This window comes from Limimaricola sp. AA108-03, assembly GCF_050847355.1.
GTDB lineage: Bacteria > Pseudomonadota > Alphaproteobacteria > Rhodobacterales > Rhodobacteraceae > Limimaricola.
The window spans coordinates 55,937-110,027 of record NZ_CP193755.1 but is presented as its reverse complement, the minus strand read 5'-3'; the positions used below and the strand labels follow the sequence as shown (position 1 = coordinate 110,027).

Below are 54,091 nucleotides of genomic sequence, written 5' to 3'. Positions count from 1 at the left end.
CCCTTCCCTTTCATCTTTCTTCAAATACGCAGATTCGACACCAGCCGTGCGCGAGGTGCCGAACGTGGTGCCCGCCGCCAGCCGGGGGATTTGCGTATTTGGGGAAAGATGAACCTCAAGGAGTGCTCTTAAAACAGCGGCAGTGTCAGGCAGATCACGACGAGACCGGTGAGCAGCAGCCGCAAGCGCAGCCACCAGCCCGGCGCGAGGCCATGTTTCTGGAAGCCCGCATCGAGCGCCAGAAGGCCAAGAAAGCCGGCGATCAGCACCAAGCTCGACCGCTCCCAGCCGCCACCGACGAGGAAGGCGACCCAGAGCGCGGGGAGGGTCGAGACGCCGTAACCGATGGCAGCGGCGCGGCCGCTGATCTTGGTCGCGAAGCCCCACAGCACGCCGGACATGAAGCTCAGGATCACGCTGCCATAAAACACTTGGACGTAGGGTCCGACCAGCCTCTGCGGCAGCCAGCCTGGCACGAGGCCGGGAAACCACGTCGTCAGCAGCCCCCAAGCGAAGGGAAGCACCCCCGCGAGCCCGAGGAGCAGGGCCGCGGGCGGGATCACGCAGGTTCGCGCAGGATGCGGGGCACCTTGAATTCGACGTTTTCCTGCGCCGTCTCGACCAGCTTCACGGTGACGTCGAAGCGGGCGCGGAAGGCATCGATCACCTCCTGCACCAGCACCTCGGGCGCGCTCGCCCCGGCCGTGAGGCCGAGCGAACGGATGCCGTCCAGCGCGCGCCAGTCGATCTCGGTGGCGCGCTGCACAAGCTGCGCATAGCCGCAGCCCGCCTTGGCCGCGACCTCGACCAGCCGCTTGGAGTTCGATGAGTTCGGCGCCCCCACCACGAGCAGCGCGTCGCACCGGGGCGCCATCGCCTTCACCGCTTCCTGCCGGTTGGTGGTGGCGTAGCAGATGTCCTCTTTTCCGGGTCCCTTGATCGCCGGAAAGCGCGCCTTCAACGCCGCGACGATGCCGGCGGTGTCATCGACAGACAGGGTGGTCTGGGTGACGAAGGCGAGTCGCTCGGGATCGCGCACGGCGACGGTGGCGACATCGGCCTCGGTTTCGACCAGCAGCACCTCGCCCTCGGGAAGCTGGCCCATGGTGCCGATGGTCTCGGGGTGGCCCGCATGACCGATCATGATCATCTGCAGCCCCTCGGCCGCGTGCCGCGCCGCCTCGTTATGGACCTTGGTCACCAGCGGGCAGGTCGCGTCGACCGCGATCATCTCGCGCCGCGCCGCCTCGGCCGGGACCGATTTCGCTACGCCATGCGCCGAGAAGATCACCGGCCGGTCGTCGGGCGCCTCGTCCAGCTCCTCCACGAAGACCGCCCCCTTGGCGCGCAGGTCATCGACCACGAAGCGGTTGTGCACGATCTCGTGGCGCACATAAACCGGCGTCCCCCATTTCTCGAGCGCCATCTCGACGATCTTGATGGCGCGGTCGACGCCGGCGCAAAAGCCGCGCGGCGCGGCCAGATGGAGCGTCAGGGGCGGCAGGGTGGTCTCGGGCATCGGGGGCCTCCGGGGCGCGCTGGCCGGTGGATTGCGATGCCGCACAGCTAAGCGTTCCGACGCCCGAGGTCCAGCGGCCATCCCGACGGCACGCCTGCGCGGCGGCTCATTCCTCGTTCGCGGCCGCCGCACCGTTCTGGCGTGGCGCCCGGCCGATCACCTCGCGCAGCTCCTCGAGCTCGATGAAATTGTCGGCCTGGCGGCGCAGCTCGTCGGCGATCATCGGCGGGGTGGAGCGGATCGACGACACCACCGAGACCCGCACGCCGCGCCGCTGCAACGCCTCGGCCAGTGCCCGGAAATCGCCGTCACCGGAGAACAGCACCGCATGGTCGATGCGATCCGCGAGGTCGAGCGCATCGACCGTCAGCTCCACGTCCATGTTGCCCTTGATCTTGCGCCGCCCCTGCGCGTCGGTGAACTCCCGCGCGGGCTTGGTGCGCATCGCGAAGCCATTGTATTGCAGCCAGTCGACCAGCGGCCGGATCGGTGAGTACTCATCGCCATCGAGCAGCGCGGTATAGTAGTAGGCCCGGATCAATCGACCCCGCCGCAGGAACTCCTGCCGCAACAGCTTGTAGTCGATATCGAATCCCAGCGCCTTGCCGGTGGCATGCAGATTGGCTCCGTCGATGAACAGGGCCAGTCTCTCGTCCCGATAAAACATTGTGGAAAATTCCTTGATAAAATATCGCCGAAGCTTGCCGGATCGATCTCTTGGCGGACCTTCCGCACTCCTGCCCCTCTTTGTCTGGGAAAATCAAGCGAATGGCGCAAGATACACATATCGACACCTCGCCCGGCGGACGGCAGGCCCTGATCGCGCTGGGCGCCAATGCCGGCTCGCCCGCGGGCGCGCCCGACGCGACGCTGCGCGCCGTCATGGCGCGGATCGAGGCGCTCGGCACCGGTGCGCGGCACAGCCGCCTGTGGCGTAGCCCGGCTTTCCCGGCGGGCAGCGGCCCCGATTTCGTCAACGCGGCGACGGCGATCGAGACAGAGCTCGGCGCCGAGGCGCTGCTAGCGGCACTGCACGAGATCGAAGCCGAGTTCGGCCGCGAACGGCGCACCCGCTGGGGACCGCGCAGCCTCGATCTCGACCTCCTGGCGCTGGGCGATCTGCTCTGCCCTGACCTCGCCGGCTGGTTGCTCTGGCGCGATCTGCCGCTCGATCGTCAGGCCCGCGAGGCGCCCGACCGGTTGGTCCTGCCGCATCCGAGGTTGCAGGATCGCGGCTTCGTCCTGCTGCCGCTGTCGGAGGTCGCGCCGGACTGGCGCCACCCCGTCACCGGATTCGACGTGGTGGCGATGCGCGATGCGCTGCCGCCCGGGGCGCGCGAGGGGCTGGAGCCGCTTGGCTGAACCGGGCCGTCCGGCCCGTCCCACCCCCGGCCCACCTTGTGTTCCGCCGCCCGGCGCTGTATGCGTGCGCTTTCGAGGCCGTGCCGCGCGATTCCGCGTGCGGCCGCCCTTTGCCCAACCCGAGATGGGAGTCGTCCGATGGCCCGCGTGACAGTCGAAGATTGCGTTGACAAGGTTCCGAACCGGTTCGAGCTGGTGATGCTCGCCGCGCATCGCGCCCGCGAAATCACCTCCGGCGCGCCGCTCACGGTCGCCCGCGACAACGACAAGAACCCCGTCGTGGCGCTGCGCGAGATCGCCGACGAGACCCAGCAGGCCGACGATCTGCGCGAGCGGATGATCGAGGCGCACCAGACCCAGATCGAGGTCGATGAGCCCGAAGCCGATTCGATGTCGCTCCTGATGAGCCAGGAAGCCGACAAGCCGGCGCAGGACGACATGAGCGAAGAGCGCCTGCTGCGCGAGCTGATGCAGGTCCAGAAAGAGGGCTGATCGCAGCCCGCACCAGGCCGGGGGGTAGGACGCCCAGATGACATCCGCAGACGAGCTGATCGCTCTGGTCCGCAGTTACAACCCGGCCACCCGCGACGCGTTGATCCGCGACGCCTATGCCTTCGGCGAAGAGATGCATGAAGGGCAGTTCCGCAAGTCGGGCGAGCCTTATTTCATGCATCCGGTCGCCGTGGCGGTGATCCTCGCCAAGCAGCAGATGGACGATGCCACCATCGTCACGGCGCTGCTGCACGACACGATCGAGGACACGCGCGCCTCGTTCTCGGAGGTCTCCAAGCGCTTTGGCCGCGAGATCGCCGAACTGGTCGATGGCGTCACCAAGCTGACCAACCTGCAGTTGTCCTCGACCCGCACCAAGCAGGCCGAGAACTTCCGCAAGCTGTTCATGGCGACCTCGCGCGACCTGCGGGTGACGCTGGTCAAGCTCGCCGACCGGCTCCACAACATGCGCACGATCCGCTCGATGCGGCCCGAGAAGCAGGCCCAGAAGGCGCGCGAGACGATGGAGATCTACGCGCCGCTGGCGGGCCGGATGGGCATGCAGTGGATGCGCGAGGAACTCGAGGACCTCTCGTTCCAGGTCCTCAACCCCGAGGCGCGCAACTCGATCATCCGCCGCTTCATTATGCTCCAGAAGGAGGCCGGCGACGTCGTCGAGAGGATCACCTCCGACATGCGGCTCGAGCTCGACCGGGCGGGCATCAAGGCCGACCTGTTCGGTCGCGCGAAGAAGCCCTATTCGATCTGGCGCAAGATGCAGGAGAAGGATCAGGGCTTCTCGCGGCTTTCCGACATCTACGGCTTTCGCGTCATCACCGACAACGAGGCCGACGCCTACCGCGTGCTCGGCGTGATCCACCAGCGCTGGCGCGCCGTGCCGGGCCGGTTCAAGGATTACATCAGCCAGCCGAAATCCAACGGCTACCGCTCGATCCACACCACCGTCTCGGGCCGCGACGGCAAGCGGGTCGAGGTGCAGATCCGCACCCGCGAGATGCACGAGGTCGCCGAGACCGGGGTCGCCGCGCATTGGTCCTACCGCGACGGCCTGCGGGTCGAGAACCGCTTCGCGGTCGACCCGGCGCGCTGGATCGCCCAGCTGACCGAGCGGCTGGAGACGGGGCATGACGACGAGGATTTTCTCGAGGCCGTGAAGCTCGAGATGTATCAGGACCAGGTGTTCTGCTTCACGCCCAAGGGCGAGGTGATCAAGCTGCCGCGCGGCGCCACGCCGATCGACTTCGCCTTCGCGATCCACACCCGGATCGGCAGCGCCTGCGTCGGCGCCAAGGTCGACGGGCTGCGCGTGCCGCTCTGGACCCGACTGAAGAACGGCCAGTCGGTCGAGATCATCACCGCCGACGGGCAGCGCCCGCAGGCCAGTTGGATCGAGATCGCGGTCACCGGCCGCGCCAAGGCCGCGATCCGCCGCTCCTTGCGCGAAGAGGACCGCGAGCGCTTCGTGAAGCTTGGTTCCGAGCTGGTGCGCGTGGCCTTCGAGAACGTGGGCCGCCGCGCCACCGACAAGGCGCTTCGGACCGCTGCCCGGACGATGGGGCTGGAGAGCGCCACCGAGCTTCTGGCGCGGTTGGGCTCGGCCGACATCACCACCCGCGAGGTGGTGCAGGCGCTCTATCCCGAGCTGGCCGCGCGCGGCGACACCCAGGAGGTCGCGCAGGAGCGCGCCGTCGCGGGCCTCGCCGCCGGGCAGAGCTTTCGCCGCGCGCCCTGTTGCCAGCCGGTGCCGGGCGAACGCATCGTCGGCATCACCTTTCGCGGTCAGGGCGTGGTGATCCACGCGATCGACTGCCCGACGCTGGCGCATTACGAGGAACAGCCCGAGCGCTGGGTCGATCTGCGCTGGCAGGACGGCACCCATGGCGCCGTCAACACCGTGAGCCTCGACCTGACGATCACCAACGATGCCGGCGTGCTGGGCCGGATCTGCACGCTGATCGGCGAGCAGTCGGCCAACATCTCGGACATGACCTTCCTCGACCGCAAGCCCGATTTCTACCGCATCCTCGTCGATGTCGATCTGCGCGACGCCGAGCATCTGCACCGGGTGATGACCGCGCTCGAGGCCGAAAGCCACGTCTCCTCGATCGAGCGGCATCGCGACCCGTCGCGCGCCCTGCCCCACGCCCCGGCCCCGGCCGGGGGCTGAGCGGGAGCGCGCGCGTGGTCTTCAAGCGGCGCGACAGGCGGTCGGTGGGCCGCGCGGTGGCCGAGGCGCTCTATCCGAGGGGCGGCTGGCGCCGCGCCTTCGGCTACGTGAAGCACCGGTTGCAACGCCTGCCCGACACGCCCGAGAAGATCGGGCGCGGCATCTTCGCCGGGGTGCTGGCGAGCTGGACCCCGTTCTACGGGCTGCATTTCATCATCGCCGTGATCTTTGCCAAGATCGGCCGGGGCAACATGCTGGCGGCGCTGCTCGGCACCTTCTTCGGCAACCCGCTCACCTATGTGCCGATCGGCGTGGTGGCGTTGCAGACCGGCTATTTCATCATGGGCCGGCCGCCGCATCGCGACATCGAGACCTCCCTGATGGGCAAGTTCGGTGCCGCCGGGCAGGATCTGTGGCACAATTTCGGGGCGCTGTTCGGCCCCGACCGCGCCGATTGGCGGGGGCTGGCGCTGTTTTATGACGACGTGTTCCTGCCCTATCTTGTGGGGGGCATCCTGCCGGGGCTGATTTCGGCCTTCGCCAGCTACTGGCTCTTCGTGCCGGTGATCTCGGCCTACCAGAACCGCCGCCGCCGCAAGCTGCGCGCCAAGCTGCAGGCGCTTGGAAAAAACCCGTCCACCCCGGCTGACGGGGCGGCGGGACCGGACTAGTCTGCGCCCCAAAGGAGACAGATGATGACGGATCTCAGGCTCGGCGTGAACATCGACCACGTGGCCACGGTGCGCAACGCGCGCGGTGGCGACACGCCCTCCCCGGTGCGGGCGGCGAAGCTCGCCGAGGAGGCGGGCGCCGACGGCATCACCGCGCATCTGCGCGAGGATCGCCGCCACATCTCCGATGCCGATATCGAGGCGCTGATGGCGGCGCTGAAGGTGCCGCTCAACTTCGAAATGGCCGCTACCGATGAAATGCAGGCGATCGCGCTGCGGCACCGGCCCCACGCCGTCTGCATCGTTCCCGAAAAGCGCGAGGAGCGCACCACCGAAGGCGGACTCGAAGTCGCGAAGGACGAGAACCGGCTGGCACATTTCATCGCGCCCCTGCGCGAGGCGGGCTGCCGGGTATCGATCTTCATCGCCGCCGACCGGCCGCAGATCGATGCCGCCGCCCGGATCGGCGCGCAGGTCGTGGAGTTGCATACCGGGGCCTATTGCGACGCCCATGCGGCCGGGGATACCGCCACGCGCGACGCCGAACTGGCGAAGATCACCGATATGGCGACCCATGCCCATGCGCTCGGCCTCGAAGTGCATGCCGGGCACGGGCTGACCTATGACACGGTCGGGCCGATCGCCGGGCTGCCGGAAGTTCGCGAATTGAACATCGGCCATTTCCTGATCGGCGAGGCGATCTTCCGCGGGCTGTCGCCCGCCATCGCCGAGATGCGTCGCCGGATGGAGGCCGCGCGGCGAGTGTTGCGCTGAACGGGTTCCCGCTTCGGGCGATCACGATTTCCGCCTTCACGTGGCAAGGGCCGGTTTTCGCAAGTCTTTGCCAAGGCCTTGGCAATTTTCTGCCAGACGGTGGGGCATCGCGGCGCTGCCTGAAAAACCGGCAGGAACGAGACGCCGTCGCAGCCGTTCTGCCCTTCGAGACCGCCGGGGCCCACTCACCCCCCTAACTGCCCCGGCCGGTCAGAATACTGGAGGAAAGGAACGATTATGTTCATGAAGTCCAAGAGTCTCGTCGCCGCCGCTGCCCTCACCGTCGCCGCCTCGGGCGCCTTTGCCCAGGGTCAGGAGGGCCTCGTCAACATATCCGTGGACGACAACACCGTGCAGGTGCCGGTGAGCGTCGCGGCCAATGTCTGCGATCTCGACGTCAACGTGCTGTCCGGCCAATTCGTGGGATCGGACAAGACCGCCTGTGAAATCGACCAGGAAACCGCTGCCGCGAACGGCATCGATACCGGTTCGAATGGCGGGTCGGGCAACGGCCAGCAGGAAGGCCTCGTCAATCTCTCGGTCGATGGCAACACCGTTCAGGTGCCGGTGGGCGTGGCCGCCAATGTCTGCGACGTCGACGCCAACGTGATCGCCCAGCAGATCAAGGGCACCGACGACAGCGCCTGCGAGATCGATCAGGAGACCGCCGCCGAGAACGGCATCGACACCGCGGGCCTGAGTGACAGTGACATGACCAACGCAACGGATGCGGCCGAGGACGCGGCGGAGAACACGGTGGAGAACGCCGAGGAAGCCGCCGAGAACACGGTCGAGACTGGCGAGAACGCCCTCGATAACGTCGAGGAGACCGCCGAGGACGCGCAGGACAACCTCGAGGAGACCGCCGAAGACGCGACCGACAGCTGATTCGTCCAGTACGACCCAAAGGGAGCGTCCGGCCACGGGCCGGGCGCTTTCTCTTGCTCCCAAACACCCGTGGATACAGCAATTTTTCCCACCGAATCAGGACCGATCATCGGTGTTGGGCGTTGTTATCCCGAAGCCCCTTGCGGGCGAAAACATGACATGGAGGACATCATGGCCGACCATCTCGACACTCTCAAGAAACTGCACACCCGCGTCATCGACAGCCGCGACGGCTACAAGCACTCGCGCGAGGAAGTGAAGGACGAGCGCGGCTTCGTCGGCTTCTTCGACCGCCGCATCGCCGAGCGCGAGCAATTCCACACCGTGATCCATCGCCAGCTTGGCGCCGAGGGCGTCGAGGTGAGCGAGAGCGGCTCCACCGCCGCCGCGGCGCATCGTGGCTGGCTGTCTCTCAAGGATTCGCTGACCGGCGACGACGAGGCGGTCTATGACGAGATCATCAATGGCGAAGAGCAGCTCCTGAAGCTCTATGACGAGGCGATCGAGGCCACCGCCGGCAAGCCGGAATGGTCCTTCCTCGCCACCCAGCGTGCCGATGTCGAAAAGGCGCTGAGCGAGGCGCGCTCCGAGAAGATGCGCCACGCGGCCTGATCCACCGCCCTTTCGGTTCCGAAGGCGCCGTCCCCCCCGGGGGCGGCGCTTTTTCGGCGCTGGCCTCGATCCCCACACAGATTGCCCGCCCTCCCGGCATCGGCTACCCAAGGCCCATGATACTGGGCATCGGCACCGACCTCGCGAATATCGACCGCATCGCCGGCGTCCTCGAACGCCATGGCGACCGGTTTCGCAATCGTGTCTTCACCCCGGTCGAACAGGCCAAGGCCGAGCGCCGCCGCGACGTGGCCGGCACCTATGCCAAGCGCTGGGCCGCCAAGGAGGCCTGTTCCAAGGCGCTGGGCACCGGCCTGCGCATGGGCATCGCTTGGAAGGACATGGCGGTGTCGAACCTTCGCACCGGCCAGCCGGTGATGGAGGTGACGGGCTGGGCCCGGGAACGGCTCGACGCGATGACCCCCGTGGGCCACGAGGCGATCATCCACGTCACGCTGACCGACGACCACCCCTGGGCCCAGGCTTTCGTGGTGATCGAGGCACGGCCCCTCGCAGGGCATTGATGCTCGCGGCGACGCGCAGACGGGTCGGGGGCAATCGCGGTCTCGGACCGCTTCTGTTGGCGCAGCTACCCGCGGATTTCGCCGACTGGCTCGATTTCGTCGCCGTGACCGCGCTTCTGACCTTCACCTGGTCCGCGCCCACCCATGCCTATGCGTGGCTCGCGGTGGGGCTGGGCCTGCCCTATCTGACGGTCGGTCTTTTCGCCGGCGCGCTGGTCGACCGGCTCGATCTGAACCGGGTGCTGGTCTGGTCCAATATCGGCCGCGCTATGGCGACGGCCGCGCTGATCCTCGCGCCGAACTGGCAGGTGCTCGTCACCATCATCTTCGCGCGCGGTTGCGCCGACGCCTTCTTTTCGCCCGCCAAGCAGGCGGCACTTCAGGCCCGTACCATGGAGGCCGATCTGGTCTTTGCCAACGGGCTCAGCCATTCGATCAATCAGTCGAGCAAGATCGCCGCACCTGCGCTGGGCGGCGCGATGCTGGCCTTTCTCGACCCGCAAGGGGTCTTCGCTTTCAACGCCGCCGTTTCGGTGCTGGCGGGCGTGGTGCTGTCGCGTCTCGATCCGTTCGAGCGTCCGGGCCCGGCCCGTGCGCCGCGCCCGATCCTGCACGACATCGCCGAGGGGATGCGGCTGGTACGCCAGAGCCCGGTGCTGGGTGCCGCGATCACGCTGATGGCGCTCGGCTTTTTCGCGATGTTCTTCTACGACACGCTGATCGCGCCGTTGATCGAAGCGCTGGGGCAGGACGCGACGGCGCTCGGCCTGTGCCTTGCCGCCCTCGGGACCGGTGGCGTTCTGGGCGGGCTGCTCTTGGGCGGCACGCGTGGCATATCCGGCGCCTTTGGCACCGTCGCGGCGGGCAATCTCGCCTCGGCGCTGATTCTCGGCGGCATCGGCCTGGCCGAGATCGCGGACTGGCTCGCGCCGCTACCGCTACTTCTGGCCCTGTTCGCGCTGGCGGGCGTGGTGTCGGCGCTGGCGCTCGTACCCTACAGGGCGCTGATCCAGTCGGGGGCCAATGCGGGCGGGGTCGGCCGGGTCTCGGCGCTGTCGGAGGCGGCGAACATGGCGGCGCTGCTGATCGCGCCGTTCCTCGGTGCGGCGCTGGCCGAGGCGGTGTCCGTCGGCGCGGCCTTCGTCGCGGGTGCCGCGATCACGCTCGTGATCGCGCTGGCGGCGCTGGGGCTGGCCTTGCGGTTTCGCGCGCGCTAGATGGCGCCTCTGGCGGTTTCCTTGACTAATCCCCCCGCCCCCCGCATGTAGCCCCGAAACCCCGAGGGACCCATCGCATGGCCAGCAGATCCGATACCGAGAAGCAGGGCTTCGTCCACAGCGTGTGGGAAACCGTCAAGACGGTGTTCTGGGCGCTGCTGATCGCGGGCATCTTCCGCACCCTGTTCTTCCAGCCGTTCTGGATTCCCTCGGGCTCGATGAAGGACACGCTGCTGATCGGCGATTTCCTCTTCGTCAACAAGATGGCCTATGGCTACTCCTACGCCTCCTGCCCCTCGGTACGGCTGGATTCGATCGGCATCGACATCTCGGCCGAGGATGTCTGCGGCTGGGCCAAGGGCGACAACGACCGGCTCTGGGGCGAATACCCCGAGCGCGGCGACGTGGTGGTGTTCCGCCACCCCGTGACCGGAGAGGATTTCATCAAGCGCGCCATCGGCCTGCCCGGCGACCGGATCCAGGTCCGCGACGGGCGGCTCTTCATCAATGACGAGGCGGTGGGCCTCGAGCCCGCCGGCACCTTTACCGAGGTGATGGAACGGCAGGGGCCGCAGGGCCTGCTGCCGCGCTGCCGCAACGGCGCGGTCGGCATGGGAGCCACCTGCGAGAAGACCCGCTATACCGAGACGCTGCCCAACGGGCGCAGCCATGACGTCCTCGACATTACCACGCAGTCGTCGGACAATACCGGCGTCTACACCGTTCCCGAGGGGCATCTGTTCTTCATGGGCGACAACCGCGACAACTCGACCGACAGCCGGGTGCCGCAGAACGCGCGCGGCGTGGGCTTCGTGCCCTTCGAGGATCTCGTGGGCCGGGCCGACCGGATCATGTTCTCCTCGGCGGGCCGCTCGATGCTGGCCTTCTGGACCTGGCGCTCCGACCGCTTCTTCAAGGCGGTCGAGTGAAGCTTTCGGCCGAACTCCGTGCCTTCGCGGCCCGGCTGGGGCACGAGTTTTCGCGCCCTGAGCTGCTGTCGCGCGCCGTCACCCATGGCTCGATCTCCGGGCCGATGCGCGATGACAACCAGCGGCTCGAATTCCTGGGCGACCGGGTGCTGGGCCTGGTGATGGCCGAGGCGCTGCTCGAGGCGGATCGAAACGCCACCGAGGGCCAGATCGCGCCGCGCTTCAATGCGCTGGTGCGCCGCGAGACCTGCGCCGAGGTGGCCCGCGAGATCGAGATCGGCGCGGTGCTGCGGCTGGGACGCTCCGAGATGAAGTCCGGCGGCCGCCGCAAGGAGGCGCTGCTCGCCGATGCGATGGAGGCGGTGATCGCCGCGGTCTATCTCGATGCGGGCTTCGAGGCGGCCAAGCGGGTGGTGCGCGGGCTCTGGGGCGACCGGGTGAACCGGGTCGAGGAAGATGCGCGCGATCCCAAGACCGCGCTTCAGGAATGGGCGCAGGCGCGCGGCGAGCCGCCCCCTGCCTATGCGGAGACCGACCGCGAGGGACCGGACCACGCGCCGGTCTTCACGATCGAGGTCAGGCTGGCCTCCGGCGCCGCGGAGAGTGCCACTGCGGGGTCGAAACGGCAGGCGGAACAGGCGGCCGCGGCCGCGCTTTTGAAACGGGTGAGCGAATGAGCGAGCACGACCAGACGCCGGAAGGCGAGGACACCCCGGGCGCCGCTCAGGGCGCAGGCCCCGAGGCGCTGCACGAGGATGACCTGCCGGGCGCGCCGATCGGCGGCGACCAGCATGGCGAGGATGGCCCGACCCGCGCCGGTTACGTGGCGCTAATCGGCGAGCCGAACGCCGGCAAGTCGACCCTGCTGAACCGTATGGTCGGCGCCAAGGTGTCGATCGTCACCCACAAGGTGCAGACCACCCGCGCCCGCATCCGCGGCGTCGCGATGGAGGGGCGCTCGCAGATCGTCTTCGTCGACACGCCGGGGCTGTTCCGGCCGCGCCGCAGGCTCGACCGCGCGATGGTCGCCGCTGCCTGGAGCGGCGTCGCCGATGCCGACATGGTGGTTCTGCTGATCGAGGCGCATCGCGGCATCACCGACGGCGTGAGGGCGATCCTCGACTCCCTGCCCGAGCGGCTCGGTCGCAAGCCGGTGGCGCTCGCCATCAACAAGATCGACAAGGTGAAATCCGAGGCGCTGCTGAAGCTCGCGCAGGACTGCAACGCCGCGCATCCCTTCGTGAAGACCTTCATGATCTCGGCCGAGCGCGGCCACGGTGCCGCCGATCTGAAGGAATGGCTCGGCGCCGAAATGCCCGAAAGTCCCTGGCTTTATCCCGAGGACCAGCTTGCCGACCTGCCGCTGCGGATGATCGCCGCCGAGATGACGCGCGAGAAGCTGACGCTCAGGCTGCATCAGGAGCTGCCCTACGAGCTGACGGTCGAAACCGAGAGCTGGCAGGAGCGCGAGGACGGCTCGGCCCGCATCGACCAGATGATCTATGTCGCCCGCGAGGGCCATAAGGGTATCGTTCTGGGCAAGGGCGGCGAGACGATCAAGGCCGTCTCCAAGGCCGCACGCGAGGAGCTGGCGGAGTTTCTCGGACGAAAGGTGCACCTGTTCCTGCAGGTGAAGGTGCGACCGAACTGGCTCGAGGAAAAGGAACGCTATTCCGAGATGGGCCTCGATTTCCGCGATGGGAATGGCTGAGCCGCGGCTTGCCTCGGGCATCTGGGTCTCCGCCTATCTGGCCCGTCTCAGGCTGCACGACATCCCCGCCTTCGTCACCGCCAAGGGCGACGAGACGGCGGGCGCGGTGCTGATCAAGTCCAACACGCTCGACGGGCAGGCGCGGCTCCATCAGCGCAGCCTCGACCTGATGACCGGGGCGCGGGCCTGGATCGTGCTGGCCGAAGGGCCTGAGCCGGAGGTCGATGCCAGCATCGAGAAGCAGAAACGCTTCGACCCCGATTTGTGGGTGATCGAGGTCGAGGACCGCGCGGGCCGGACGCTTTTGGACGAGCCGGGGCTGGCCGACTAGGCGAGGCCGTCCCGGGCCCCGATCGCTCATGCGAGCGCCGGGGCGATCTCATTACCTGTCGATCTCCCGCCTCCCGAGCCCGGCTCAGGCCGACCGCCAGCGCTCGAGGATGTGCCGCGCCACCATCAGGTCGAGATGCGCGCCGCCGCCATTCTTGAACAGCGTGATCTCCTCCTCGCTTTCGCGCCGGAACCGCTCGGGCTCCGAGAACTCCGCCACCACGTCCTCGCGCGCGATCGCCCCCGCCTCCAGCGGGATCTTCAACTCGCCGATATGATCGAGCGTGGTGGCGCGCGCATCGACGAAGATCCGTGCCCGCTGCAACGCCCGGTCGTCGGTCTCGCGCATCTGGGGCGTGAAGGCGCCGATCAGGTCGAGATGCGTGCCGGGGCGCAGCCAGTCGCCCCGTACCACCGGCGCCTTCGCCATGGTCGCGCAGGTGACGATGTCCGCGCGACCCACTGCCGCTTCCAGATCCTCGGCTATGGCGATGTCGGGGTGTTTCGCCTTCAGCCGCTCCGCCCCCTCGCGCGAGCGGTTCCAGACCGTGAAGCGCGCGTCGGGAAAGGCCGCGCCATAAGCCTCGCGCAGCGAGGAGGCGACATTGCCGGCCCCGACGATCAGGATCTCGCGGCTGTCGGGGCGCGCGAGTTTCATCGCACCTAGCAGGCTGTCGGCGGCGGTCTTCCACTTGGTGACGAGGTGGAAGTCCACCACCGCCTCCAGAGTGCCGTCAGCATCCGAGAGCAGGTTCACCGCGCCGTTGATGCTGGGGCCGTCATTGCCCGGAAAGATCGTCGCGACCTTCACCGCGATCCCCAGCCCCTCGATCCAGGCGGAGCGGTTCAGAAGCGTATCCTCGCCCCGGTAGAGGAAGGTGTCGGTGACCTGAGCGGGCGGCAGTTCGTGCCCCGCCTCGATCGCGCGGGCCATGGCGATCCAGTCCAGCCTGGCCTCGGCCTCGGGCGGGACGATCTCGGTCATGCGGCCTCCGCTTCGCTCAGCAGCCCCTCGGCCACCAGCCTTTCGGCCAGCCCCTCGGGCCTGGTGAAATGATGGGTCTGCCAGCCGCGCGCATGGGCAGCCGCGATGTTGTCGGCGCGGTCGTCGGTGAACAGGAGCCGCTCCGGCGCCACGCCGGTGTCGCGCTCCAGCCGCTCGTAGATCGGCGCGTCGGGCTTGGCCATGCGCAGATGCCCCGAGACGAAGAGCGCATCGAACTCGGCGAAGACTGGGTAATGGGCACGGGCGATCTCGAAGGTCTCGACCCCGAAATTCGACAGCGCGAAGACCGGCACGCCACGTGCCTTCAGCGCCCTGAGCAGCCGCCCCGAGCGCGGGATCTCCGGGCTCGCCATCTCGATCCAGCGGTCGTGCCACAGCATGATCTCGGCCGCGCGCGCGGGATGCGCCCGGGCCAGGGCACTTACCTGCCCATGAAAGCTTTCGCCCAGATCGACGCGCTCGTTCATCCCGTGCAGGTCGACCGCGCCGAACAGCTCGGCCCGGCGCTCGGGTCCGATCACCGCATCATAGACCCGCTCGGGGTTCCACTCGATCAGCACGTTGCCGATGTCGAAGACCACCGCCTCGATATTCACGATCCCGTCCCTTCCGTCTTGGCCTTGCGCAGGGCCCGTTCCAGCGCGTCGAGAAACCGCGAGCGGTCCGCCTTGGTGAATCCCTTGCCGCCGCCCTGTCGGAACGGATCGGCGGCGCGGATATCGGCCATCAGGTCGCGCGTCGCCAGCACGTTGCCGATATTGGCCTGCGTCAGCGGCTCGCCATTGTGCCTGAGCACCTGCGCCCCCGCCTCGACGCATTTCGCGGCAAGCGGGATGTCGTTGGTGATGACCACGTCCCCCGCCTTGGCACGATCGGCGATCCACATGTCGGCCACGTCCGGCCCCTCGGGCACGATCACCGTCTCGACATAGGGGTTCTGCGACGGGCGCAGCCCGCCATTGGAGACGATCGCCACCTTCATCTTGTGGCGGGTGCCCACCGTCTCGCATTCGGCCTTCACCGGGCAGGCATCGGCATCGACATAGATCATGACCACAGCGCCGCGGCGTGGAAGTCGACGTGGTCCTCGATGAAGGACGACACGAAGAAATAGCTGTGATCGTAGCCGCGCTGAAGGCGCAGCGTGCCGGGCTGACGCCGCTCGGCCATCGCGCGGGCGAAATGCTCGGTGCCGAGCTTGTCGCCGAACTGGTCGGCGGTGCCGGTGTCGATCAGCAGCGGCCCGTCGAAGCCGGTCTTGGTCATCAGGAGCGTCGCGTCGTGGCGGGCCCATGTGGCCTCGTCCGCGCCGAGATAGGCCGCGAATTGCCGCCGTCCCCACTCGCTCTGCGTCGGGTGGCAGATCGGCGCGAAGGCCGAGACCGAGCGGTAACGCCCCGGCAACCGCATCGCCATGGTCAGCGCGCCATGCCCGCCCATCGAATGACCGGTGATCGACTGGCGGCCCTCGTCGATGGCGAACTGTCCCTCCAGCAGACCGGGCAACTCCTCGGTCACGTAATCCCACATCTGGTAATGCTCGGCCCAAGGGTCCTCGGTGGCGTTGAGGTAGAACCCCGCCCCCTGCCCCATGTCGAAGCCGTCGTCGTCGGCCACGCCCGCTCCGCGCGGCGAGGTGTCGGGAAACACCAGCGCGATGCCCTGCTCGGCGGCCCAACGCTGCGCGCCCGACTTGGTCATCGCGTTCTCGTGGGTGCAGGTGAGACCCGACAGGAACCACAGCACCGGCACCGGGCCTTCCTGCGCCTCGCTCGGCAGGAACAGTCCGAAGGTCATCTCGGTGCCGGTCGCCTCGCTGGCATGGGAATAGACCCCCTGCACGCCGCCGAAGCAGGTGTTCTCGCTGATCGTCTTCATGTCGTCTCCGTCTGCGCCCCGATCACCGTCAGGATCTCTTCGAGCGGTTTCTTGTTCAATGCCGCCGTCGGCACGGTGGCGTCTTCGGCGGGGTGGCCCACCGCGAGGATCATCACCGGCTTTTCGGCCACCGGGCGGTCGCATAGCTCTGTGAGGAATTTCATCGGGCTCGGCGTGTGGGTGAGCACCGAGAGCCCCGAAAGATGCAGCGCGCCAATCAGGAAGCCGGTGGCGAGGCCGACGCTCTCGGGCACGTAGTAGTGCTTATAGCGCGAGCCGTCGGGCCGGGTGCCCCAGCGCTGCGCGAAGACCACGATCAGCCAGGGCGCCACCTCGAGATGCGGCTTCGAGGCCCCGGTGCCGATCGGCTCCAGCGCGGCGATCCACTCGTCGGGCGCGCCGCCACCGTAGAAGGCGCGCTCCTCCTCCTCGGCCGCGGCGCGGATCCGCGCCTTCATGTCCGGGTCCGAGATCGCGACGAAATGCCAAGGCTGCTGGTTCGCGCCCGATGGCGCGCGCCCGGCCGTGGCGATCGCCGTCTCGATCACCTCGCGCGGCACGTGGCGGTCGCAGAATTCGCGCACGCTGTGGCGGGTCGCCATCGCGTCGAAATGCGTGCGGGCGGCCTCGACCATCGCCGCGTCGGTCATCTCGCGTCGGTCCGGCAACGGCGTGGGCCTGTAATTCGTCGTCTCGAAGCTCATCGCGCCCTCCCCTTGCGAGTGGGCAGTCTCTCCAATGCCCCTGCCGGGCGCAACCCGCCTCAGCCGCCGCCGATCAGCACCCCCGCCGCGAAGACCAGCGAACCGCCCAGTACCACTTGGAAGGCGGCGCGGAAGAACGGCGTGTCCATGTAGCGGCTCTGGATCCAGGCGATGGCCCAGAGCTCGACGAAGACGATCACGATGGCTGTGATCGTCGCGGTCCAGAAATGCGGGATCAGGTAGGGCAGCGCGTGTCCCAACCCGCCGATCGTGGTCATGATCCCCGTGGCGAGGCCGCGCTTGATCGGCGAGCCGCGCCCGGAAAGCTGCCCGTCATCCGAGGCGGCTTCGGTGAATCCCATCGAGATGCCCGCGCCGACGCTGGCGGCGAGCCCGACGAGGAAAGTGGTGTGGGTGTCCTGCGTGGCAAAGGCGGTGGCGAAGATCGGCGCCAGGGTCGAGACCGAGCCATCCATCAGCCCCGCCAGCCCCGGCTGCACGTAGGTCAGCACGAACTGCCGCCGCGCCGCGTGGTCCTCGTCGGCGCGGGCCTCGTGGTGCAAATGCTCCGCCGCCAGCGTCTGCGCGGTGTTCTGGTGCCCCGCTTCGGCGGCGGCGAGATCACCCAGAAGCGTGCGGGTCGCGGCGTCGCGCGCATGGGCGGCGGCGCGCGCGTAGAAGGCCCCGGCCTCGCGCTCCATCTCGGCCGCTTGGGCTCGGATCGTCTCGAGCCCGAGATTCTCGACCAGCCAGACCGGACGGCGGGTGTGGAACCCCGCCACGTGCTCGCGGCGCAAAAGCGGGATCACCTCGCCGAAACGGTCGCGGTGCAGCGCGATCAGCTGGCGCCGGTGATCATCCTCCTCCTCGGCCATGCCGTCGAACACCGCGGCCGTGGCCGGGTACCCGGTGCGCAGCCGCTCGGCATAGAGCCTGTAGATCCGTGCATCGTCCTCCTCGGAGGAGATCGCCAGCGCGAGGATCTCCTGTTCGCTGAGATCGTTGAATCGGCGTCGGGAGGAGAATCCGGGAATCATGACCGCACCTTCTTTAGAACGATTCCAATCTACCGCTGCATCCGGGTGACGCAACCCGGCGTCACGGCATGGCTGGCCGTCGCCCGGCGGGATGCCTATGCTGTCGACGATCCACAGGAGACGAGATGACCGCCGAGGCGCAAGAGATCCGCAAGGGCCGCAAATACGACCAGGTGCTGGAAGGGGCACGCGAGGTGTTTCTCGGGGAAGGATTCGAAGGCGCCAGCGTCGACGACATCGCCCGCGCGGCGGGCGTCTCGAAGGCGACGCTCTACAGCTATTTCCCCGACAAGCGGCTGCTGTTCCTGGAAGTGACCCGCAACGAGTGCCGGCGCCATGCCGACAATGCGCTGTCCGAGGTCAAGGGTTCGGGCCCGCCGGACAAGGTGCTGCGCATGACGGCGCGGCGGATGATCGCCTTCTACACTTCCGATTTCGGGCTGCGGGTCTTCCGCGTCTTCGTCGCCGAAAGCGCGCGTTTTCCCGATATCGGTCGCGCCTTTTATCGCAGCGGCCCGGAGATGGGCCGTGCGCTGCTCGTGGAGTACTTCCGCGAGGCGGTGGAGCGCGGCGAACTGGTGATCGAGGATTTCGAACTGGCGGCCGACCAGTTCCACGAGCTGTGCCGGGCCGACCTGTTCTACCGGGCCATCTTCAGCGTCACCGACCAGTTCACCACCGAGGAGTGCGACCGCGTCGCCGATGGCGCGGTCGATACCTTTCTGGCCCGCTACGGCGCCTAGTCCTTGCGCCGCACCTGCAGCTGGTTGCCCTGCTTGCGGGTCTCGAAGCGCTTGAGCTCCTGCACCAGCTCGGACAGCTTGCGCTTGCCGTAGCTGCGCACGTCGAAATCCGGATTGTCGGCGGTGATGTACTGGCCGATCGGCCCGAGCGGGTACCACTCGTCGTCATCCTGCTCGATCTTGTCCATCGCCCGCAGGATCAGCGGCACCGCCTCGAGCGGCGACTTCTTGCCCGCCGGTGCGGCCGGCGTCTCGCCCGTCGCGGCGTCGGGCTTGGTGGCCACCGGTTCGTCCACGATGTTCTCGATCAGCACGAAGCGGTTGCAGACGTTGCGCAGGCTCTCGGGCGCTTTGGCTTCGCCAATGCCGATCACGTCGAGCCCCTGCTCGCGGATACGATTGGCCAGGGCGGTGAAATCGCTGTCCGAGGACACCAGCACGAAACCGTCGAAGCGGCCCGTATGCAGGATGTCCATGGCATCGATCACCAGGCCGATATCGGAGGCGTTCTTGCCCTTGGTATTGGCGGTTTCCTGATGCGCCACAAGCCCGAGCGCCCGGACATTATCGGCCCAACCGCGCAGCCGCTCGGCCGACCAGTCGCCATAGACCCGCCGCAGCGCCGGCTCGCCGAAGGAGGTGATCTCCTTGAGGATCGGCTTGGCGAAGCGCGCCGGGATGTTATCGGCGTCGATCAGCACGGCATAGAGCGGGCGGGTCTCGGGCATCTGGTCCTCCTGAGTTTCACTCGCCCATCGCGCCCCCGCCCCGCGGCGTCAAGCCGGGCGGGGGCAAAACTCTTGCAAGAGTTTTGGCAAGGATCTTCGAAGATCCTTGTCTCAGTAGACCACGACCGAGCGGATGCTTTCACCCGCATGCATCAGGTCGAAGCCCTTGTTGATCTCGTCGAGCTTCAGCTGATGGGTGATCATCGGGTCGATCTCGATCTTCCCTTCCATGTACCAGTCGACGATCTTCGGCACGTCGGTGCGGCCGCGCGCGCCGCCGAAGGCGGTGCCCTTCCAGGTGCGGCCGGTGACCAGCTGGAACGGCCGGGTCGAGATCTCGGCCCCCGCCGGCGCCACGCCGATCACCACCGAGACGCCCCAGCCGCGATGCGCCGATTCCAGCGCCTGCCGCATCACCGTGACGTTGCCGGTGCAGTCGAAGGTGTAGTCCGCACCGCCGATCAGGTCGCCGCGCCGCTTGGTCATGTTGACCAGATGCGGGACGATGTCGCCGTCGATCTCCTTGGGGTTCACGAAATGGGTCATGCCGAAGCGCTCGCCCCATTCCTTCTTGTCGTTGTTGAGATCGACGCCGATGATCATGTCGGCGCCGGCAAGCCGCAGCCCCTGGATCACGTTGAGGCCGATGCCGCCCAGCCCGAACACCACCGCTGTGGAGCCCATCTCGACCTGCGCGGTGTTGATCACCGCGCCGACGCCGGTGGTGACACCACAGCCGATGTAGCAGATCTTGTCGAAGGGCGCGTCCTCGCGCACCTTGGCGAGCGCGATCTCGGGCAGCACCGTGTGGTTCGAGAAGGTCGAGCAGCCCATGTAGTGCAGGATCGGGTCGCCATCGAGCGTCGAGAAGCGCGAACTGCCGTCGGGCATCAGCCCCTGGCCCTGGGTGGCGCGGATCGAGGTGCACAGATTGGTCTTCTGGCTCAGACAGGACGGGCATTGCCGGCATTCGGGGGTGTAGAGCGGGATCACGTGATCGCCGGGCTTGAGCGAGGTCACGCCTTCGCCGACCTCGACCACCACGCCCGCGCCCTCATGCCCGAGGATCGCCGGAAACAGCCCCTCGGGATCGGCACCCGACAGGGTGAATTCATCGGTATGGCAGATGCCCGTGGCCTTGATCTCGACGAGGACCTCTCCCGCCTTGGGGCCTTCGAGATTGACCTCCATGATCTCGAGCGGCTTACCGGCCTGGGTGGCGACTGCGGCACGTGTGCGCATGGGGTGACCTCCGTGTTGGCACGCGCCGGGAAGGCGACGCGCTTCCGCGTCAAGGTCGCGGAAAGCGCGGCCGAGATCAATGCCGCAGCCTCTTGCGCGGGACCGTGCGCCGGGTCAGGCTCGGCCCCATGCGATACCTGATCCTGCCCCTGCTCCTCGCGGCCTGCGCGGCCTATCCTCCGGCGCCCGAACCGGTCCCGTCCCCACCTGCGGCGGAGCCCGGCGCCTGCGGCGCGGCCGAGCGTCAGAGACTTGTCGGTGCGCCGGTCACCGCGCTCGAGCGCGAGCTGATCCTCGGTCCGGTGCGGATCATCCGGCCCGGGGACGTGGTGACGATGGATTTCCGCCCCGACCGGATCAATTTCGAGATCGACGCCCTGGAGCGGATCGCCCGGGTCTATTGCGGCTGAATGGCCGTGGCTTGGCTCGCCCCGCGCCGGAGACGAGGACGGCCCGGAGGCAAGGTTCCCGCCCCCGGGCCGTGTCGGATCTGCAAACAGGCCCCGCCCCATCGCGGGTCAGGTGGGGGCTATTATCGCCACGAAGGGACGGTTGGCCTGCCGCTGAACCCTTTGTGCCGATGATCCGCGGCACGGGTGGGGTGCGCGGTGGCCAAGGGGAGGGTGATTTCGCGGCATTCGCATGGCGCACCCTCCCGTGACGGCGGCCGGGCTTGAAAAGAGGCCCCGCCCGCGTAACTCTGAGGGCATGACGCTTCAGCCCCCCACGCCGTTTCCCGGCCGCCTGCCAGAACAGGTCGCCTTTCACCGGACCGAGCTGGGGCCCATCCTCTCCGTATACGGGCGCATGGTCGCGGCGGGCGAATGGCGCGACTACGCGATCTCCTCCCTGCGCGAGATGGCGGTGTTCTCGGTGTTCCGCCGCACCGCCGAAACGCCGCTCTACCGCATCGAGAAGCGTCCGAAGCTGCGGCACCGGCAGGGACAGTTCTCGGTGCTTGGCCCCGAGGGGCAAGTGTTGCGCCGGGGCGACGAGCTGGCCCAGGTGCTCAAGGTCTTCGACGCGCGCCGCTTCCGGGTGATCGAATAGCCCTCAGAGCCTGCGGCGATGCGTCACCGGTCCGCCGCCCTGCGCCTCGATCCGAAGCGCGGCCTTGGTCGCACCCTCATAGGTCACGGCCATGGCATGGCCATTGGCATGGATGATCGTCTCGGCATCCACCATCAGCGCCACGTGCCCCTTCCAGAACCACAGGTCGCCGCGCTGCGGCGCCTCGCCTTCGGCGTCACGGCCCAGCGCCTGCTGCAGGTCGCTGTCACCGGGGCAGGCCACGCCGCAGGCCAGTAGCGCCGCCTGCACCAGCCCCGAGCAATCGATGCCCAGCCGCGAATTGCCGCCCCAGAGATAGGGTGTGCCGAAGAACATCTGCGCCACCGTCACCGGGTCGGAGAAGGGCCGATCGATTTCGCGCAGGTGCTTCTTGGGGATGAAGCCCTCCGGCGTCTCGAACAGCTCGCGCCGCTCGTGCAGCACGGTGACCCGGCTGCCGAAGCTCAGATGCGCGAGGTCGGGCGACTTGATGCTCTCCTCGGCATAGAGATGGGTGGCCGGTGTCGCGACGATATGGGTCGCCGCGCGGGGCGCGCCGAGGCTCGGCTCCTCGACATAGCCGCAATAGCCATCGCGCCCGGCGCGGATGAAGGCCCAGCCATCGCGCCGCTCGAAGATCTCGACGCCCTCGCCCAGCAGCAACTGGCGCTCGCGGGCGCCGCCGGGTGCGGCCAGCAGGTCGAGCACCGGACGTGTCACCCGCGCCCCCTCGGCCGGTACATAGCGCTCGGCCTCGATCTTGCCCGCCAGTTCCAGCGCCGCGACGCGGCCATTGGCCGGGATCAGTCGGCGATCCATGGCGCTCATTCCAGCCCGAGGAGATCGGGCATCGCCTCGAGCAGCGCCCGCGCGCCCATGCCGACGCCGCCCTTGGGCCGCGCCGGGGCCGGTTTGGGGTTCCAGCCGTAGATGTCGAAATGCGCGTAGCGCACCGGTTCGGCGAAGCGGCGCAGGAACAGCGCGGCGGTGATCGAGCCCGCCATGCCGCCCGAGGGCGCGTTGTCGAGATCGGCGATACCGGGCTCGATCATCGCCTCGTAGGGAGCGTGGAACGGCATCCGCCAGACCGGGTCGGCCGCCTTCGCCGCGCCGCGCGAGATCGCCGCCGCGTCGGCATCCGCATCGGTATAGAACGGCGCGAGATCGGGGCCGACCGCGACCCGCGCCGCGCCGGTGAGCGTCGCCATCGAGATCATCAGATCGGGACTCTCCTCTGCCCCCATGGCCAGCGCATCGGCCAGCACCAGCCGCCCCTCGGCATCGGTGTTGTTGATCTCGACGCTGAGGCCCTTGCGCGAGGCAAGGATATCGCCCGGGCGGAAGGCATCGGCCGAGACCGAATTCTCGACCGCCGGGATCAGCACGCGCAGCCGCAGCTTCAGCCCCAGCGCCATGATCATCTGCGCGAGGCCCAGCACGGTGGCGGCGCCGCCCATGTCCTTCTTCATCAGCCCCATGGAGCTGCCCGGCTTGAGATTGAGCCCACCGGTGTCGAAGCAGACCCCCTTGCCGACCAGCGTCAGCGTCGGGCCGCTCTCGCCCCAGCGCATGTCGATCAACCGGGGCGCGCGATCGGCGGCGGCGGCCCGGCCCACGGCGTGGATCAGCGGCAGGTTGCGCGCAAGAAGCTCCTCGCCGGTGGTCACCGCCATCCGCGCGCCAAAGCGCTCCGCCAGAGCGGCGGCGGCGGCCTGCAGCTCGGCCGGGCCCATATCCGAAGCGGGGGTGTTGATCAGGTCGCGGGTCAGCACCTCGCCCGCCGCGATGGCACGCAGCCGCTCCGCATCGACGCCCTTCGGCGCCACCAGCCGTGCCTTCGGCGCGGCCTGCTTGGCATAGCGGTCGAAGCGGTAGCTCTCCAGGAGCCATCCCAGGGCGGTCTCCCGGGCAAGATCGGGGTCGGTGGCGGCGTCGAGGGCATAGGTCCCCTCGGGCAATTTCGAGGCGGCGCCCGCCGCGACGAAGCGGCCCCGCGCCCGTGCCTTGTCGTCGCCCAGGCCCACCAGCGCGCCCCACAGCCCGCCCGCGGCGTCGGGCAGCGGCAGCACCGCGCCCGCCCCTGCGCCGAAGCCCTGCGCCACGGCCCAGCCGCGCGCGGTCTCGGGCAGATCGGCCAGTGCCGCGTCCAGTCCCTCGGGCGTCACGAGGCGTAGCGGCAGGGCGGACGAGTCGGGGGCGGCGAAATCGGGCATGGGCATGGGCCTGCTCCTTGGGCGGCTTTGGCGGCGGTGTCGGGGCGAGACTAGCCCGCCCTGCCGCAGCCGCAACCGGGATCGCGCCTCAGCCCGGGCGGCGCAGCGCCGCCAGCGCCCCGGCCCCGATGCGCCACAGCCGCGCCACCACCGCCCCGAGCGCCGCCGCGTCGCCGGAGGCGGCGCAATCCTCGACACTGGCCGCGACGCGGGCCATTTCGGACAGACCGAGCCGCAGCGCCAGCCGGTGCAGCCCCCGCGCCTCGATGCGCAGCCGACCGAAGGCGCAAGCGGCGAGCTGCGCCTCGATCCGGCTCAGCCGCACCGACAGGTCGAGCGCCGGCGATGGCCCGCGCCGCCGGCCCGATCCCGTCGTGCCCAGCCGTCGCGCCCGCATCAGCGCCTCGGGCGGTGGCTCCGGCAGCGGCAGGCGCGGCGCAAGCGCGCATGGCGCATCAAGGGATCGGTCGGCGTCTCTCATGCGTCGAGTCTGACGCCACCCAATGTGGAAAGCGTTGCCCGGACCGCGAGATATGTCTCGAATCCAAGCTCAATTCCGCCTATTTGCAATGGAACGACGCATGGAGACGCTGATGATCATCGCCAGACCCCTCCCCGATTACCTCACGAAGCGCTACCACGGCTGGAAGGCGACCGCCTATGCCGAGAACAGCGCCTGGTACCGCAAGCTCGCCGATGACGGCCAGCATCCGCGCGCCATGGTGATCTCGTGTTGCGACAGCCGGGTGCACGTCACCTCGATCTTCGGTGCCGATCCGGGCGAGTTCTTCATTCACCGCAACATCGCCAACCTCGTGCCGCCCTATGCCCCCGACGGCAATCAGCACGGCACCTCGGCGGCGATCGAATACGCGGTGACGGCGCTCAAGGTGCCGCATCTCATCGTGATCGGCCATTCCAGCTGCGGTGGCGTGCGCGGCTGCTTCGACATGTGCGAGGGCCACGCCCCGGCCCTGGAAGAGAAGTCGAGCTTCGTGGGCCGCTGGATGGACCTGCTGCGCCCCGGCTATGCGCGGCTGCCCGAGGGCACCGAGGCCGAGCGCGTCGCGGCGCTGGAAAAGCAGGCGGTGCTGGTCTCGCTCGAGAACCTGATGAGCTTTCCCTACGTGAAGGCGGCGGTCGAGCAGGGCAAGCTGACGCTGCACGGGCTCTGGACCGACATCGGCGCGGGCGGGCTCGAATGCTACGATTCCGATCGCGGCGATTTCGCCCCGGTCTGATCCCTCTCCAATCTGGGCCGCGTCAGCCGGAACATCGGCTGCGCGGCGAAGATCACCAGCATGATCCGCACCAGGTGCAGGACCGAGACATAGGCCACGTCCTGCCCCATCGCCAGCGCCAGCAGGCTCATCTCGGTGAGCCCGCCCGGCGAGTAGCCCAGAAAGCTGAGCGACAGCGGCAGCCCGGTGATCGCGCTCAGCCCCCAGGCGAAGATCACCGCGACACCGATCATCACCACCGATGACAGCGCCCCCAGCGACAGGTCGCGGCCGATCTGGCGGGCGCCGACCCCGATGAAGCGGCAGCCGATCACCGTGCCGATCACCAGCTGCGCCACCACGATCAGGAATCCCGGCGGAGCCACGGTGACGAGCCCGGCGAGATGCAGCGCCCCGCTCAGCAGCATCGGCCCGGTGATCTGCGGCGCCGGCAGCCGCAGTGACTTGCCCAGCGGCACCCCGGCCACGGCCGCGGCCCCCAGAAGCGCCCAGTCGAGCGGCGACAGCGCCGAGGCGGCGGTGCCACGCGCCACCTCGCCCGAGCTGACGTCGAGCGCGTAGCCGTAGAACAGCACCACGAAGAGGATGACGAGCAGCACCCGCGCGGCATGGGCCAGCGCGATCCGCTTCTCGTTGCCGCCCGCCGCGCCGCCGAGGATCAGCATGTCGTTGAGCCCGCCCGGCATCGCCGAAAAGAAGGCGGTGACCGGGTCGTAGCGCCCGATCCGGCGATAGACGGCATAAGAAGCCAGCGCCGTCAGCGCGAGGAACGGCAGCAGGAGCGCGAAGCTCGCGGCATAGCGCGAGGCGGCGGCGAACATCTCGGGCCGCATCGCCGAGCCGAGCATCACGCCGATCACCGGGATCACGAAGGGCCGCAGCCGATCCGGCCCCCGCACCGGCAGCGACAGAACCGCCGCCAGCGTGTTGCCGATCATCGGTCCCAGCATCCATGGCAGCGGCATGCCCGCGAGGCTCGCGAGCCAGCCCGACAGCGCACCGATGGTCAAGGCGAAGACGGCGCGGCGCCCCGGCACGAGGCCGCGCAGATACATGACGACAGCATCCATACCGCCTGCTTAACGTCGCGGCGGTTGGAGGTATAGGGGGATCAGCGGTGCAATTGCCGCTGCCGCTCGGCATAGCGGGCACGGTCGGCATCGCTTCGCTCGTCGATGCAGCCGGGGCAGGAGATGCCCTCCACATAGGCCGGGTCCCGCATCGCCCGCGGCGAGACCGGCATCCGGCAGGCGCGGCACAACACGTGGGAGCCGGGTGCCAGCCCGTGGCCCACCGCGACGCGCTCGTCGAAGACGAAGCATTCGCCGCGCCACAGGCTCTGCCCGGCGGGCACCTCTTCGAGGTATTTCAGGATGCCGCCCTTGAGGTGGAACACGTCCTCCACCCCCTGCGCCTTGAGAAACGAGGTCGATTTCTCGCAGCGGATGCCGCCGGTGCAGAACATGGCGATGCGCTTGCCCGCGAGCGCCTCGCGGTTGGCCTCCCACCAGTCGGGAAACTCGCGGAAGCTCGCGGTGCCGGGATCCACCGCGCCCTCGAAGCTGCCCACCGCGACCTCGTAGCCGTTGCGCGTGTCGATCACCGCGACATCGGGGGCGGAGATCAGGGCGTTCCACTCGGCGGGATCGACATGGGTGCCGACCTGCCCCAGCGGGTCGACGCCGGGCTGGCCCATGGTGACGATCTCCCGCTTGAGCCGAACCTTGAGACGGCGGAAGGGGGCGATCTCGGCGTCGCTCTCCTTCCATTCGAGCCCCGCGAATCCCGGCCAGCCACGCAGATGCGCGATCAGGTCGAGTATCGCGTCGCGGTCCGCGGCGGCGACGGTACCGTTGATCCCCTCGGCCGCGAGGATCAGCGTGCCGATGATCCCGCGCGCGGCGCAGAATTCGAGCAGCGCCTCGCGGCGCTCGGGCGCGTCCGAGAGGGGCGCGAAATGATAGAGGGCGGCGACGGTGAACATGGCGCGCGGGATTACGCCGGGGACGGCGCCTGCGCAAGCCGGGTCGCGCGCCATGGGCAACTTTGTTCTACAAATACGCAATCCGACGGCTCACCCATGCACCCCGCAGGGCAGGTCGCCGCACCGGTTCAGACCAGCCGCAGCCCCACACCTTCGGTCATCCGCCCGATCAGCGCCGCCGGGTATCCCGCCGCGCGCAGCTCGGCGAGCAGCCGCTCGGCCTGCGCCGCATCGACGGCGGCGAGCAGCCCCCCGGCGGTCTGCGGGTCGAACATCAGGTCGGCACGCGGCCCGCCCGCGCCGATGATGACCGCCCCCGCCCCGGCCATGTTGTCGGCGAAGAGCGTCGAGCGCGTGCCCGTTTCGGCCAGTTCCAGTGCCCCCTCCATCAGCGGCACATCGGCGACGCGCAGCTCGGCGCCGCAGCCGCTCGCCTCGCAGATCCCCGAGAGATGGCCGGCGAGGCCGAAGCCGGTCACGTCGGTCATCGCCTGCGCCCCTGCGAGGATCGCCGAGGCCCGACCCTGCGGCCGCAGCATCGCCTTCCATGCCCCGGCCACGACCCGCCCCGGAGCCGCCCGCGCCATCTCGGCGGCCATGATGGTGCCCGATCCCACTGGCTTGGTGAGGATCAGCGCCGCGCCGGGCCGCGCGCCCGCCAGCGTCACCGGCTCGTCCTCGCAGAGGCCGGTGACGGTAAAGCCCACGGTCAGCTCCGAGCCGAGCGAGCTGTGGCCGCCGAGGATATGCGCGCCGGCCGCATCCATCACCTCGCGCGCCGCGGCCATGATCTCGGCCATGGTGCGGCGCTGCATCTCGGCGCTCATGCGCGGCAGGATCAGGCTCACCGTCGCGGCCTGCGGCTTCGCGGCCATGGCCCAGACATCGCCCAGCGCGTGGATCGCCGCGATCCGGGTCATCCGGTCGGGATCCTCGACCATGGCGCGCAGGTGGTCGGTCGAGATCACCTGCTTGGCGCCGCCGGTGACGATCAGCCCGGCATCGTCGCCGGGCAGTGGCAGCACGTCCTCGCGGGCGCGCATGGGCAGACCGGCCAGCGCCTCGCGCAGCGCGCCGCGCCCGACCTTGGCACCGCAGCCGCCGCACATCGGCTTGTCCCCGAGCGCCTCGACCACCCCTTCGGCCAAGGGGTCGGGCAGCTTCGGCGCGGCCATCTCCGGCAACTCGGACAGCTTGTTCATGAACTTGCGGTCGATCCGGTCCTTCCAGCGCCAGAGCACCGGATGCGCCACGGCGCGCCCCCATTTCTCGGCCATCGCGGATTTGTCGCCCAGCGAGACCAGCTTGAGATAGTCCTTCTGCGGCCGGTAATCGCGCATCGTCCCGCCCGAGAGCGCGGCGCGCAGGTTGTGATGCAGGATCGGCGCCTGCCGCACCGCATAGACCCCGGCCTTGGGGCGCGGGGTCCGGACCATATGCGCGCAGTCGCCCACGGCGAAGACACCGGCCGCGCTGGTCTCCAGCGTCGGCGCGACTTGGATGAAGCCGTCATCGAGCGCCAGCCCGGTCCCGGCCAGCCAGCCCTGCGGCCGTGCCCCGGCGGCGCCGATGGTAAAGTCGGAGGCGATCTCGCGCCCATCCTCGAGCAGCACCCGGTCGGCTTCGATCCGCGCGACGCCGGCATTCTCGACCACCTCGATGCCGAGCCGCGCCATCCGGTCCAGCACGATGCGGCGGGCGCCGTCGGAGGTCTCCGAAAGCAACCGGTCCTTGTCGATCACCGTCACCTGCGCCTCGCGGTGCCGCAGTCCGAAGGCGGCCGCCATGGTCAGCTCGGCCCCGGCGACGCCGCCGCCGATCACCGCCACGCGGGCCGGGCCGTCGCCCGCCCGAAAGACGCCCCAGTCGCGAGCCAGCCGCCCCAGCGGCTTGGCCGGTACGCCGTGTTCGGCGAAGCCCGCGACCTGAGGCATCTGGCTGGTCACGCCGACATCGAAGGAGGCCGCGTCGAAACCGATGCGCCGCGCGCCGACGATCACCTCGCGCGCGGCGAGATCCAGCCCCTCGGCCCGGCCGAGGATCAGCCGCGCCCCCGCGAAGCGCGCCAGCCGCACCAGATCGATCTGCGGGGTGTCGGCGTCGTAATGCCCCGCCACATAGCCCGGCAGCATGCCGGAATAGGCGGTAAGCGGGCCGGGATCGATCAGTGTCAGGCGCACGCCCGGCAGCGGGTTCATGCCCCACCGCTTGAGCACCAGCGCATGGGCGTGGCCGCCGCCGATCAGAACGAGGTCGCGGGTCAGGGGGATGAGGGGCGTCATGCGCGGGGATCTATCGCCCCGCCCTTCTCCGCGCCAGAGCCGCTCGCGCTCACGGCACCAGCCAGCTGCCCTGCCAGCCCTCCTCGCGCTCGAAGCGGGCGCGGCGGTGGATCTCGCCGAGATGCAGCGCCTCGATCCGAAGCACCCGCGCGCGCAGCACCGCGAAGCGGGCCGGGCGCGGGTTCGGATGCCAAGCCTCGGCCGAGGCGATCGGTGTGCCGGGCGGCGGCACCGTGCCGTAGCGGGCGCGGGCCTCCTCGGGCACCTCTTCCCAAAGCGTCTTCTCCTCCTCATGCGGCAGCCGCACGACATGCGCCCGCATCCGCACCTGCAACGACGCTTCGGCGTCCCAGACATGCAGCGCCGCACGCGGCCCGTCGGTCAGCTGCAGCACCTTGGCGGCGTCGGCATCGGAATGCAGGTCGAGCGTCCAGTCGGCCGCGTCGAAGCCGCGCAGCACCATGGTGCGCGCCGAGGGCCAGCCCTGCGCGTCGCGCGTTGCCAGCACCGGCAGCCGCGCCGCCGCGTCTCGGTCCACGAGACCCGCCCTGATACGCGCGCGCACCAGATCGAGCAGCCCCGAAAGCGTCGTGATGTCACTCATAACCCGTCATCTCCAGATATCCCCTGCCCTCATGGCTCCCCGTTACCGTCACCGGCCCCTCCCAGTAAGGGGGCGACAGCGCGTTCCATGCCGCCGGGTTCAGCGCCGTCACCTCGACCGCGACCTCCCGTTGCGGCAACCGCACCGCCCAGCGCACCGGCACCTCCACCCCGTCGAGCGACGCCATCTCCAGCGGTTCGGCCTCGAAGTCACCCACATAGGGGGTGAGCGTCCCGTCCGGCGCGATCCAACTGGCGTAACTGTAGCCTGCCGCATCGTTTTCGCGAAGCTGGAAGCCCATCAGCTTGGCACCGCCCTCGAAGGAAAGCGAGAACCAGTCCCAGCCGGTCTGGCGCTCCGACAGCGGCTGCGAGGACCACTCATGGTCGAACCAGGCATGGCCGCCGACCTCGACCGGGCCGTCGGGCAGCCTCAGCATCCCCTCCACCGCGAAGAAGGGCTGCGAGTAGTAATAGGAGGCCTGCCCCTCGCCGGACTTCACCGAGTAGCCCGCCTCGCCATGCAGGACCAAGGGCCCGGTGGCGGACATCGACAGATCATAGCCGAAGTCCGGGCCGCTGGCCGCGAGGTCGAGATTGTCGAAATCCGGCCCCGCCATGCGCCAGTCGTCGATCCATGCCGCGAAGGGCGCGGCCTCGACCCCCGCCTGACCGATGCCGCCCCGCGCCAGCCGCTGGGTGAAGAGATGGCGCTCGGGCGTGGTGACGGCGGCATGGCCGAGCCAGATCTGCGGGCTGGCGAAACCCTCGGCCTCGCGCGGGGCCAGCGCCGAGCGGAACAGGGTCCATTGCAGCCCGTAGGGCGTGCCGTCGGGGCCGGTCAGGTTGGCGGTGACGTACCACCACTCGATCCGGTAGTCGGGATGGGCCCCGTGATCCTCGGGAAACGCCGGGGCGACGGAGGGATCCGGCAGGGCGAAGCCGCCCGCCTCGCCGCCGAGGCCCGCGAAGCCCTGCGCATGGGCCAGACCCGGCAGGCAGAGGAGAACGAGAACCCTAGCGTTCATTGGCGAAGACCCCTAGCAGGGCGGCGGGCGGCGTGCGGGCCAGCCGGATCGCGGGCCACAGCGCCGCAAGCCCGGCCGCGACCAGAGCGGACAGCCCGAGCCGCGCATAATCCCACGGAAACAGGAACATCGGCAGCCGCCAGCCGAAGGCCGCGACATTGACCACCGAGAGCAGCACCCAGGCCAGCGCCAGCCCGAGCGGCAGCGCCATCAGCGCGGTCAGCGCCGCCAGCAGCACCGCGCGGACCATCTCCAGCGCCGCCAGCCGCCGCCGCGTCAGCCCCAGCGCCCAGACCGGGGCAAGCTGCGGCAGGCGCAGCGCCGCCAGCGTCAGCAGCGACATCAGGATCGCGAAGCCCGCGACGGCGAGCGTCAGCACGTTGAGCGCCGCCGTTACGGCGAAGGTGCGCTCGAACACCTGCATCGAAAAGCGCTTCACCGCCGCCTGATCGGTGATCGCGCCCTCCGGCAGTCCCTCGGCCACCAGCGCGGCGCGGATCGCCGGCACCTCGTCCGGGTCGAGCCTGAGGCCGAAGCGGCGCGGCACCACCTCCGGGTGCAACTCGGCGAACAGGGCCTCGGTGACGATCACCTGCCCCACCGGGTTGCCGTAATCGCCATGGATGCCCAGCACCGGCAGCACCGTGTCCGGCCCGAGCCGGACCGGATCGCCCAAGCTCAATCCGGCACGGCGCGCGAGCTGCTCGTTGACCAGCACCCCCTCACCCGCGGCGAGCTGCTCCCAAGGGCGGTCCACCGCCTGCAGGAAGCGCCAGTTCTGCGGATAGGTCGGGTCCGGCCGCGCGAGGTTCAACTCCACCGGCAGACCCGCGACCTCGGTTTCGACCGAGGCCAGCGGCAGGACCGAGCGCACGCGCGGCGCGAGAAAGGCCTCAATCGCGCGGGCCTGATCATCATCGGCGGTCTCGATGTAGAGCTCCGGCGCGAGGCGCTGATCGAGAAAGCCGGTGAAGGTCTGACGGAACGAGCTGACCATGGTGGAGACGCCGATATTGGCGGCCATCGCCAGAAGCAGCGCCATCAGCGCCAGCGACAGCCCCGGAAGCTGCTGGCGCGTATCGGCCCAGAACCACTGGGCCAGCGGGCCGCGCGCCAGCCGCGCCGCGATGGCCAGAACCGCGCCCAGCACCACCGGCAGGGCCAGCGCCGCGCCGACGAGTCCCGCGCCCAGAAGGCCGAAGCCCGCCACTAGCCCTTCGCCCCAAAGCGCCAGCCCCACCGCCACGCCGATCAGCCCCAGCGCCGCGCCGCCCTGCCATCGGGCGGAGCGCGCATCGGCCATGGCCCAGGCCCGGCGCCCGCCCGCCGCCAGAAGCGGCATTCGCGCCAGCCGCCACAGCGCCGCCCCGGCGGCGAAGCCGGTGCCCAGAACCGCGATGCCGAGCCCCGAGAGCCACCAGACCGGGCGCAGCCGCAGCCCGCCCGCCACCTCGGCCCCGTAAAGCCCGCGCAGCGTCGCTGCCACATCGGACAGAAGCTGTGCCGCCAGTAGCCAGCCCAGCCCCACCCCAAGCGTGCCCGCGATCAGCGCGAAGCCCAGAAGCTCGGCCATCATCAGCGCCACGAGGCGGCGCAGCGGCACGCCCAGCGCCCGCATCGTGCGCAGCACCGGGCGACGCTGCTCGAAGGCGAGCCCGACCGCGCCATGCACGATGAAGATGCCGACCGCGAAGCACAGAAGGCCGAAGGCGGTGAGGTTGAGGTGGAAGCTGTCGGTGAGCCGGCCCACCTCGGAGCCCGCCTGTGGCGGGCGCAACGCCAGATCGGGGGCGATCTCCTCGAGCGCGGGACGACCCAGAGGCTGCCGGGGCGCAACGATCAGCGCGTCGAAGCCGGCCCGGTCCAATAGCCGCAGCGCGACCGAGATGTCGGTGACCACGGTGCCCGGCGCGGTGTCGGGCGCGACCACCTTCTCGGCGTCGATCCCGGGCAGCGCCTCCAGCACCTCGGCCCGGCCGAAGACCTGCCCGGCGCCGGTGAGAAAAGCGGCGATGTCGGCGTCCTCGGCTGCCGGTCCGATGCCGCCGGGCGCGGTCAGCGGCTCGATCCCCACCAGCTTGGCGCCGCCGAGCCGTCCCTGCACCACCGGGCTCACCTGCCAGCCGGCGCGGCGCAGCGCCACGTAATCCGCCAGAGCGATCTCGCCCCCCGCCGCCGCCTCGACCCGCGCGTAGCGCCCCTCGCCCAGCGTCGCGGCGGCGGCATCGTAGCTCGCGCGGGCCTCGGCATTGATCGCCTGCACCCCGGACCACAGCCCGGTCGCCAGTGCCAGACCGGCGATCAGGGTGAAGAGTTGCAGCGGCGCGCGGCGCCAATGCGACAGGAGCGCCAGCAGGACCGTCCGGGTCACGCGATCCGCCCCGCATGCAGGTGCAGCCGCCGCCCCATGCGGGCGGCGTGATGCTCGGAATGTGTGACCATCAGCAGCGCCGCGCCGGTTTCGGAGACGAGCTCCAGCATCGCGCCCAGCACCGCCTCGGCGGTGGTTTCGTCGAGATTGCCGGTGGGTTCGTCCGCCAGCACGAGGCGCGGCCGCGCGGCAAGGGCGCGGGCGATCGCGGTGCGCTGCTGCTGGCCGCCCGAAAGCTGTTCGGGGTATTTCGACAGCTGCGGCGCGAGGCCGAGCCGCTCGGCCAGCATCATCGCCCGCCTTGCATCATGCCGTCCGGCAAGCCGCGCCTGGAAGGCGATGTTGTCGCCGACGCTGAGCGACGGGATCAGGTTGAACTGCTGGAACACCACGCCCACGGTGCCGCGCCTGAGCGCCGCGCGCCCCGAATCGTCGAGCGCCTCGACCCGGGCGCCGTCGAGCGCGATGCAGCCCGAATCGGGCCGGTCGAGCCCGCCCACGAGATGCAGCAGGGTCGACTTGCCGGAGCCGCTTTCGCCGGTCAGGGCGAGGCTCTCGCCCGCTTCGAGGTCGAGATCGACGCCCCGCAGCACCGGCACCGGCCCCTCGGCTCCGGTGAAACTCTTGTGCAGGTCCCGTAATCGCAACAGCATGGGGCGAAGCTAAGCCGATCCGCGGTGCCGGAAACAGCGGCATCGCACCGCGATGCATCGGAAACAAAAAACTTCGCCTGCTGGAACCACTTGATCTGCTCCGGCGTTGACATGTTTGCTGGTGTGAAACACGAGCTTTCGACGTGTTCACCGACGAGGGACCACCGATCTTGACGATGCACCAGACGCCGCTGCGAAGCCGGTTGCGAGAGGATCTCGCCCCGCGTCACGAGCGGCTCGATGCCTGCTTCTCCCGCTTCGACCTGACGACCCGGCCCGGCCTGTCGGGCTTTCTCGCCGCGCATCGCGCCGCCTTCGCGGCGATCCGCCCCGCACCCGGCGGCCTGACCGGTCAGCCGCTGCTCGACCGGATGATCGCGGCGCTCGACACCGATCTCGACCGGCTCGGCCACGAGTCCTTACAGGCGCTTGCGCCCTGCAGATTGAGCCAGCCGATGGCGCAGGACTACGTACTGCTCGGCTCGCGTCTGGGCAGCCAGCTCTTGCGACGCCGCTGGGAGGCAGGGCGCGATCCGGAACTGCACGCCGCCGGCAGCTACCTGTCGCTGCCGCCGATGGCCGCAGAGTGGCGCGCCTTCTGCTTGCAGGCGAGCGCGCAGCCCGGTCTCGGTACGGAAGCAGACCGCGTGATCGCCGAGGCCGGCGGGTTGTTTGATCTCTTTCTGACGGCGGGGCAGGATGCCGCCCTGCCGCCTCGGGCTACGCCCGCCCCTCTGACCGAACGGACCGCCTGAATGACCGATTCCTTGGCCGATGCGCCGGTCGACCTCAGCAATTGCGAGAAGGAACAGATCCAGTTCCTCGGCCATGTGCAGCCCTATGGCTGCCTGATCGCCGTTTCGCGGGACTGGGTGGTCCGGCACGCCTCGGCCAATACCGGCGAGATGCTCGGCCATGAGGCGCAGGCGATGATCGGAACGTCGCTGGCCGATCTGTTCCCGCGGGACGTGACGCATGATCTGCGCGGTCGCCTGCAGATGCTGGGCCACGGCGCCGGGGCGGCGCGGATCTACGGGATCGACCTGTTCGAAGACGGCCGGGCCTTCGACGTCTCGGTGCATCTGTCCGAGCCTTATTACCTGTTCGAGTTCGAACCCAAGACCGAGGGCGGCGCACGGGACGAGATGTCGCTGGTGCAGCCGCTGGTGGCCCGGCTGCGCCGCCAGCCGGATATCGGCCGCATGGCGCGCGAGGCTGCGCGGGCGATGAAGGCGCTCACCGGCTTCGACCGGGTGATGATCTACCAGTTCCAGCGCGACGACAGCGGCAAGGTGATCGCCGAGTCGGCGGCACCGGGCCTGACGCCCTTCCTCGGGCTGCGCTTCCCCGCGAGCGACATCCCCCCGCAGGCGCGCGCGCTCTACATGCGCAACCCGATCCGGCTGATCCGCGACGTCGACGCGCCGCCGCAGCCGATCCTCTCCGCCCCCGAGGCGGAGGGCGAGCGGATCGACCTGTCGCATTCCGTGACCCGGGCGGTCTCGCCGATCCATCTCGAATACCTGCGCAACATGGGCGTCGCGGCCTCGATGTCGGTGTCGATCCTGCGCGACGGCAAGCTGTGGGGGCTGATCGCCTGCCATCACGGGACGCCGCATTACCTCGACTACGAAAAGCGCTCGGCGGTGGAGCTGTTCACGCAGCTGCTCTCCTACGAGATCGCCGCTCTGGAGAACGAGGCCGAGCGCGCGCAGGCCGCCAAGGCACGGGTGCTGCATACCTCGCTTCTGGCGCGGATGACCGACAGCACCGCCATCGCCGACAACTTCAAGAAAATCGCCGGAGAGATCGGCGAGGTTATCCCTTTCGACGGCATCGCGATCTGGATCAACGACCGCTACCACGCGATCGGCGCGACCACTACCGGCGAGGAGTTCGCGGGGCTGCTGCGCCACCTCCATTCCACCCATGCCGGGCATGTCGAGGCCACCGACCGGCTGATCGATCGCTACCCGGCGGCCGAGAGCTTTGCCAACCGCGCCGCCGGGATCCTGGCGCTGCCGATCAGCCGCGGCCCGCGAGACTACATCGTGCTGTTCCGCCGCGAGCAGGTCGAGGAGGTCACCTGGGCCGGCGATCCGGCCAAGCCGGTCTCGACCGGGCCGAACGGGCTGCGGCTGACGCCGCGCAAGAGCTTCGAGGCTTGGACCGAGACGGTGCGCCACCAGAGTGCGCCCTGGACCGACAGCGAGATCGCCGCCGCCGAGACGCTACGGATCACGCTGCTCGAGGTGGTGCTGAAGATCGCCGATGATTCCATCGCCGAGCGCAAGCGCGCGCAGGAGCGGCAGGAGCTGCTGATCGCCGAACTGAACCACCGGGTGCGCAATATCCTCAACCTGATCCGCAGCCTGGTGTCGCAAAGCCGCTCCGGCGTCACCTCGGTGGAGGAATACAGTCGCCTCGTCGATGGCCGGATCGACGCGCTGGCGCGCGCGCATGACCAGTTGACCGGTTCCGACTGGGAGGCGGCCTCGCTCAAGACTCTGATCGAGACCGAGATCGACGCCTTCATCGCGGCCCAGCGCGACCGGGTGCGGATCACCGGGCCCGATGTCGGCCTGACGCCCGAGGCCTTTTCGACGCTGGCGCTGGTGGTGCACGAGCTGGTCACCAACGCCGCGAAATACGGTGCGCTGAAGGACGGGCATGGCTGGGTCGAGGTCGGGCTGTCGCGCGATGTGCAGGGCGATCTGCGCGTCGAGTGGCGCGAGCGCGGCGGCGCGCCGCTGCGCGCCGGCAAGGGGCGTGGCTTCGGGACCACGGTGATCGAACGCTCGATCCCCTTCGAGCTCGGCGGCGATGCCGAGCTGCGCTTCGCGCTCACCGGCGCCGAGGCCCGCTTCCGGATTCCCGCCCGCTTCGTCGCGACCGCGCCGGAGGCCGCCCCGGCCCGGGACGACGCGGCTCCGGACGATGGCGAGACCCCGTTCACGCTCGCGGGCAAGGCTCTGGTGGTCGAGGACAACATGATCATCGCCATGGACGCGTCCGACATCCTCTCGGAGCTGGGCTGCGCTGCGGTGTCGATGGCGAACGGCGTCGGCGAGGCGCTGCGGCTGATCGAGGCCGAGCAGTTCGATCTCGCGCTGCTCGACGTCAATCTCGGCAACGAGACCTCGCTGCCCGTCGCCGAGACGCTGCGCGCGCGCGGCGTGCCGTTCCTGCTCGCCACCGGCTATGGTGCGACCGAGGACATCACCGCGGCCTATCCCGACGCCCCGACCCTGAAAAAGCCCTATACCAAGCGCAGCATGCGCGCGGGCTTCATGGCGCTGCTGCGCGACGGCGACGGCTGATCGACTCTGGACGCGGCAGCATTGGCACGGCAGTCTGCGCCGGCATTGAATTGACAGGAGAAACGGCATGGTGGCAGCAGCGGCACGGAAGACGGGCCTGGCATTGATCGGGCTCGCGGCGCTGGCCGGTTGCGACGCGCTGCCGAGCGCCGCCCCCGCCGACCAGGCGGTGCCGATGGCGTTCCAGCAATGCCTGACCCGGATCGACGAGACCGCGGCGCGGATCGGCCAGAGCCCGGCCGTGCTGGCCGAGACCTCCGAAAGCCGCATCGTGCGCTTTACCGATGAAGGCGAGATCGTCACGGTGACCTGCGACGCTCTGGCCAGCCGCATGGTGGTGCAGACCCGCCCGGCCCCGACGCCCATGGCCGAACCGGCCTTCTGACGGTGCCGCGTGCCCCGGGGCGCGCGGCGCGAACCGGACTGCCGGGGAGGGGCGGTTGATGCGTGACGACAGGGACAATTTCGAGATCCCGGCCTGGGTGGACGGCCAGCTGAGGCCGGTCGACAAGATCGCGGTGCATGAACGCGGGCTGCGCCATCCGGCGGTCAGCGTCTTCGTGATGTGGCGGGGCCAGACGCTCTTGCAGCAGCGCGCCGAGGCCAAGTACCACACCCCGGGGCTCTGGGCGAACAGCTGCTGCACCCATCCGCTCTGGGGCGAGGCGGCCGAGGATTGCGCGCGGCGACGTCTCGGCGAGGAGCTGGGTCTCACCGACCTGCCGCTGCGCCCGGCCGGGCAGATCGAATACCGCGCCGATGTCGGCGGCGGGCTCGTCGAGCACGAATTGGTCGAGGTGTTCCTTTCCGAGCCCGCGCAGGAGCCACGGCCGCGTCCGGCCCCCGAAGAGGTGCAGGACACGGCCTGGATCACGCCAGAGGCGCTGCGCGCCGATCTGGCGGACCGGCCAGAGCGCTACACGCCCTGGCTCAGGATCTACATGGGGAAGGCCGGCCTTCTGGGCTGAGCCGGTTCAGTTCGCGGCTTCGCTGCGCGTCGAAAGCCCCTCGATATAGGCATAGATGTCGGCCGCATCCTGCGGATCGCGCACCTGGTAGGCCATCTTGCCGCGAGCGCGACGATCCTCGAGCGTGGCGCGCAGCCAGGCGGTCGGATCGGTGACGTAGCCCAGGAAGCTCTCCTCGTCCCACTCCATGCCACGGTCGCGCAGCCTGATCATCGCGTCGCCGTAGCGGAAATCCTCGACCGAGCCGATCACCCGGCCCTCGATCCCGTAGAGATTCGGACCGGTGCGGGCATTGCGGCCCGCCAGAACGCGGCCCTCGGGATCGCGCACCACGTGGCAAGCCACGCATTGGCGGCCGAACTGGACCTCTCCATTGGCGACGTCCTGCGCCGTGGCGGGGGCCGACCAAAGCCCCAGCCCGGCCAAGGCCAGCGCCGTGCCTCGTGACAGCAAATTCATCGAGATCTCCTTGAACCCGTCAGTGACCGATGCCCCAGTCAGTCTAGCAGATATATGCTTCGGGACGGGCATCCAATCCCTGTCCCGACACGGTGACGTGTCGGGACGAAAAGGCGGCTTTCGAAGGTTTCCCCGGTGCTTCAGCCGGTGCTTCAGCCTTGGGCGATCAGCCCGTCCATCACCTGATCGAGCGTGGCGGGCAGGCGGCGCACCCGCACGCCGCAGGCGTTCTCGATCGCGTTGATCACCGCGGCACCGGAGCCGCAGACCGACAGCTCGCCGATCCCCTTGGCCTGCAGCGGGTTGGCCCAGTCGTCACGCTCTTCGAGGAAATGCACCCCGAGCTGCGGCACGTCGAGATTGACCGGCAGGTGGTACTCGGCGAGATCCCGGTTGACCATGTGGCCGTCGCGCGGATCGTGCTCCATCGCCTCGGTCAGCGCCAGGCCGATGCCCCAGGTCATGCCGCCATGGCATTGCGAGCGGGCGGTCTTGAGGTTGAGAATGCGACCGGCGGCGAAGGTGCCGTCCATGCGGCGCACCCGGGTCTCGCCGGTCACGTCGCTTACCGCCACCTCGGCGAAGATCGCGCCCCAGGTCGCCTGCCGCACCTCCTGCCCGGCCTTGCCCGGCTGCAGGTGGCCCAGCGCCCGCCATTCCTCTTCGCCCAGGATTTCGGCCAGCGGCGTCTGCCGGTTCTCGTGGATCGCGAGGCCGTCCTTGAGGGTGAGCTCGGGCTCCTTCACCCCGAGCTTCGCGGCCAGCCGCTCGCGCAGTTCCATGCAGGCGAGATAGACCGCCGTGGAGGTCGAGGCCGCGCCGAAACTGCCGCCCGAACCGGAGGCCGGCGGCAGGTCGGTGTCGCCCAGCACCGTTTCGACCCGGTCGGGCGCGAAGCCCAGCATCTCGGCCGCCACCTGCGTCAGGATGGCGTAGGAGCCGGTGCCGATATCGGTCATGTCGCATTCGACCCGAACGCCTAGACCGGTCAGCACCACCCGCGCCATCGCCTCGATCATCATGTTGACGCGCACCGCGCCCGCCATGCCGGTGCCGATCCACCATTCACCCTCGCGGCGCTGGCGCGGCGGCGTGTGGGTCCAGCCGAAGCGCTTGGCCCCCTCGCGCAGCGTCGCCTCCATGGTCGATGACGAAAACGGCTTGCCGTTCTCGGGGTGCTTGTCGGGCACGTTCCTGAGCCGGAACTCCAGCGGGTCGATCCCGGCCTTCTTGGCCAGCTCGTCGATCGCGATCTCGAAGGCGGTGACGCCGACCGCCTCGCCCGGCGCCCGGACCGATCCGGCGGCGGGGCGGCGGATGCGGGCGATCTCGTGACCGATCACCCGGTTCGGCGCGGCGTATTGGAAATGCGTGCCCTGCGCCACCGGCTCGGAAAAGACCTCGCCGGGAAGCTGGCTCACGAGGTTCTCGTGGCCGATGGCCGAAAGCTTGCCCTCGGCGTCGCAGGCGAGCCGGATCCGCTGCCGTGTCTCCGAGCGGCGGGTGACGGTTTCGAAAACCTGACGGCGATGCAGCACCACGCGGACCGGACGGCCCACCGTCTGCGCCGCCAGCGCCGCGGCGACCGCCTCGGGGGCGAGGCCCAGCTTGGAGCCGAAACCACCGCCGACATAGGGTGACAGGATGCGGACCTTGTCTGGCGCCACGCCCAGCACGTCGGCGAGTTCGGCCTTGTTGAACTTCAAAAGCTGGTAGGAGCCGCGCAGCGTCAGCGCGCCATCCTCGTCCCATTGCGCGATCGAGGCATGCGGCTCCATCGCCGCGCTCGACATCGACGGCGTGTGGTAGGTCGCATCGAGCGAGAAGGTTGCCGCCGACATGGCGCCTTCGAGATCGCCCTGATCGAGCTGCTTCTGCTCGGGCTTCTCGACCTCGGCCGCCGGGTCCTCGGCGTCGAAGACATGGGTGCCGTCGGGCTCGATCGTGACCATCATCGCCTGCGCCGCATGGCGCGCCTGTTCGAAGCTCTCGGCCACGACGCAGGCCACGGGTTGGCCCACATACCAGACCTGACCCTGCTTCTGCACCGGCGATTTCCCCGCCATGCCCTGCGCGGCGTTGCGGATCATCCGCTCGTCCTCGATCACCTCGATCACGCCCGGCATGGCCCGGATCGCATCGGCGTTCGAGCCGGTGATCCGACCGATCGTGGCGGCGCGCACGAGATAGCCTTCGGCCATCGCCTCGGGGTGCGCCTCGGCCGCATAGGTGGCGCGGCCCGAGACCTTCAGCGGCCCCTCGGGACGGTCCATGCCGGTGCCGAGCACGCCTTGGGCCATGCCGTCGAGGCGGCGGTCGGTGTCGGGCGTGTCATGCTTGAGACGGCGCGTGGTTTCGAGTGTCATTGATCGGCCTCCGTCGCCTGGGTCAGTACGGCGGCGAGGGTGCGCCGCGTCAGCGGGATCTTGAAGTCATTGCCGCCAAAGCCCTTGGCCTCGGCCAGAAGAATGTCGGCGGCGCGGTCGAACAGGGCGGCCGAGGGCGTTTCACCGACAAGGGCGTCCTCGACATCCGCGTCGCGCCACGGCATCGGGCCAAGACCACCGAAGGCCAGCTGCGCCTTGGCGATGCGACCGTTCTCGACCGCTACGACGGCGGCGACGGACACCAGCGCGAAGGCATAGGAGGAACGGTCGCGGACCTTGCGGTAGATCTGCCGCCCCCCGGCCGGCGGCGGCAGGATCACGGCGGTGATCAGCTCGCCCGGCTCCAGCACCGTCTCGATATGCGGGGTGTCGCCCGGCAGGCGGTAGAAATCCTCGAGCGCGATCTCGCGGGCGCCGCCCTGCCCCTCGACCTCCACCCGCGCGCCCAGCGCGCGCATCGCCACGGCCATGTCGGAGGGATGCGTGGCGATGCAGTGCTCGGAGGTGCCCAGGATCGCGAGGATGCGGTTCATGCCGTCCTTCGCGGCGCAGCCCGAGCCGGGCTCGCGCTTGTTGCAGGGCTCGCCCCGGTCATAGAAATAGTAGCAGCGCGTGCGTTGCAGCAGGTTGCCCCCGGTCGTGGCCTTGTTCCTGAGCTGGCCGCTGGCCCCCGCGAGCAGCGCCCGGCTCAGCACCGGCCAGTCGCGGCGCACCCGCGCATCTGCGGCAAGGTCGGAATTGGTGACCAGCGCGCCGATCCTGAGCCCGCCCTCCCCGGTCGTCTCGATGCCCCCCAGATCAAGGCGGTTGATGTCGACGACCTTGCCCGGCGCCATCACCTCCAGCTTCATCAGGTCCAGAAGATTGGTGCCGCCGGCGATGAAGCGGGTTTCTGCGCCGCCCGCCTCGCGCAACGCCTCGGCGGTGTCGCCCGCGCGGACATAGTCGAAGGCCCTCATGCCCGTGCCTCCTCTTTCGCGACCTGCCGGATCGCATCGACGATGCCCGGATAGCAGGAGCAGCGGCACAGATTGCCGCTCATCCGCTCGGAGATCTCCTCGATCGAGGCCTCGACCTGCGCCTCCAGATCGCCGGTGACGTTGCTCGGCCAGCCGGCCTTGATCTCTTCGATCATCGCGGTGGCCGAACAGATCTGCCCGGGCGTGCAATAGCCGCATTGGTAGCCGTCATGCTCGACGAAGGCCCGTTGCAGGGGCGAGAGGTCGCCGGGCCGGCCGAGACCCTCGATGGTGGTGATCTCGTCGCCCTCATGCATGCAGGCCAGCGTCAGGCAGGAATTGATGCGGCGGCCATTGACCATGACGGTGCAGGCACCGCACTGGCCATGATCGCAGCCCTTCTTCGACCCGGTGAGACCGAGATGATCGCGCAGCGCGTCAAGCAGCGAGGTACGGGTGTCGAGGTCGAGCGCGTGGCGCTCGCCATTGACGTCGAGCTGGAATTGCATGGGGGAGATCCTTCGGGCCGGTCGGAGAACACGGTTCCAACCGGCGCCGATGCGAGGCAGTTCCCGCTTGGTATTCCGGTCTAGCTCTCCAGAGTCACCGTGCCATGCCACAGCCCCGGATCATCGGTGACGAAGCCGGTTTCGTGCAACGCGATCCGGGCATCGCGGCCCAACGCGGGAATCGCGTGGTCCATGCCGCCCCGCACCCGGCAGAAGCTGTGGCCGAGCGGCTCCAATCGACCGCCATCGGCGGCGTGAAGCCGCGCCGTCTCGATCGGGCGGGGCCGCGCCTCGGGCAGGTCGAGCCGGTTCAGCGGCACCAGCATCCAGGCCGGGGTGAAGCCGAGATCGAGATCGCAGGCCGGCACCGGGTCCTGCTCCTCGAGCGCGAAGCCCTCGGACGTGCGGGTGATCCGGTAGGCCACAGGGCTCTCGCCGCGCAGGCCGGTGACATCGGCGGAGAGGCAGGACCAGCCCGCATCGCAGCGGATCGCGTAATCGAGCGCGACCCCCCGGCCCGCCTCGTCCCAGCGCGCATGGCCCATGATCAGCCAACCCGCATCGAGCCGGGCAAGACGGCAGCGGTCGGTGCCGTCACGGTCGAGCCTGTGCCAGATCACGCTGGCCACGGTGGTGCCGGTCATCGCGAACCTCCCATCGCATTCGCCCGATGGTGGCACGCGGCTCGCCATCCTGTCCACGATTCTGGGGGCTTGCGGCGGCTCAGCCGGTCTCCTCGCCCTCCTCGAGCGCCTGCAGGAAGGCCGCGCCGAAGCGTTCGGCGTGGCGCGGCCCGAGCAGCCGCTCCATCGCCTCCATGTCGCGCGGCCGCGCGCTCGCCACCCGGGCCAACTCCTTGGCCGAACAACTCATCGGCTTGTCGTGGCCGGTTTCGCCCCGCATCAGTTCGGCCTGAATCGCCATCAGACGGTCATAGAGCGAACCGGCGCCACGCGTGGCGAGCTTGCGCCGCGCCGGGTGGATGTCCTCGGCGGCACCGGTGATCACCGCGAGAAACTCGCGTCCGTAGCTTTCGAGCTTCTTGGCACCGACCCCGCCGATCCGCGCCATCTCGTCGAGACTGGCGGGCTTCGTCTCGGCCATCTCGATCAAGGTGCGGTCGGTGAAGATGATGTAGGCGGGCAGACCCGCCGCCTCGGCCAGCGCGCGGCGCTTGGCCTTGAGCGCCGACAGGAGCGGCGCGTCCTCCTCGGACACCATCTCGCGCACCTTCGGCCCGAAGCGCGCCGATTTGACGGTGTCCTTCCTCAGCGTGATGCTCTCTTCGCCGCGCAGGATCGGACGCGCCGCCTCGGTCATCCTCAGCGCGCCATGGCGCTCGGGGTCGGGGCGCATCAGGTCGCGGCCCATGATCTGCCGGAAGATCGCCTGCCACTGCGCCTTGGAATGGGCCTTGCCGACGCCGAAAGTCGGCAGGTCCTCGTGACCACGCTGCCTTACCTTGTCGGTGGCGTTGCCCATGACGATGTCGATCAGATGTCCCGCGCCGAACCGCTCCTCGGTCCGGAGCGCCGCCGAAAGCGCCATCCGCACCAGCTGGGTCGCATCGAAGGTCTCGGGCGGCTTGTCGCACAGATCGCAATAACCACAGGCCACCTCCGGCGCCTCGCCGAAATATCCCAAGAGCACGCGGCGCCGGCAATCGAGCGCCTCCGCCAGACCGAGAAGCGCGTTGAGCCGCCCGTGATCGGCGGCGCGGCGTTCCGGCGGCGCCAGCCCCTCGTCGATCTGCTGGCGGCGGTAGCGGATGTCGTCGGGGCCGTAGAGCGTCAGCGTCTCGGACGGCGCGCCGTCGCGCCCGGCGCGGCCGATCTCCTGGTAATAGGCCTCGATGGACTTGGGCAGGTCGGCATGCGCGACCCAGCGGATGTCGGGCTTGTCGATGCCCATGCCGAAGGCGACGGTGGCAGCGACGATCAGCCCGTCCTCGCGCTGGAACCGGGTCTCGGCCTCGCGCCGCGCCTCGGCCTCCATGCCGCCGTGATAGTGCAGCGCCGAATGCCCCGCCTCGCGCAGCGCCGCCGCCAGCGCCTCGGTCTTGGCCCGGGTGCCGCAATAGACGATGCCGGACTGTCCGCGCCTGCGATCGGCGAAATCGAGGATCTGCCGGCGCGGGCTGTCCTTGACCGCGAAGGCGAGATGGATGTTGGGCCGGTCGAAGCCACGCAGGAAGGTCTCGGGCTGGCGTCCCTCGAACAGCTTGCGGACGATCTCCTCGCGGGTTTCGGCATCCGCCGTCGCGGTAAAGGCTGCGAGCGGCAAGCCCAGCTGCCGCTTCAGATCGCCGATGCGCAGGTAGTCGGGGCGGAAATCATGGCCCCACTGGCTCACGCAATGCGCCTCGTCGACGGCGATGAGCGACGCCCCCGCCCGCTTCAGGAGCGGCACGGTGGCGCCGGAGGCCAGCCGCTCGGGCGCCATGTAAAGGAGCTTGAGCCGCCCCTCGCGCAGGCTCGCCAGCACCGCGTCGGTCTCTTCGGGTGTATTGCCGGAGGTCAGCGCGCCCGCCTCGACACCGGCCTCGCGCAGACCGCGCACCTGATCGCGCATCAGTGCGATCAGCGGCGAGATCACCACCGTGACCCCCTCGCGTGCCAAGGCCGGCAGCTGGTAGCACAGCGATTTGCCGCCGCCCGTGGGCATGATCGCCAACACGTCGTGCCCGGCGGTCACGGCGTCGACGATCTCCTCCTGGCCGGGACGAAAGGCGTCGAAGCCGAAGACCTCGCGCAGATGGGTCGCTGGGCTCATCGGGCATTACCTCGGCTCGGGCGAGACCACGCCTCCCATGAGGCGTGGCGTATGGTTACTTTGTTCTAAAAATACGCAATCCCGACGCTGAGGGCCGGGGCAGGCCTTCAATAGAACAGCGCCGCGTTGTTCCGCAGCACGATCTCGAGCGCGTAGATGCCGACCAGCACGACGAGCGGCGCGAGGTCGAGCCCGCCCATCTGCGGCAGAATCCGCCGGACCGGCGCGTAGAGCGGCTCCAGCAGGCGGGTCAGCCCGTCCCAGATCTGCGCCACCAGCGGCTGGCGCAGGTTCAGCACCTGGAAGCTGATCAGCCAGCTCATGATGAAATGCGCGAAGATGAAGAAGGTCGCGATGTCGAGGATCAACATCAGGATCTGGAAGAGCGAGGTCATGGGCGGTCCGTTCGGGCTGTCTCGGGTCGCCAAGACAGGTAAGGAGCGAAGCCCCCAAGAGCAATCCCGAAGGCCGTGGCTGCGTCGCCGTGACCCCCGCGTCACCCGTTGACCTTCGCGTCACCTCCAAGCAACCTGCGCGGCGATCCAGGTCCCGGAGTCCCGCATGTATCCCTTCGTCCGAATGTTCTGGCAGTTCTGGCGCCACCGCAACGACGCATCCCTGCCGATCACCGGTACTCATGAGAGCCACCACGTCGTGATGCCGTGGGATCTCGATTTCTGGAACGAGCTGAACAACGGCCGCACGCTGTCGCTGTTCGATCTCGGCCGGATGCCGCTGTCGCAGCGGATCGGCGTGATCGGCGCGCTGAGACGGCAGGGCTGGGGCATGGCGGTGGCCGGCGTCTCGGTGCGCTACCGCCGCCGGGTCCAAGGCTTCGCGCGGCTCACGATGCGCTCGCGCGCCGTCTGCTGGGACGACCGCTACGTCTATACCGAGCAGGGCATGTTCCGCGGCGACGGCGAATGCACCAGCCACGCCTTGGTGCGCCTGGCGATCACCGACCGCAAGCGCGGCGGCGTGGTGAACCCGGCGCGGCTAATGGAGGCGCTGGGCCAGGATCCCGCCTCGCCGCCGATGCCCGACTGGATCGCCGACTGGGTGCGCGCAGAGGCAGAGCGGCCCTGGCCGCCGATGGCGGATGCCGATTCCGCGACCGAGGTCATGGCCGCCTGATCAGCCGCGGGCGGGCGCGCCGCGCCCGCCCCGTCGGGCCGCTCAGCGACCCTTCTTCTCCCCGAGCGAAAGCGGCTTGACCGCGCCGGAATGCGCCGTGGCCGGCGCCTTCGGCTTGTCCTGCTTGGGTTTCTTCGCTTCGCGGTTGCCGCGTCTGTGATCGCCTTTTCCCATGATGGTCTCGCAGGTTGAAAGGACCGTCCGGCGACAGGCCGGACGGATCGTCCCGATTCAAATCAAGGTTGCCTGACGAAACGGTCAGGGCGGTGATCCTGGCAGGGCGCACGGGGGGCTCTCCGATCCTGTCGCGCGCGGTTCGAATCTACGCCCGCGCCTTGCCTCCGGCAAGCGGGCTCACGCGCTTCCACCAGCCCCCGACGCGGCGTTCGGGCCGCGCTCGGCCGGCGATGCGCCACGTGGGGCCCGCCGCGCTTGCCCCCGCCCCCGTCGCCCTGTCAGATCCGCCGCGACAGGCGCGAGGGGACCGGCATGGCGACGAAGAAGCGGATCTGGGGCTGGATGATCTTCGACCTCGCGCAGCAGCCCTATGCGACTCTGGGCCTAACCTTCATCTTCGGTCCCTATTTCGCCGCCGTCGCCACCGCGCGCTTTGCCCGCGAGGGGATGGGCCCGGCCGAGGCCGATGCGGCGGCGCAGTCGCTCTGGGGCATGGGGCAGACCCTTGCCGGCCTGTTCATCGCCTTCACCGCGCCGGTTCTGGGCGCCTTGGCCGATGCTTCGGGGCGGCGGATGCCATGGATCGCCGCCTTCTCGGTGATCGCCGTGGCCTGCGCGGCGGGGCTTTGGGTGCTGACGCCGGACGGATCGATGCTGATCCCGGCTCTGGTGCTGTTCTTCGCGGGCTTCGTCGCCGCCGAATCGGCCACCAACGTCAACAACGCGCTGCTGCCCTCGCTCGCCACCGGCCCGATGATCGGCCGGATTTCGGGCTCGGGCGCAGCGCTGGGTTATTGGGGCGGGGTGGCATCGCTGATCCTGATGCTGCTGTTTCTGGCCGAGAACGACGCCGGCGTGACGCTCCTGGGCACGCCGCCCGTCTTCGGCCTCGACGCGGAGGCACGCGAGGGCACCCGCGCCGTCGGGCCGGTGATCGCGCTGTGGTACGTGGTGTTCATCATCCCCTTCTTCGCCTGGGTGCGCGACGCGGGCCCGGTGGCGCGCACCAGCGTGACCGCACGCAATGTCGCCGCGCGGCTGTGGGAGACGCTGCGCGACGTGGCCCGCAGGCCCAGCCTCGCGGCGTTCCTCGGCGCCTCGATGCTCTACCGCGATGCGCTGGCCGCCGTGTACGCCTTCGGCGGGCTCTACGCGACGCTGGTGCTGGACTGGTCGGTGATCCAGATCGGCGTGTTCGGTATCATCGGCGCCATTTCGGCGGCGATCCTCACCTTCGCCGGCGGCCTCGCGGATGCCCGGCTCGGGCCCAAGCCGGTGATCCGGGCCGCGATCTGGATCCTGATCGCGGTTTCGGTGCTGGTCGTCTTGATGACCCGCGACAGCCTGTTCGGGCTTGCCCTGCCGCCCGGCTCGCGGCTTCCCGACATTCTGTTCTATGTCTGTGGCGCGCTGATCGGCGGTGCCGGCGGCGCGCTCTACTCGGCCTCGCGCAGCCTGATGGTGCGCCATGCCGACCCGGCGCGCGCCACCGAGGCCTTCGGGCTCTTCGCGCTATCGGGCCGCGCCACCGCCTTTCTCGCGCCCATGGCGATCACCTTCGCCACTTGGATGAGCGGATCGGTGCGCGCCGGGCTTCTGCCGGTGATCGCCCTGTTCGCGCTGGGGCTGTTTCTGCTAGGATGGGTCAACAAGAACGGAGATCGAGCAGCATGATCCGCCCCCTCGCCGCCGCCCTGCTGGGCCTGGGCCTTCTCGCCGCCTGCGAAAGCGAGCCCCCGGCACCCCGCGCCGTGGTGTCGTCGCAGAATTCCAACGACACCCGCGTCGCCAAGCAGCTCTTCGGCCACGTCCCGACGGCCTCGGCGCAGCGGCCCGAATCGATCGGCTTCTATTCCAAGGGCTGTCAGGCCGGTGGCGCGCGGCTGGCCGAGACCGGCCCGACCTGGCAGGCGATGCGGCTGTCGCGCAATCGCAACTGGGCGCAGCCCGAAACCATCGATTTCGTGCAGGACCTGTCGCGCGCCGCCGCCGCCCTGCCGGGCTGGAAGGGCATCTATGTGGGCGACATGAGCCAGCCGCGCGGCGGCCCGATGCTCACCGGCCATGCCAGCCACCAGACCGGGATCGACATCGATGTCTGGCTGCGCCGCGCCGACCGGCTGGACCTGTCGGTGGCTGAGCGAGAGGCGATCTCCTCGACCGACATGCAGGCGCGGGGCGGGGCCTATACCAACGCCAACTGGACGCCGCAGCACATGGCGCTCGTGAAAGCCGCGGCCTCGGACCCGCGCACCGCGCGGATCTTCATCTTTCCGGGTGCCAAGGTGGCGATGTGCGACGCCGAGACCGGCGACCGGGCCTGGCTCAACAAGGTCCGGCCTTGGTACGGGCACAACACCCATTTCCACATCCGGCTGGACTGCCTGCCCGGAGACACGGCCTGCGAAGCCCAAGACCCGCCGCCGCCGGGCGATGGCTGCGCCGAGGCGCGCGAATGGCAGGCCAACATCCTGAACCCCAAGCCGGCCCCGCCGGCAGATCCCGACGCGCCCGAGCCCGAGCCCAAGCGCGAGATCACCATGGCCGACCTGCCCGGCCAATGCGCCGCCGTGCTGGCGAGCGACTGAGCCGATGAAGGCGATGATCCTCGCGGCCCTGCTTTCCGGCGGGGCCCCGTCGCAGCAGCATGCCGACTACATCGGCAGCCATGTCTGGCCCGAGAGCGAGCACGAAGCCGGGGGCTTTTCCGCGATCGAGACCGACGGCACCGGCTTCGTCGCGATCAGCGACCGGGCCCGGATCGTCGACGGACGCTTCATCCGCGACGCGGAGGGCGAGATCACCGGCGTCGAGATCCTGCGCTCGGAGCCGCTGCGCTCGAGCCGCGAGGGGATCATGACCGGGCATCTGGCCGATAGCGAAGGGCTGGCGATCGGCGCCGACGGGCGGCGCTGGGTGTCGTTCGAGGCGCGGGCGCGGGTGCGCTCGGAAACCGGGCCCGACGGCCCCGAAGTGCTGCCGCGCCCCAAGGCGTTCCGCAAGATGCAGCTCAACAGCGCGCTCGAGGCGCTAGCGGTGGACGCCTCCGGCGCGCTCTACACGATCCCCGAACGCTCGGGCCGGCTCGACACGCCGTTCCCGGTCTATCGCTGGAAGAACGGGCGCTGGACGGTCCCGTTCACCCTGCCGCGCCGCGACAGTTTTCTGGTGACCGGCGCCGATTTCGGCCCGGACGGCAAGCTCTACGTCCTCGAGCGCGATTTCGTCGGCATCGGCTTTCGCAGCCGGGTGCGCCGCTTCGAGGCCGACGGCACGGGCGAGGAGCTGCTGCTCGAGACCGCGGTCGGGGTGCATGACAATCTCGAGGGGATCTCGGTCTGGCGCGACGATCTGGGCCGGATCCGGCTCACCATGGTCTCCGATGACAATTTCCGCTTCTTCCAGACCACGGAGTTCGTGGAATACGCGCTGTCCGAATGACAATCGTCGCAGCTGTCGAAGATTGGCAACACACAAGCTTCCCCCGCGTAATGTCACATAAATTTCTGTTTGACGATCGCCGTTCCCATGCCAGCTTTGGATCAGGCGAAACCAACTGAAAGGAGGTGATCCAGTGTCGAGAAGGGTATTGGAGAAATGTGTCGGGACAGCTTGGGAGGCGCGCGGCTGAGGCAGCCCTCGGGCGCACACCCCCCAGGTGGATCACGGTCTAACCGACCCACCTCCTGATCTTCGAAGGGTCGTTCCCAGTTCGCCGGGGACGACCCTTTTTGTATGTCGCGCGGCCCCGCGCTATCTGGGGCGCAGGGCTTTGGAGGCAGGCATGCTAAGGATCGACGACCGCATCACGATCGAGGATTGGGAGCTGACCGAGCAGTTCACCCGTGCCTCCGGCCCCGGCGGCCAGAACGTCAACAAGGTCAGCACCGCTGTCGAGCTACGCTTCGAGGCGGAACGCTCGCCCAACCTCCCCGACCCGGTGAAGCGGCGGCTGAAGCGCCTCGCGGGGCGGCGCTGGACCAATGACGGCGCGGTGGTGATCTTCGTGCAGGACACCCGCCACCAGCCCCGCAACCGCGAGATCGCCCGCGAGCGGCTGGCCGAGCTGATCGCCAAGGCTGTCGAGGTGCCGAAGCGGCGGATTCCGACCAAGCCCACCAAGGGGTCTGTGCGGCGGCGGCTGGAGGCGAAGAAGCAGCGGGGCGAGGTGAAGGCGCTGCGGCGCACGCCTTGACCAAGTAACCTCGCCACCGGTTTGTTCAAAATCTGGTGATCGCCTCCGTAGAAGTCACAATTCACAACTTTAAGCAGGTCTGACCCTCCAAAACTCTCTTGTTGTTGCTGGAAGTCAGGTTAGATAGACCGAGAAGTTAGGAGAGAATCAATGCCTCCTATGGATTAGATACTAGCTGTCAAGGTCAGATTTTGGTAGCGTATCACGGGAAGCGGAGAGGGTTTCAAACATGTTCGTAGTCTACAAAGGCAACCGGAGAGCGAATCACACGGAAGAGTTGACAACTCCGCCGAGAAAACAGACTCTAACTACACCTGAGTATGACACAGCGCTTGAGTCATCTTTTGTGTTCAGCGCAGAGAGATCTGGATTCTATAATGTCCGAAGCCCCCAATCGGAAACTCCGAAATCAGTTTCCAAGAAGCTTAGCACTCCCGTCGCAATCTTCTAAGTTTTGGGCTAAAGAAAAAGATCGATACATTCGACAACTCCTCATTGCCGATATTGAAGAGATAACTGGTCGAGAAGCTGTCGTCTACTTTGCTCGACTTAGCGAAGGAATTAATCACTCCGATCCCGATGATCTGTCGGAAGTGATTGATGGAATAGAAACAGACGATATAGACCTCATTATACAGACTCCAGGGGGATCTGTAGATGCTGTCGAAAAGTTCGTCACTGTTCTTCGGCAACGAGTAAAATCTTATCGTGTCATCGTGCCAAGCCTAGCAAAGTCTGGCGGCACGGTGATTGCGATGTCTTCTGAGAAAATTCTCTTCGGTGTAACGTCTGAACTTGGACCCATCGACCCCCAGTTCGTGCTTCCCGAACTGGGGCCTGTGCCATGCCAATTCATTGCAGATGACCAAACCCAACCGCCGATTTTGAGATCTATGGCGAAGTCGGCAGTGGATAGGATGGGCCAGTTGGCCGAAAAGATTTTGTCTGAGGGCATGCTGAAGGACAAAGATCCCGCCGCCATTAAAGAAGTTATTCAAAAAATATCATCCTCAGACACCTACAATTCGCATGGGGCAGTAATCGACTTCTCGGAGGCCCAAGAGCTTGGCTTGTCTGTCGAATGGCTCGACCCAAACGGGGACCTTTGGCGCCGGATATGGCTGCTAAATTGCTGCTATGACCATGACGTGAAAGTTTCTGGGGTCGGAAAGATATTGGAGGGGGGCAATAATAGTATCGCCCGCCCCGTTTCTTACTCTTACTGAAACGTTGACGGTCAGAACACCCGGAACGTCTGCGTCGTCAGCGTCCGCTCGATGCCTTCGATGCCCATCAGCTGCTCGTTGAGATACATGCCGATATCCTCGCCCTCAGGGACGTAGATCTTCACCAGCAGGTCGAAGGCACCCGAGGTCGAATACAGCTCGGAATGGATCTCCTTGAGCGCGATGGCGTCGGCCACCTTGTAGGTGGTGCCGGGCTTGCAGCGGATCTGGACGAAGAGCGGGAGCGACATGGCGGACCTCAGACGGTGACGGGGATGGGGGATTGCGGGCCGACGCCGAAGACGCGCTTGTAGCGGGCGATCTCGGCCTCGGGGCCCATCGCCTTCTCGGGGTTGTCGGAGAGCTTCACGGTTGGGCGACCTTCGGCCGCGACGGCCTTGCAGACGAGGGAGAAGGGCGCGAGCGCGTCGCCGGCCAGACCCTTGAAGTCGTTGGTCAGCATCGTGCCCCAGCCGAAGCTCACCTTCACGCGGCCCGAGAAGCGCGCGTGCAGTTCGAGGATCTTCTCGGCGTCGAGACCGTCGGAGAAGATCACCAGCTTTTCGCGCGGGTCCTCGCCGCGCTCCTGCCACCAGCGGATCGCGGTTTCTGCGCCCGTGGCCGGGTCGCCAGAGTCGATGCGGATGCCGGTCCAGCCGGCGAGCCAGTCGGGCGCGCGGCGCAGGAATCCTTCGGTGCCGTAGGTGTCGGGCAGGATGATGCGCAGATTTCCCTCATGCTCCTCATGCCAGTCGGCGAGCACCTTGTAGGGCGCCTCGGCCAGCTCGGCATCGCTGTCGGCCAGCGCGGCATAGACCATCGGCAACTCATGCGCGTTGGTGCCGATCGCCTCGAGGTCGCGGTTCTTGGCGATCAGGCAGTTCGAGGTGCCGGCGAAACTGTCGCCCATGCCCTCGATCATCGCCTGCACGCACCAGTCCTGCCAGAGGAAGGAATGGCGGCGGCGGGTGCCGAAATCGGCGATCCTGAGGCCGGGCGTGCCGCGCAGACGCTCGACCTTTTCCCAGGTGCGGGTCATGGCGCGGGCGTAGAGCACCTGGAGCTCGAACCGGCCCATCCGCCCGAGCACCGCGCGCGAGCGCAGCTCCATGAGGACCGCGAGCGCCGGGATCTCCCACAGCATCACCTCGGGCCAGTCCCCCTCGAAGGTCAGCTCGTATTGCCCGTCGCGCTTCTCGAGGTGGTAGGGCGGCAGGCGCAGCCCCTCGAACCACTCCATGAAGTCGGGCCGGAACATCTGCCGCTTGCCGTAGAAGGTATTGCCGCGCAGCCATGTGCTCTCGCCCCGGGTGAGCGAGAGCGAGCGGATATGGTCGAGCTGCTCGCGCAGCTCCCCCTCGTCGATCAGCTCGGCGAGGCGGATCGACTTGGTGCGGTTGATGAGGGAGAAGGTGACCTGCGTGGTCGGGTGGTTGCGAAACACCGACTGGCACATCAGCAGCTTGTAGAAATCGGTGTCGATCAGCGAGCGGACGATCGGGTCGATCTTCCACTTGTGGTTCCAGACGCGGGTGGCGATATCCATCAGCCCAGCACCACGCCGGCGTCGCGCATCGCCTGCCGCGCCGCCCCGAGGCTGCCGTCGAGGTCGATGCCGCGCGAGAGGTGTTCGATCACCGTGACATCGTAGCCGAGCCTGGCGCCGTCGAGCGCCGAGTAGTTCACGCAGAAATCCATGGCGAGGCCGGCCAGCGTGATCGCGGTGATGCCGCGCTCGGACAGGTAGCCGTGCAGGCCGGTCGGCGTAGCATGGTCGTTCTCGAAGAAGGCCGAGTAGCTGTCGATCTCGCGCCGGAACCCCTTGCGGATGATCAGGTCTGCGTCGGTCCGCAGGTCGGGGTGAAAGAGCGCGCCGGGGCTGCCCTGCACGCAGTGGTCGGGCCAGAGAACCTGTGGCCCGTAGGGCATCTCGGTCATCGACATCGGCGCCGCGCCCTCGTGCTGGCTCGCGAATGAGAGGTGATCGGCCGGGTGCCAGTCCTGC

58 protein-coding genes (1 of these 58 only partly in view) are annotated in these 54,091 nt (G+C 68.7%); 27 read left to right on the top strand and 31 right to left on the bottom strand.

Annotated elements, in window-relative coordinates; genetic code table 11:
- Positions 1–128 precede the first annotated feature (128 nt).
- The 3 genes from ACRAQ3_RS00560 to ACRAQ3_RS00550 form a co-directional block, all read right to left on the bottom strand.
- Complete coding sequence (locus tag ACRAQ3_RS00560) at positions 129–563, bottom strand: DUF3429 domain-containing protein (RefSeq protein WP_432255307.1); 435 nt, start codon at positions 561–563, stop codon at positions 129–131.
- The gene (ispH, locus tag ACRAQ3_RS00555; RefSeq protein ID WP_432255306.1) at positions 560–1,519 is read right to left on the bottom strand and encodes a 4-hydroxy-3-methylbut-2-enyl diphosphate reductase; all 960 of its coding nucleotides are present in this window, start codon (positions 1,517–1,519) and stop codon (positions 560–562) included. Before ispH ends, ACRAQ3_RS00560 begins: the two co-directional genes overlap by 4 nt.
- Before the next feature lie 106 nt (positions 1,520–1,625).
- Positions 1,626–2,186: an NYN domain-containing protein gene (locus ACRAQ3_RS00550; RefSeq protein WP_085895063.1), complete on the bottom strand. Its 561-nt coding sequence runs from the start codon at positions 2,184–2,186 to the stop codon at positions 1,626–1,628.
- Between the two features lie 101 nt (positions 2,187–2,287).
- Here ACRAQ3_RS00550 and folK point away from each other — a divergent pair, with 101 nt between their 5' ends.
- From folK to ACRAQ3_RS00485, 13 genes are all read left to right on the top strand, one after another.
- Positions 2,288–2,881, top strand: a complete 594-nt coding sequence (folK, locus tag ACRAQ3_RS00545) for a 2-amino-4-hydroxy-6-hydroxymethyldihydropteridine diphosphokinase (RefSeq protein ID WP_432255305.1) — start codon at positions 2,288–2,290, stop codon at positions 2,879–2,881.
- A 138-nt stretch (positions 2,882–3,019) separates the two neighbouring features.
- Positions 3,020–3,373, top strand: coding sequence for a DNA-directed RNA polymerase subunit omega (rpoZ, locus tag ACRAQ3_RS00540; RefSeq protein ID WP_021692332.1), 354 nt, complete (start codon positions 3,020–3,022; stop codon positions 3,371–3,373).
- Positions 3,374–3,410: 37 nt separating this feature from the next.
- Complete coding sequence (locus tag ACRAQ3_RS00535) at positions 3,411–5,561, top strand: RelA/SpoT family protein (protein ID WP_269395508.1); 2,151 nt, start codon at positions 3,411–3,413, stop codon at positions 5,559–5,561.
- 14 nt (positions 5,562–5,575) lie between these two features.
- Complete coding sequence (locus ACRAQ3_RS00530; protein WP_432255304.1) at positions 5,576–6,232, top strand: DUF2062 domain-containing protein; 657 nt, start codon at positions 5,576–5,578, stop codon at positions 6,230–6,232.
- Between the two features lie 24 nt (positions 6,233–6,256).
- Positions 6,257–7,006 (top strand): pyridoxine 5'-phosphate synthase, encoded by a 750-nt coding sequence (locus ACRAQ3_RS00525; protein WP_432255303.1) that lies wholly within the window; start codon positions 6,257–6,259, stop codon positions 7,004–7,006.
- A gap of 237 nt (positions 7,007–7,243) precedes the next feature.
- Entirely contained in the window at positions 7,244–7,894 is a 651-nt protein-coding gene (locus ACRAQ3_RS00520; RefSeq protein ID WP_432255302.1) for a hypothetical protein, read from the top strand.
- Between the two features lie 171 nt (positions 7,895–8,065).
- A complete protein-coding gene (locus ACRAQ3_RS00515; protein WP_269395504.1) occupies positions 8,066–8,506 on the top strand; it encodes a PA2169 family four-helix-bundle protein in 441 nt (146 codons plus the stop codon).
- Positions 8,507–8,622: 116 nt separating this feature from the next.
- Positions 8,623–9,030, top strand: coding sequence for a holo-ACP synthase (gene acpS / locus ACRAQ3_RS00510; RefSeq protein ID WP_085895068.1), 408 nt, complete (start codon positions 8,623–8,625; stop codon positions 9,028–9,030).
- 56 nt (positions 9,031–9,086) lie between these two features.
- Entirely contained in the window at positions 9,087–10,247 is a 1,161-nt protein-coding gene (locus ACRAQ3_RS00505; protein WP_432255301.1) for an MFS transporter, read from the top strand.
- Positions 10,248–10,324: 77 nt separating this feature from the next.
- Positions 10,325–11,176 carry a signal peptidase I gene (lepB, locus tag ACRAQ3_RS00500; protein WP_269395502.1) on the top strand — a complete coding sequence of 284 codons (852 nt, stop codon included), beginning with the start codon at positions 10,325–10,327 and terminating at the stop codon, positions 11,174–11,176.
- Positions 11,173–11,853 (top strand): ribonuclease III, encoded by a 681-nt coding sequence (rnc, locus tag ACRAQ3_RS00495; RefSeq protein WP_269395501.1) that lies wholly within the window; start codon positions 11,173–11,175, stop codon positions 11,851–11,853. The genes lepB and rnc overlap by 4 nt, the downstream gene beginning before the upstream one ends.
- Positions 11,850–12,887 carry a GTPase Era gene (gene era / locus ACRAQ3_RS00490; RefSeq protein ID WP_432255300.1) on the top strand — a complete coding sequence of 346 codons (1,038 nt, stop codon included), beginning with the start codon at positions 11,850–11,852 and terminating at the stop codon, positions 12,885–12,887. The genes rnc and era overlap by 4 nt, the downstream gene beginning before the upstream one ends.
- The gene (locus ACRAQ3_RS00485) at positions 12,880–13,218 is read left to right on the top strand and encodes a DUF1491 family protein (protein WP_269395499.1); all 339 of its coding nucleotides are present in this window, start codon (positions 12,880–12,882) and stop codon (positions 13,216–13,218) included. The genes era and ACRAQ3_RS00485 overlap by 8 nt, the downstream gene beginning before the upstream one ends.
- Positions 13,219–13,302: 84 nt before the next feature.
- Here the strand turns inward: ACRAQ3_RS00485 and ACRAQ3_RS00480 are convergent, their stop codons facing one another.
- The 6 genes from ACRAQ3_RS00480 to mbfA are packed head-to-tail and all read right to left on the bottom strand — an operon-like array spanning position 13,303 to position 17,842.
- Positions 13,303–14,202 (bottom strand): ornithine cyclodeaminase family protein, encoded by a 900-nt coding sequence (locus ACRAQ3_RS00480; protein WP_432255299.1) that lies wholly within the window; start codon positions 14,200–14,202, stop codon positions 13,303–13,305.
- A complete protein-coding gene (locus ACRAQ3_RS00475) occupies positions 14,199–14,819 on the bottom strand; it encodes an HAD family hydrolase (RefSeq protein WP_432255298.1) in 621 nt (206 codons plus the stop codon). The genes ACRAQ3_RS00480 and ACRAQ3_RS00475 overlap by 4 nt, the downstream gene beginning before the upstream one ends.
- Positions 14,816–15,274, bottom strand: coding sequence for a YaiI/YqxD family protein (locus ACRAQ3_RS00470; protein ID WP_269395496.1), 459 nt, complete (start codon positions 15,272–15,274; stop codon positions 14,816–14,818). Before ACRAQ3_RS00470 ends, ACRAQ3_RS00475 begins: the two co-directional genes overlap by 4 nt.
- A complete protein-coding gene (fghA, locus tag ACRAQ3_RS00465) occupies positions 15,271–16,101 on the bottom strand; it encodes an S-formylglutathione hydrolase (protein WP_269395495.1) in 831 nt (276 codons plus the stop codon). The genes ACRAQ3_RS00470 and fghA overlap by 4 nt, the downstream gene beginning before the upstream one ends.
- On the bottom strand, positions 16,098–16,805 hold the full coding sequence (locus ACRAQ3_RS00460) for a nitroreductase family protein (RefSeq protein WP_432255297.1): 708 nt from the start codon (positions 16,803–16,805) through the stop codon (positions 16,098–16,100). Before ACRAQ3_RS00460 ends, fghA begins: the two co-directional genes overlap by 4 nt.
- A gap of 59 nt (positions 16,806–16,864) precedes the next feature.
- The gene (mbfA, locus tag ACRAQ3_RS00455) at positions 16,865–17,842 is read right to left on the bottom strand and encodes an iron exporter MbfA (RefSeq protein WP_432255296.1); all 978 of its coding nucleotides are present in this window, start codon (positions 17,840–17,842) and stop codon (positions 16,865–16,867) included.
- 125 nt (positions 17,843–17,967) lie between these two features.
- Between mbfA and ACRAQ3_RS00450 the strand changes: the two genes are divergently transcribed.
- Positions 17,968–18,585, top strand: coding sequence for a TetR/AcrR family transcriptional regulator (locus tag ACRAQ3_RS00450; protein ID WP_269395492.1), 618 nt, complete (start codon positions 17,968–17,970; stop codon positions 18,583–18,585).
- On the opposite strand, the gene ACRAQ3_RS00445 is transcribed toward ACRAQ3_RS00450, so the two are convergent.
- Both ACRAQ3_RS00445 and ACRAQ3_RS00440 read right to left on the bottom strand, forming a co-directional pair.
- On the bottom strand, positions 18,582–19,313 hold the full coding sequence (locus ACRAQ3_RS00445) for an NYN domain-containing protein (protein WP_269395491.1): 732 nt from the start codon (positions 19,311–19,313) through the stop codon (positions 18,582–18,584). The genes ACRAQ3_RS00450 and ACRAQ3_RS00445 overlap by 4 nt on opposite strands.
- Before the next feature lie 111 nt (positions 19,314–19,424).
- Positions 19,425–20,555, bottom strand: coding sequence for an S-(hydroxymethyl)glutathione dehydrogenase/class III alcohol dehydrogenase (locus tag ACRAQ3_RS00440; RefSeq protein ID WP_432255295.1), 1,131 nt, complete (start codon positions 20,553–20,555; stop codon positions 19,425–19,427).
- A gap of 128 nt (positions 20,556–20,683) precedes the next feature.
- Between ACRAQ3_RS00440 and ACRAQ3_RS00435 the strand changes: the two genes are divergently transcribed.
- A complete protein-coding gene (locus ACRAQ3_RS00435) occupies positions 20,684–20,965 on the top strand; it encodes an I78 family peptidase inhibitor (RefSeq protein WP_269395489.1) in 282 nt (93 codons plus the stop codon).
- Between the two features lie 298 nt (positions 20,966–21,263).
- Positions 21,264–21,605 carry a DUF2794 domain-containing protein gene (locus tag ACRAQ3_RS00430; RefSeq protein ID WP_269395488.1) on the top strand — a complete coding sequence of 114 codons (342 nt, stop codon included), beginning with the start codon at positions 21,264–21,266 and terminating at the stop codon, positions 21,603–21,605.
- A gap of 3 nt (positions 21,606–21,608) precedes the next feature.
- Here ACRAQ3_RS00430 and ACRAQ3_RS00425 read toward each other — a convergent pair whose 3' ends face one another.
- The 3 genes from ACRAQ3_RS00425 to ACRAQ3_RS00415 all read right to left on the bottom strand — a co-directional run bounded on the left by ACRAQ3_RS00425 (position 21,609) and on the right by ACRAQ3_RS00415 (position 24,299).
- On the bottom strand, positions 21,609–22,424 hold the full coding sequence (locus ACRAQ3_RS00425) for an NlpC/P60 family protein (protein ID WP_432255294.1): 816 nt from the start codon (positions 22,422–22,424) through the stop codon (positions 21,609–21,611).
- A 5-nt stretch (positions 22,425–22,429) separates the two neighbouring features.
- Positions 22,430–23,824, bottom strand: coding sequence for a leucyl aminopeptidase family protein (locus ACRAQ3_RS00420; protein ID WP_432255293.1), 1,395 nt, complete (start codon positions 23,822–23,824; stop codon positions 22,430–22,432).
- Between the two features lie 82 nt (positions 23,825–23,906).
- Complete coding sequence (locus ACRAQ3_RS00415; RefSeq protein ID WP_269395485.1) at positions 23,907–24,299, bottom strand: hypothetical protein; 393 nt, start codon at positions 24,297–24,299, stop codon at positions 23,907–23,909.
- An 88-nt stretch (positions 24,300–24,387) separates the two neighbouring features.
- Between ACRAQ3_RS00415 and ACRAQ3_RS00410 the strand changes: the two genes are divergently transcribed.
- Positions 24,388–25,059, top strand: coding sequence for a carbonic anhydrase (locus ACRAQ3_RS00410; protein WP_432255292.1), 672 nt, complete (start codon positions 24,388–24,390; stop codon positions 25,057–25,059).
- On the opposite strand, the gene ACRAQ3_RS00405 is transcribed toward ACRAQ3_RS00410, so the two are convergent.
- The 7 genes from ACRAQ3_RS00405 to ACRAQ3_RS00375 all read right to left on the bottom strand — a co-directional run bounded on the left by ACRAQ3_RS00405 (position 25,023) and on the right by ACRAQ3_RS00375 (position 33,980).
- Positions 25,023–26,129 carry an AbrB family transcriptional regulator gene (locus ACRAQ3_RS00405; protein WP_432255291.1) on the bottom strand — a complete coding sequence of 369 codons (1,107 nt, stop codon included), beginning with the start codon at positions 26,127–26,129 and terminating at the stop codon, positions 25,023–25,025. The two genes, ACRAQ3_RS00410 and ACRAQ3_RS00405, sit on opposite strands and share 37 nt — an antisense overlap.
- Positions 26,130–26,170: 41 nt before the next feature.
- Positions 26,171–27,043 carry a rhodanese-related sulfurtransferase gene (locus tag ACRAQ3_RS00400; protein WP_432255290.1) on the bottom strand — a complete coding sequence of 291 codons (873 nt, stop codon included), beginning with the start codon at positions 27,041–27,043 and terminating at the stop codon, positions 26,171–26,173.
- 128 nt (positions 27,044–27,171) lie between these two features.
- Positions 27,172–29,325 (bottom strand): selenide, water dikinase SelD, encoded by a 2,154-nt coding sequence (gene selD / locus ACRAQ3_RS00395; RefSeq protein ID WP_432255289.1) that lies wholly within the window; start codon positions 29,323–29,325, stop codon positions 27,172–27,174.
- A gap of 49 nt (positions 29,326–29,374) precedes the next feature.
- Entirely contained in the window at positions 29,375–29,929 is a 555-nt protein-coding gene (locus tag ACRAQ3_RS00390) for a pyridoxamine 5'-phosphate oxidase family protein (protein ID WP_432255288.1), read from the bottom strand.
- Positions 29,922–30,956, bottom strand: a complete 1,035-nt coding sequence (locus tag ACRAQ3_RS00385; RefSeq protein ID WP_432255287.1) for a lipocalin-like domain-containing protein — start codon at positions 30,954–30,956, stop codon at positions 29,922–29,924. The genes ACRAQ3_RS00390 and ACRAQ3_RS00385 overlap by 8 nt, the downstream gene beginning before the upstream one ends.
- On the bottom strand, positions 30,946–33,327 hold the full coding sequence (locus tag ACRAQ3_RS00380) for an FtsX-like permease family protein (RefSeq protein ID WP_432255286.1): 2,382 nt from the start codon (positions 33,325–33,327) through the stop codon (positions 30,946–30,948). Before ACRAQ3_RS00380 ends, ACRAQ3_RS00385 begins: the two co-directional genes overlap by 11 nt.
- Positions 33,324–33,980: an ABC transporter ATP-binding protein gene (locus ACRAQ3_RS00375; RefSeq protein ID WP_432255285.1), complete on the bottom strand. Its 657-nt coding sequence runs from the start codon at positions 33,978–33,980 to the stop codon at positions 33,324–33,326. Before ACRAQ3_RS00375 ends, ACRAQ3_RS00380 begins: the two co-directional genes overlap by 4 nt.
- A gap of 170 nt (positions 33,981–34,150) precedes the next feature.
- On the opposite strand from ACRAQ3_RS00375, the gene ACRAQ3_RS00370 reads away from it, so the two are divergent.
- The 4 genes from ACRAQ3_RS00370 (at position 34,151) to idi (ending at position 38,268) form a co-directional block, all read left to right on the top strand.
- Complete coding sequence (locus ACRAQ3_RS00370) at positions 34,151–34,735, top strand: hypothetical protein (protein ID WP_269395477.1); 585 nt, start codon at positions 34,151–34,153, stop codon at positions 34,733–34,735.
- A complete protein-coding gene (locus tag ACRAQ3_RS00365; RefSeq protein ID WP_432255284.1) occupies positions 34,736–37,300 on the top strand; it encodes an HWE histidine kinase domain-containing protein in 2,565 nt (854 codons plus the stop codon).
- Between the two features lie 67 nt (positions 37,301–37,367).
- Positions 37,368–37,685 (top strand): hypothetical protein, encoded by a 318-nt coding sequence (locus ACRAQ3_RS00360; RefSeq protein WP_269395475.1) that lies wholly within the window; start codon positions 37,368–37,370, stop codon positions 37,683–37,685.
- 58 nt (positions 37,686–37,743) lie between these two features.
- A complete protein-coding gene (gene idi, locus ACRAQ3_RS00355; RefSeq protein WP_432255283.1) occupies positions 37,744–38,268 on the top strand; it encodes an isopentenyl-diphosphate delta-isomerase in 525 nt (174 codons plus the stop codon).
- A gap of 6 nt (positions 38,269–38,274) precedes the next feature.
- Here the strand turns inward: idi and ACRAQ3_RS00350 are convergent, their stop codons facing one another.
- The 7 genes from ACRAQ3_RS00350 to ACRAQ3_RS00320 all read right to left on the bottom strand — a co-directional run bounded on the left by ACRAQ3_RS00350 (position 38,275) and on the right by ACRAQ3_RS00320 (position 45,749).
- The gene (locus ACRAQ3_RS00350) at positions 38,275–38,727 is read right to left on the bottom strand and encodes a c-type cytochrome (RefSeq protein ID WP_269395473.1); all 453 of its coding nucleotides are present in this window, start codon (positions 38,725–38,727) and stop codon (positions 38,275–38,277) included.
- A gap of 152 nt (positions 38,728–38,879) precedes the next feature.
- Positions 38,880–41,093: a xanthine dehydrogenase family protein molybdopterin-binding subunit gene (locus tag ACRAQ3_RS00345; RefSeq protein ID WP_432255282.1), complete on the bottom strand. Its 2,214-nt coding sequence runs from the start codon at positions 41,091–41,093 to the stop codon at positions 38,880–38,882.
- Complete coding sequence (locus tag ACRAQ3_RS00340) at positions 41,090–42,073, bottom strand: FAD binding domain-containing protein (RefSeq protein ID WP_432255281.1); 984 nt, start codon at positions 42,071–42,073, stop codon at positions 41,090–41,092. Before ACRAQ3_RS00340 ends, ACRAQ3_RS00345 begins: the two co-directional genes overlap by 4 nt.
- On the bottom strand, positions 42,070–42,582 hold the full coding sequence (locus ACRAQ3_RS00335; RefSeq protein WP_432255280.1) for a 2Fe-2S iron-sulfur cluster-binding protein: 513 nt from the start codon (positions 42,580–42,582) through the stop codon (positions 42,070–42,072). Before ACRAQ3_RS00335 ends, ACRAQ3_RS00340 begins: the two co-directional genes overlap by 4 nt.
- An 80-nt stretch (positions 42,583–42,662) precedes the next feature.
- Positions 42,663–43,226, bottom strand: coding sequence for a putative glycolipid-binding domain-containing protein (locus ACRAQ3_RS00330; protein WP_432255279.1), 564 nt, complete (start codon positions 43,224–43,226; stop codon positions 42,663–42,665).
- A gap of 79 nt (positions 43,227–43,305) precedes the next feature.
- A complete protein-coding gene (gene recQ / locus ACRAQ3_RS00325; RefSeq protein ID WP_432255278.1) occupies positions 43,306–45,354 on the bottom strand; it encodes a DNA helicase RecQ in 2,049 nt (682 codons plus the stop codon).
- Positions 45,355–45,461: 107 nt separating this feature from the next.
- Complete coding sequence (locus ACRAQ3_RS00320) at positions 45,462–45,749, bottom strand: YggT family protein (protein ID WP_085895103.1); 288 nt, start codon at positions 45,747–45,749, stop codon at positions 45,462–45,464.
- Between the two features lie 166 nt (positions 45,750–45,915).
- Here ACRAQ3_RS00320 and ACRAQ3_RS00315 point away from each other — a divergent pair, with 166 nt between their 5' ends.
- The 6 genes from ACRAQ3_RS00315 to ACRAQ3_RS00290 all read left to right on the top strand — a co-directional run bounded on the left by ACRAQ3_RS00315 (position 45,916) and on the right by ACRAQ3_RS00290 (position 52,086).
- Positions 45,916–46,488, top strand: a complete 573-nt coding sequence (locus tag ACRAQ3_RS00315; RefSeq protein ID WP_432255277.1) for an acyl-CoA thioesterase — start codon at positions 45,916–45,918, stop codon at positions 46,486–46,488.
- A gap of 489 nt (positions 46,489–46,977) precedes the next feature.
- Positions 46,978–48,339, top strand: coding sequence for an MFS transporter (locus tag ACRAQ3_RS00310; RefSeq protein ID WP_432255276.1), 1,362 nt, complete (start codon positions 46,978–46,980; stop codon positions 48,337–48,339).
- Entirely contained in the window at positions 48,336–49,253 is a 918-nt protein-coding gene (gene mepA / locus ACRAQ3_RS00305) for a penicillin-insensitive murein endopeptidase (protein WP_432255275.1), read from the top strand. The genes ACRAQ3_RS00310 and mepA overlap by 4 nt, the downstream gene beginning before the upstream one ends.
- A 4-nt stretch (positions 49,254–49,257) precedes the next feature.
- The gene (locus tag ACRAQ3_RS00300; RefSeq protein WP_432255274.1) at positions 49,258–50,106 is read left to right on the top strand and encodes an esterase-like activity of phytase family protein; all 849 of its coding nucleotides are present in this window, start codon (positions 49,258–49,260) and stop codon (positions 50,104–50,106) included.
- Between the two features lie 343 nt (positions 50,107–50,449).
- Positions 50,450–50,860: an alternative ribosome rescue aminoacyl-tRNA hydrolase ArfB gene (gene arfB / locus ACRAQ3_RS00295; protein WP_432255273.1), complete on the top strand. Its 411-nt coding sequence runs from the start codon at positions 50,450–50,452 to the stop codon at positions 50,858–50,860.
- A gap of 377 nt (positions 50,861–51,237) precedes the next feature.
- Complete coding sequence (locus ACRAQ3_RS00290; protein ID WP_432255272.1) at positions 51,238–52,086, top strand: SDH family Clp fold serine proteinase; 849 nt, start codon at positions 51,238–51,240, stop codon at positions 52,084–52,086.
- 11 nt (positions 52,087–52,097) lie between these two features.
- Here ACRAQ3_RS00290 and ACRAQ3_RS00285 read toward each other — a convergent pair whose 3' ends face one another.
- The 3 genes in view from ACRAQ3_RS00285 to pncA are tightly spaced (at most 8 nt apart) and all read right to left on the bottom strand, a layout consistent with a single transcriptional unit that may run on beyond the window.
- Positions 52,098–52,337 carry an Lrp/AsnC ligand binding domain-containing protein gene (locus tag ACRAQ3_RS00285; RefSeq protein ID WP_432255271.1) on the bottom strand — a complete coding sequence of 80 codons (240 nt, stop codon included), beginning with the start codon at positions 52,335–52,337 and terminating at the stop codon, positions 52,098–52,100.
- An 8-nt stretch (positions 52,338–52,345) separates the two neighbouring features.
- The gene (gene pncB / locus ACRAQ3_RS00280) at positions 52,346–53,635 is read right to left on the bottom strand and encodes a nicotinate phosphoribosyltransferase (protein ID WP_432256307.1); all 1,290 of its coding nucleotides are present in this window, start codon (positions 53,633–53,635) and stop codon (positions 52,346–52,348) included.
- Positions 53,632–54,091 carry the 3' portion of a bifunctional nicotinamidase/pyrazinamidase gene (pncA, locus tag ACRAQ3_RS00275; protein ID WP_432255270.1) on the bottom strand. The gene runs 143 nt beyond the window's last position, so only the last 460 of its 603 coding nucleotides appear in the window; the start codon falls outside the window, past its right edge; the stop codon is at positions 53,632–53,634. Before pncA ends, pncB begins: the two co-directional genes overlap by 4 nt.

What these genes read in the sequence shown, in the direction of transcription:
- ispH (WP_432255306.1), bottom strand. Translation starts at nt 1,519, where the DNA reads ATGCCCGAGACCACCCTGCCGCCCCTGACGCTCCATCTGGCCGCGCCG.
- ACRAQ3_RS00550 (WP_085895063.1), bottom strand. Translation starts at nt 2,186, where the DNA reads ATGTTTTATCGGGACGAGAGACTGGCCCTGTTCATCGACGGAGCCAAT.
- folK (WP_432255305.1), top strand. Translation starts at nt 2,288, where the DNA reads ATGGCGCAAGATACACATATCGACACCTCGCCCGGCGGACGGCAGGCC.
- rpoZ (WP_021692332.1), top strand. Translation starts at nt 3,020, where the DNA reads ATGGCCCGCGTGACAGTCGAAGATTGCGTTGACAAGGTTCCGAACCGG.
- ACRAQ3_RS00535 (WP_269395508.1), top strand. Translation starts at nt 3,411, where the DNA reads ATGACATCCGCAGACGAGCTGATCGCTCTGGTCCGCAGTTACAACCCG.
- ACRAQ3_RS00525 (WP_432255303.1), top strand. Translation starts at nt 6,257, where the DNA reads ATGACGGATCTCAGGCTCGGCGTGAACATCGACCACGTGGCCACGGTG.
- ACRAQ3_RS00520 (WP_432255302.1), top strand. Translation starts at nt 7,244, where the DNA reads ATGTTCATGAAGTCCAAGAGTCTCGTCGCCGCCGCTGCCCTCACCGTC.
- ACRAQ3_RS00515 (WP_269395504.1), top strand. Translation starts at nt 8,066, where the DNA reads ATGGCCGACCATCTCGACACTCTCAAGAAACTGCACACCCGCGTCATC.
- acpS (WP_085895068.1), top strand. Translation starts at nt 8,623, where the DNA reads ATGATACTGGGCATCGGCACCGACCTCGCGAATATCGACCGCATCGCC.
- lepB (WP_269395502.1), top strand. Translation starts at nt 10,325, where the DNA reads ATGGCCAGCAGATCCGATACCGAGAAGCAGGGCTTCGTCCACAGCGTG.
- era (WP_432255300.1), top strand. Translation starts at nt 11,850, where the DNA reads ATGAGCGAGCACGACCAGACGCCGGAAGGCGAGGACACCCCGGGCGCC.
- ACRAQ3_RS00485 (WP_269395499.1), top strand. Translation starts at nt 12,880, where the DNA reads ATGGCTGAGCCGCGGCTTGCCTCGGGCATCTGGGTCTCCGCCTATCTG.
- ACRAQ3_RS00480 (WP_432255299.1), bottom strand. Translation starts at nt 14,202, where the DNA reads ATGACCGAGATCGTCCCGCCCGAGGCCGAGGCCAGGCTGGACTGGATC.
- ACRAQ3_RS00470 (WP_269395496.1), bottom strand. Translation starts at nt 15,274, where the DNA reads ATGATCTATGTCGATGCCGATGCCTGCCCGGTGAAGGCCGAATGCGAG.
- fghA (WP_269395495.1), bottom strand. Translation starts at nt 16,101, where the DNA reads ATGAAGACGATCAGCGAGAACACCTGCTTCGGCGGCGTGCAGGGGGTC.
- ACRAQ3_RS00460 (WP_432255297.1), bottom strand. Translation starts at nt 16,805, where the DNA reads ATGAGCTTCGAGACGACGAATTACAGGCCCACGCCGTTGCCGGACCGA.
- mbfA (WP_432255296.1), bottom strand. Translation starts at nt 17,842, where the DNA reads ATGATTCCCGGATTCTCCTCCCGACGCCGATTCAACGATCTCAGCGAA.
- ACRAQ3_RS00450 (WP_269395492.1), top strand. Translation starts at nt 17,968, where the DNA reads ATGACCGCCGAGGCGCAAGAGATCCGCAAGGGCCGCAAATACGACCAG.
- ACRAQ3_RS00445 (WP_269395491.1), bottom strand. Translation starts at nt 19,313, where the DNA reads ATGCCCGAGACCCGCCCGCTCTATGCCGTGCTGATCGACGCCGATAAC.
- ACRAQ3_RS00440 (WP_432255295.1), bottom strand. Translation starts at nt 20,555, where the DNA reads ATGCGCACACGTGCCGCAGTCGCCACCCAGGCCGGTAAGCCGCTCGAG.
- ACRAQ3_RS00435 (WP_269395489.1), top strand. Translation starts at nt 20,684, where the DNA reads ATGCGATACCTGATCCTGCCCCTGCTCCTCGCGGCCTGCGCGGCCTAT.
- ACRAQ3_RS00430 (WP_269395488.1), top strand. Translation starts at nt 21,264, where the DNA reads ATGACGCTTCAGCCCCCCACGCCGTTTCCCGGCCGCCTGCCAGAACAG.
- ACRAQ3_RS00425 (WP_432255294.1), bottom strand. Translation starts at nt 22,424, where the DNA reads ATGGATCGCCGACTGATCCCGGCCAATGGCCGCGTCGCGGCGCTGGAA.
- ACRAQ3_RS00420 (WP_432255293.1), bottom strand. Translation starts at nt 23,824, where the DNA reads ATGCCCATGCCCGATTTCGCCGCCCCCGACTCGTCCGCCCTGCCGCTA.
- ACRAQ3_RS00415 (WP_269395485.1), bottom strand. Translation starts at nt 24,299, where the DNA reads ATGAGAGACGCCGACCGATCCCTTGATGCGCCATGCGCGCTTGCGCCG.
- ACRAQ3_RS00410 (WP_432255292.1), top strand. Translation starts at nt 24,388, where the DNA reads ATGGAACGACGCATGGAGACGCTGATGATCATCGCCAGACCCCTCCCC.
- ACRAQ3_RS00405 (WP_432255291.1), bottom strand. Translation starts at nt 26,129, where the DNA reads ATGGATGCTGTCGTCATGTATCTGCGCGGCCTCGTGCCGGGGCGCCGC.
- ACRAQ3_RS00400 (WP_432255290.1), bottom strand. Translation starts at nt 27,043, where the DNA reads ATGTTCACCGTCGCCGCCCTCTATCATTTCGCGCCCCTCTCGGACGCG.
- selD (WP_432255289.1), bottom strand. Translation starts at nt 29,325, where the DNA reads ATGACGCCCCTCATCCCCCTGACCCGCGACCTCGTTCTGATCGGCGGC.
- ACRAQ3_RS00390 (WP_432255288.1), bottom strand. Translation starts at nt 29,929, where the DNA reads ATGAGTGACATCACGACGCTTTCGGGGCTGCTCGATCTGGTGCGCGCG.
- ACRAQ3_RS00385 (WP_432255287.1), bottom strand. Translation starts at nt 30,956, where the DNA reads ATGAACGCTAGGGTTCTCGTTCTCCTCTGCCTGCCGGGTCTGGCCCAT.
- ACRAQ3_RS00375 (WP_432255285.1), bottom strand. Translation starts at nt 33,980, where the DNA reads ATGCTGTTGCGATTACGGGACCTGCACAAGAGTTTCACCGGAGCCGAG.
- ACRAQ3_RS00365 (WP_432255284.1), top strand. Translation starts at nt 34,736, where the DNA reads ATGACCGATTCCTTGGCCGATGCGCCGGTCGACCTCAGCAATTGCGAG.
- ACRAQ3_RS00360 (WP_269395475.1), top strand. Translation starts at nt 37,368, where the DNA reads ATGGTGGCAGCAGCGGCACGGAAGACGGGCCTGGCATTGATCGGGCTC.
- idi (WP_432255283.1), top strand. Translation starts at nt 37,744, where the DNA reads ATGCGTGACGACAGGGACAATTTCGAGATCCCGGCCTGGGTGGACGGC.
- ACRAQ3_RS00350 (WP_269395473.1), bottom strand. Translation starts at nt 38,727, where the DNA reads ATGAATTTGCTGTCACGAGGCACGGCGCTGGCCTTGGCCGGGCTGGGG.
- ACRAQ3_RS00345 (WP_432255282.1), bottom strand. Translation starts at nt 41,093, where the DNA reads ATGACACTCGAAACCACGCGCCGTCTCAAGCATGACACGCCCGACACC.
- ACRAQ3_RS00340 (WP_432255281.1), bottom strand. Translation starts at nt 42,073, where the DNA reads ATGAGGGCCTTCGACTATGTCCGCGCGGGCGACACCGCCGAGGCGTTG.
- ACRAQ3_RS00335 (WP_432255280.1), bottom strand. Translation starts at nt 42,582, where the DNA reads ATGCAATTCCAGCTCGACGTCAATGGCGAGCGCCACGCGCTCGACCTC.
- ACRAQ3_RS00330 (WP_432255279.1), bottom strand. Translation starts at nt 43,226, where the DNA reads ATGACCGGCACCACCGTGGCCAGCGTGATCTGGCACAGGCTCGACCGT.
- recQ (WP_432255278.1), bottom strand. Translation starts at nt 45,354, where the DNA reads ATGAGCCCAGCGACCCATCTGCGCGAGGTCTTCGGCTTCGACGCCTTT.
- ACRAQ3_RS00320 (WP_085895103.1), bottom strand. Translation starts at nt 45,749, where the DNA reads ATGACCTCGCTCTTCCAGATCCTGATGTTGATCCTCGACATCGCGACC.
- ACRAQ3_RS00315 (WP_432255277.1), top strand. Translation starts at nt 45,916, where the DNA reads ATGTATCCCTTCGTCCGAATGTTCTGGCAGTTCTGGCGCCACCGCAAC.
- ACRAQ3_RS00310 (WP_432255276.1), top strand. Translation starts at nt 46,978, where the DNA reads ATGGCGACGAAGAAGCGGATCTGGGGCTGGATGATCTTCGACCTCGCG.
- mepA (WP_432255275.1), top strand. Translation starts at nt 48,336, where the DNA reads ATGATCCGCCCCCTCGCCGCCGCCCTGCTGGGCCTGGGCCTTCTCGCC.
- ACRAQ3_RS00300 (WP_432255274.1), top strand. Translation starts at nt 49,258, where the DNA reads ATGAAGGCGATGATCCTCGCGGCCCTGCTTTCCGGCGGGGCCCCGTCG.
- arfB (WP_432255273.1), top strand. Translation starts at nt 50,450, where the DNA reads ATGCTAAGGATCGACGACCGCATCACGATCGAGGATTGGGAGCTGACC.
- ACRAQ3_RS00290 (WP_432255272.1), top strand. Translation starts at nt 51,238, where the DNA reads ATGTCCGAAGCCCCCAATCGGAAACTCCGAAATCAGTTTCCAAGAAGC.
- ACRAQ3_RS00285 (WP_432255271.1), bottom strand. Translation starts at nt 52,337, where the DNA reads ATGTCGCTCCCGCTCTTCGTCCAGATCCGCTGCAAGCCCGGCACCACC.